The 55,609-nt window shown below is 73.6% G+C and carries 58 protein-coding genes, 2 tRNA genes and 1 pseudogene (2 of these 61 running past the window's edge); 23 read left to right on the forward strand and 38 right to left on the reverse strand.

What is annotated here, in order from left to right:
• Window positions 1–930, forward strand: partial view of a glycoside hydrolase family 13 protein gene (locus tag CO540_RS15770; RefSeq protein ID WP_099162640.1) — the 3' portion only. The gene continues 705 nt to the left of window position 1, outside the view; 930 of the gene's 1,635 nt are visible here — the last part of the coding sequence; its start codon lies beyond the left edge, outside the window; the stop codon is at window positions 928–930.
• A gap of 149 nt (window positions 931–1,079) precedes the next feature.
• Here CO540_RS15770 and CO540_RS15775 read toward each other — a convergent pair whose 3' ends face one another.
• From CO540_RS15775 to CO540_RS15800, 6 genes are all read right to left on the reverse strand, one after another.
• The gene (locus CO540_RS15775) at window positions 1,080–1,523 is read right to left on the reverse strand and encodes a hypothetical protein (protein WP_099162641.1); all 444 of its coding nucleotides are present in this window, start codon (window positions 1,521–1,523) and stop codon (window positions 1,080–1,082) included.
• A 73-nt stretch (window positions 1,524–1,596) separates the two neighbouring features.
• Window positions 1,597–1,971, reverse strand: coding sequence for a GntR family transcriptional regulator (locus CO540_RS15780; RefSeq protein ID WP_099162642.1), 375 nt, complete (start codon window positions 1,969–1,971; stop codon window positions 1,597–1,599).
• A complete protein-coding gene (locus tag CO540_RS15785; RefSeq protein WP_099162643.1) occupies window positions 1,968–2,909 on the reverse strand; it encodes a YhjD/YihY/BrkB family envelope integrity protein in 942 nt (313 codons plus the stop codon). The genes CO540_RS15780 and CO540_RS15785 overlap by 4 nt, the downstream gene beginning before the upstream one ends.
• A 56-nt stretch (window positions 2,910–2,965) precedes the next feature.
• Window positions 2,966–3,529 (reverse strand): 2'-5' RNA ligase family protein, encoded by a 564-nt coding sequence (locus tag CO540_RS15790; protein WP_172968033.1) that lies wholly within the window; start codon window positions 3,527–3,529, stop codon window positions 2,966–2,968.
• A 43-nt stretch (window positions 3,530–3,572) separates the two neighbouring features.
• Window positions 3,573–4,598, reverse strand: a complete 1,026-nt coding sequence (gene trpS, locus CO540_RS15795; protein WP_099162645.1) for a tryptophan--tRNA ligase — start codon at window positions 4,596–4,598, stop codon at window positions 3,573–3,575.
• Window positions 4,599–4,631: 33 nt separating this feature from the next.
• A complete protein-coding gene (locus tag CO540_RS15800) occupies window positions 4,632–5,648 on the reverse strand; it encodes a hemolysin family protein (RefSeq protein WP_091582469.1) in 1,017 nt (338 codons plus the stop codon).
• 177 nt (window positions 5,649–5,825) lie between these two features.
• On the opposite strand from CO540_RS15800, the gene galE reads away from it, so the two are divergent.
• Together galE and galK are read left to right on the forward strand one after the other, a co-directional pair.
• Window positions 5,826–6,809 (forward strand): UDP-glucose 4-epimerase GalE, encoded by a 984-nt coding sequence (gene galE / locus CO540_RS15805; protein WP_091582472.1) that lies wholly within the window; start codon window positions 5,826–5,828, stop codon window positions 6,807–6,809.
• 11 nt (window positions 6,810–6,820) lie between these two features.
• Window positions 6,821–7,990, forward strand: coding sequence for a galactokinase (galK, locus tag CO540_RS15810; RefSeq protein WP_099162646.1), 1,170 nt, complete (start codon window positions 6,821–6,823; stop codon window positions 7,988–7,990).
• A gap of 87 nt (window positions 7,991–8,077) precedes the next feature.
• Here the strand turns inward: galK and cysN are convergent, their stop codons facing one another.
• The 9 genes and pseudogenes from cysN to CO540_RS15855 form a co-directional block, all read right to left on the reverse strand.
• Complete coding sequence (gene cysN / locus CO540_RS15815; protein WP_091582478.1) at window positions 8,078–9,382, reverse strand: sulfate adenylyltransferase subunit CysN; 1,305 nt, start codon at window positions 9,380–9,382, stop codon at window positions 8,078–8,080.
• Entirely contained in the window at window positions 9,382–10,293 is a 912-nt protein-coding gene (gene cysD / locus CO540_RS15820) for a sulfate adenylyltransferase subunit CysD (RefSeq protein ID WP_091582481.1), read from the reverse strand. Before cysD ends, cysN begins: the two co-directional genes overlap by 1 nt.
• A gap of 80 nt (window positions 10,294–10,373) precedes the next feature.
• Window positions 10,374–11,207 carry an inositol monophosphatase family protein gene (locus CO540_RS15825; protein WP_091582485.1) on the reverse strand — a complete coding sequence of 278 codons (834 nt, stop codon included), beginning with the start codon at window positions 11,205–11,207 and terminating at the stop codon, window positions 10,374–10,376.
• Between the two features lie 75 nt (window positions 11,208–11,282).
• Window positions 11,283–11,873 (reverse strand): aminoacyl-tRNA hydrolase, encoded by a 591-nt coding sequence (gene pth / locus CO540_RS15830; protein WP_099162647.1) that lies wholly within the window; start codon window positions 11,871–11,873, stop codon window positions 11,283–11,285.
• A gap of 97 nt (window positions 11,874–11,970) precedes the next feature.
• On the reverse strand, window positions 11,971–12,663 hold the full coding sequence (locus CO540_RS15835; RefSeq protein ID WP_099162648.1) for a 50S ribosomal protein L25/general stress protein Ctc: 693 nt from the start codon (window positions 12,661–12,663) through the stop codon (window positions 11,971–11,973).
• Window positions 12,664–12,946: 283 nt separating this feature from the next.
• Window positions 12,947–13,927 carry a ribose-phosphate diphosphokinase gene (locus CO540_RS15840; RefSeq protein WP_091582494.1) on the reverse strand — a complete coding sequence of 327 codons (981 nt, stop codon included), beginning with the start codon at window positions 13,925–13,927 and terminating at the stop codon, window positions 12,947–12,949.
• A gap of 55 nt (window positions 13,928–13,982) precedes the next feature.
• Window positions 13,983–15,545, reverse strand: a pseudogene (gene glmU / locus CO540_RS15845) (bifunctional UDP-N-acetylglucosamine diphosphorylase/glucosamine-1-phosphate N-acetyltransferase GlmU); the annotation flags it as partial.
• 33 nt (window positions 15,546–15,578) lie between these two features.
• Window positions 15,579–15,649: transfer RNA gene (locus tag CO540_RS15850), tRNA-Gln, on the reverse strand.
• A 47-nt stretch (window positions 15,650–15,696) separates the two neighbouring features.
• On the reverse strand, window positions 15,697–16,431 hold the full coding sequence (locus CO540_RS15855; protein ID WP_157779132.1) for a resolvase: 735 nt from the start codon (window positions 16,429–16,431) through the stop codon (window positions 15,697–15,699).
• Between the two features lie 77 nt (window positions 16,432–16,508).
• Here CO540_RS15855 and CO540_RS15860 point away from each other — a divergent pair, with 77 nt between their 5' ends.
• Window positions 16,509–17,174 (forward strand): TetR/AcrR family transcriptional regulator, encoded by a 666-nt coding sequence (locus CO540_RS15860; protein ID WP_091582500.1) that lies wholly within the window; start codon window positions 16,509–16,511, stop codon window positions 17,172–17,174.
• On the opposite strand, the gene CO540_RS15865 is transcribed toward CO540_RS15860, so the two are convergent.
• From CO540_RS15865 to CO540_RS15890, 6 genes are all read right to left on the reverse strand, one after another.
• Window positions 17,171–17,641 (reverse strand): DUF4383 domain-containing protein, encoded by a 471-nt coding sequence (locus CO540_RS15865; protein ID WP_099162651.1) that lies wholly within the window; start codon window positions 17,639–17,641, stop codon window positions 17,171–17,173. The genes CO540_RS15860 and CO540_RS15865 overlap by 4 nt on opposite strands.
• Window positions 17,642–17,756: 115 nt before the next feature.
• Complete coding sequence (locus CO540_RS15870) at window positions 17,757–18,212, reverse strand: DUF4383 domain-containing protein (protein ID WP_099162652.1); 456 nt, start codon at window positions 18,210–18,212, stop codon at window positions 17,757–17,759.
• A gap of 87 nt (window positions 18,213–18,299) precedes the next feature.
• Entirely contained in the window at window positions 18,300–20,099 is a 1,800-nt protein-coding gene (locus CO540_RS15875) for an ABC-F family ATP-binding cassette domain-containing protein (protein ID WP_099162653.1), read from the reverse strand.
• 64 nt (window positions 20,100–20,163) lie between these two features.
• On the reverse strand, window positions 20,164–21,117 hold the full coding sequence (locus CO540_RS15880) for a 4-(cytidine 5'-diphospho)-2-C-methyl-D-erythritol kinase (RefSeq protein WP_099162654.1): 954 nt from the start codon (window positions 21,115–21,117) through the stop codon (window positions 20,164–20,166).
• 84 nt (window positions 21,118–21,201) lie between these two features.
• Entirely contained in the window at window positions 21,202–22,071 is an 870-nt protein-coding gene (gene rsmA, locus CO540_RS15885) for a 16S rRNA (adenine(1518)-N(6)/adenine(1519)-N(6))-dimethyltransferase RsmA (protein ID WP_099162655.1), read from the reverse strand.
• Between the two features lie 81 nt (window positions 22,072–22,152).
• A complete protein-coding gene (locus CO540_RS15890) occupies window positions 22,153–23,055 on the reverse strand; it encodes a TatD family hydrolase (protein WP_099164781.1) in 903 nt (300 codons plus the stop codon).
• 81 nt (window positions 23,056–23,136) lie between these two features.
• On the opposite strand from CO540_RS15890, the gene CO540_RS15895 reads away from it, so the two are divergent.
• Complete coding sequence (locus CO540_RS15895) at window positions 23,137–24,381, forward strand: hypothetical protein (protein ID WP_099162656.1); 1,245 nt, start codon at window positions 23,137–23,139, stop codon at window positions 24,379–24,381.
• Between the two features lie 60 nt (window positions 24,382–24,441).
• The gene (locus tag CO540_RS15900) at window positions 24,442–25,293 is read left to right on the forward strand and encodes an alpha/beta fold hydrolase (protein ID WP_099162657.1); all 852 of its coding nucleotides are present in this window, start codon (window positions 24,442–24,444) and stop codon (window positions 25,291–25,293) included.
• 57 nt (window positions 25,294–25,350) lie between these two features.
• Here the strand turns inward: CO540_RS15900 and metG are convergent, their stop codons facing one another.
• Window positions 25,351–27,153 carry a methionine--tRNA ligase gene (gene metG, locus CO540_RS15905; RefSeq protein WP_099162658.1) on the reverse strand — a complete coding sequence of 601 codons (1,803 nt, stop codon included), beginning with the start codon at window positions 27,151–27,153 and terminating at the stop codon, window positions 25,351–25,353.
• A gap of 127 nt (window positions 27,154–27,280) precedes the next feature.
• On the opposite strand from metG, the gene CO540_RS15910 reads away from it, so the two are divergent.
• A complete protein-coding gene (locus CO540_RS15910; RefSeq protein ID WP_253865963.1) occupies window positions 27,281–28,117 on the forward strand; it encodes a hypothetical protein in 837 nt (278 codons plus the stop codon).
• A gap of 13 nt (window positions 28,118–28,130) precedes the next feature.
• On the opposite strand, the gene rsmI is transcribed toward CO540_RS15910, so the two are convergent.
• The gene (gene rsmI / locus CO540_RS15915) at window positions 28,131–28,970 is read right to left on the reverse strand and encodes a 16S rRNA (cytidine(1402)-2'-O)-methyltransferase (protein ID WP_369700188.1); all 840 of its coding nucleotides are present in this window, start codon (window positions 28,968–28,970) and stop codon (window positions 28,131–28,133) included.
• Window positions 28,971–29,062: 92 nt separating this feature from the next.
• On the opposite strand from rsmI, the gene CO540_RS15920 reads away from it, so the two are divergent.
• From CO540_RS15920 to CO540_RS15930, 3 genes are all read left to right on the forward strand, one after another.
• On the forward strand, window positions 29,063–30,748 hold the full coding sequence (locus tag CO540_RS15920) for a dolichyl-phosphate-mannose--protein mannosyltransferase (protein ID WP_099162659.1): 1,686 nt from the start codon (window positions 29,063–29,065) through the stop codon (window positions 30,746–30,748).
• Window positions 30,749–31,029: 281 nt separating this feature from the next.
• Complete coding sequence (locus CO540_RS15925) at window positions 31,030–32,319, forward strand: VWA domain-containing protein (RefSeq protein WP_099162660.1); 1,290 nt, start codon at window positions 31,030–31,032, stop codon at window positions 32,317–32,319.
• Between the two features lie 2 nt (window positions 32,320–32,321).
• Entirely contained in the window at window positions 32,322–33,095 is a 774-nt protein-coding gene (locus CO540_RS15930; RefSeq protein WP_099162661.1) for a peptidase, read from the forward strand.
• A 59-nt stretch (window positions 33,096–33,154) separates the two neighbouring features.
• Here the strand turns inward: CO540_RS15930 and CO540_RS15935 are convergent, their stop codons facing one another.
• The gene (locus CO540_RS15935) at window positions 33,155–33,373 is read right to left on the reverse strand and encodes a hypothetical protein (protein WP_342672788.1); all 219 of its coding nucleotides are present in this window, start codon (window positions 33,371–33,373) and stop codon (window positions 33,155–33,157) included.
• A gap of 179 nt (window positions 33,374–33,552) precedes the next feature.
• On the opposite strand from CO540_RS15935, the gene CO540_RS15940 reads away from it, so the two are divergent.
• The 6 genes from CO540_RS15940 to CO540_RS15970 all read left to right on the forward strand — a co-directional run bounded on the left by CO540_RS15940 (window position 33,553) and on the right by CO540_RS15970 (window position 38,916).
• Window positions 33,553–34,209: a 4'-phosphopantetheinyl transferase gene (locus CO540_RS15940; RefSeq protein WP_099162662.1), complete on the forward strand. Its 657-nt coding sequence runs from the start codon at window positions 33,553–33,555 to the stop codon at window positions 34,207–34,209.
• Between the two features lie 75 nt (window positions 34,210–34,284).
• Window positions 34,285–35,379, forward strand: a complete 1,095-nt coding sequence (locus tag CO540_RS15945) for a hypothetical protein (protein ID WP_099162663.1) — start codon at window positions 34,285–34,287, stop codon at window positions 35,377–35,379.
• 128 nt (window positions 35,380–35,507) lie between these two features.
• Window positions 35,508–36,227, forward strand: coding sequence for a hypothetical protein (locus tag CO540_RS15950; RefSeq protein WP_099162664.1), 720 nt, complete (start codon window positions 35,508–35,510; stop codon window positions 36,225–36,227).
• Window positions 36,228–36,367: 140 nt separating this feature from the next.
• Complete coding sequence (locus CO540_RS15955; RefSeq protein WP_099162665.1) at window positions 36,368–36,559, forward strand: general stress protein CsbD; 192 nt, start codon at window positions 36,368–36,370, stop codon at window positions 36,557–36,559.
• A 902-nt stretch (window positions 36,560–37,461) separates the two neighbouring features.
• Window positions 37,462–38,247, forward strand: a complete 786-nt coding sequence (locus tag CO540_RS15960) for a hypothetical protein (protein ID WP_099162666.1) — start codon at window positions 37,462–37,464, stop codon at window positions 38,245–38,247.
• Window positions 38,248–38,451: 204 nt separating this feature from the next.
• Window positions 38,452–38,916, forward strand: coding sequence for a hypothetical protein (locus CO540_RS15970; protein ID WP_099162667.1), 465 nt, complete (start codon window positions 38,452–38,454; stop codon window positions 38,914–38,916).
• A gap of 6 nt (window positions 38,917–38,922) precedes the next feature.
• Here CO540_RS15970 and CO540_RS15975 read toward each other — a convergent pair whose 3' ends face one another.
• The gene (locus CO540_RS15975; protein ID WP_099162668.1) at window positions 38,923–39,792 is read right to left on the reverse strand and encodes an alpha/beta fold hydrolase; all 870 of its coding nucleotides are present in this window, start codon (window positions 39,790–39,792) and stop codon (window positions 38,923–38,925) included.
• Between the two features lie 100 nt (window positions 39,793–39,892).
• Window positions 39,893–42,007: a cellulase family glycosylhydrolase gene (locus tag CO540_RS15980; protein WP_099162669.1), complete on the reverse strand. Its 2,115-nt coding sequence runs from the start codon at window positions 42,005–42,007 to the stop codon at window positions 39,893–39,895.
• 212 nt (window positions 42,008–42,219) lie between these two features.
• Here CO540_RS15980 and CO540_RS15985 point away from each other — a divergent pair, with 212 nt between their 5' ends.
• A complete protein-coding gene (locus CO540_RS15985; protein WP_099162670.1) occupies window positions 42,220–42,609 on the forward strand; it encodes a VOC family protein in 390 nt (129 codons plus the stop codon).
• A 43-nt stretch (window positions 42,610–42,652) separates the two neighbouring features.
• On the opposite strand, the gene CO540_RS15990 is transcribed toward CO540_RS15985, so the two are convergent.
• The 6 genes from CO540_RS15990 to CO540_RS16015 all read right to left on the reverse strand — a co-directional run bounded on the left by CO540_RS15990 (window position 42,653) and on the right by CO540_RS16015 (window position 49,066).
• A tRNA-Ala gene (locus CO540_RS15990) sits at window positions 42,653–42,726 on the reverse strand.
• A 185-nt stretch (window positions 42,727–42,911) separates the two neighbouring features.
• A complete protein-coding gene (locus CO540_RS15995) occupies window positions 42,912–43,694 on the reverse strand; it encodes a hypothetical protein (protein WP_172967857.1) in 783 nt (260 codons plus the stop codon).
• 179 nt (window positions 43,695–43,873) lie between these two features.
• Window positions 43,874–44,515 (reverse strand): GNAT family N-acetyltransferase, encoded by a 642-nt coding sequence (locus CO540_RS16000; protein ID WP_099162672.1) that lies wholly within the window; start codon window positions 44,513–44,515, stop codon window positions 43,874–43,876.
• 52 nt (window positions 44,516–44,567) lie between these two features.
• On the reverse strand, window positions 44,568–45,881 hold the full coding sequence (gene glp / locus CO540_RS16005; RefSeq protein ID WP_091582594.1) for a gephyrin-like molybdotransferase Glp: 1,314 nt from the start codon (window positions 45,879–45,881) through the stop codon (window positions 44,568–44,570).
• Window positions 45,878–46,867, reverse strand: coding sequence for a UTP--glucose-1-phosphate uridylyltransferase (locus CO540_RS16010; protein WP_099162673.1), 990 nt, complete (start codon window positions 46,865–46,867; stop codon window positions 45,878–45,880). The genes glp and CO540_RS16010 overlap by 4 nt, the downstream gene beginning before the upstream one ends.
• A gap of 9 nt (window positions 46,868–46,876) precedes the next feature.
• Window positions 46,877–49,066: a diguanylate cyclase gene (locus CO540_RS16015; RefSeq protein ID WP_172967858.1), complete on the reverse strand. Its 2,190-nt coding sequence runs from the start codon at window positions 49,064–49,066 to the stop codon at window positions 46,877–46,879.
• A gap of 82 nt (window positions 49,067–49,148) precedes the next feature.
• Between CO540_RS16015 and CO540_RS16020 the strand changes: the two genes are divergently transcribed.
• Complete coding sequence (locus tag CO540_RS16020) at window positions 49,149–49,796, forward strand: 5-formyltetrahydrofolate cyclo-ligase (protein ID WP_099162674.1); 648 nt, start codon at window positions 49,149–49,151, stop codon at window positions 49,794–49,796.
• Window positions 49,797–49,830: 34 nt separating this feature from the next.
• On the opposite strand, the gene CO540_RS31330 is transcribed toward CO540_RS16020, so the two are convergent.
• A complete protein-coding gene (locus CO540_RS31330; protein ID WP_342672793.1) occupies window positions 49,831–49,980 on the reverse strand; it encodes a hypothetical protein in 150 nt (49 codons plus the stop codon).
• On the opposite strand from CO540_RS31330, the gene CO540_RS31335 reads away from it, so the two are divergent.
• A complete protein-coding gene (locus CO540_RS31335) occupies window positions 49,910–50,215 on the forward strand; it encodes an FmdB family zinc ribbon protein (protein ID WP_371682302.1) in 306 nt (101 codons plus the stop codon). The two genes, CO540_RS31330 and CO540_RS31335, sit on opposite strands and share 71 nt — an antisense overlap.
• A 181-nt stretch (window positions 50,216–50,396) precedes the next feature.
• Window positions 50,397–50,879, forward strand: a complete 483-nt coding sequence (locus CO540_RS16030; protein ID WP_099162676.1) for a flagellar biosynthesis protein FlgA — start codon at window positions 50,397–50,399, stop codon at window positions 50,877–50,879.
• A 21-nt stretch (window positions 50,880–50,900) separates the two neighbouring features.
• Here CO540_RS16030 and CO540_RS30370 read toward each other — a convergent pair whose 3' ends face one another.
• On the reverse strand, window positions 50,901–51,077 hold the full coding sequence (locus tag CO540_RS30370) for a hypothetical protein (protein WP_172967859.1): 177 nt from the start codon (window positions 51,075–51,077) through the stop codon (window positions 50,901–50,903).
• A gap of 114 nt (window positions 51,078–51,191) precedes the next feature.
• On the opposite strand from CO540_RS30370, the gene CO540_RS30950 reads away from it, so the two are divergent.
• Window positions 51,192–51,785 (forward strand): hypothetical protein, encoded by a 594-nt coding sequence (locus CO540_RS30950; RefSeq protein ID WP_253865967.1) that lies wholly within the window; start codon window positions 51,192–51,194, stop codon window positions 51,783–51,785.
• 6 nt (window positions 51,786–51,791) lie between these two features.
• On the opposite strand, the gene CO540_RS16040 is transcribed toward CO540_RS30950, so the two are convergent.
• The gene (locus CO540_RS16040) at window positions 51,792–52,274 is read right to left on the reverse strand and encodes a DUF2231 domain-containing protein (protein WP_091584230.1); all 483 of its coding nucleotides are present in this window, start codon (window positions 52,272–52,274) and stop codon (window positions 51,792–51,794) included.
• 162 nt (window positions 52,275–52,436) lie between these two features.
• Between CO540_RS16040 and CO540_RS16045 the strand changes: the two genes are divergently transcribed.
• Window positions 52,437–52,865, forward strand: coding sequence for a Fur family transcriptional regulator (locus tag CO540_RS16045; protein WP_091582607.1), 429 nt, complete (start codon window positions 52,437–52,439; stop codon window positions 52,863–52,865).
• A 35-nt stretch (window positions 52,866–52,900) separates the two neighbouring features.
• Window positions 52,901–53,752 carry an oxygenase MpaB family protein gene (locus CO540_RS16050; RefSeq protein WP_099162677.1) on the forward strand — a complete coding sequence of 284 codons (852 nt, stop codon included), beginning with the start codon at window positions 52,901–52,903 and terminating at the stop codon, window positions 53,750–53,752.
• A gap of 6 nt (window positions 53,753–53,758) precedes the next feature.
• On the opposite strand, the gene CO540_RS16055 is transcribed toward CO540_RS16050, so the two are convergent.
• The 3 genes from CO540_RS16055 to CO540_RS16065 form a co-directional block, all read right to left on the reverse strand.
• A complete protein-coding gene (locus tag CO540_RS16055) occupies window positions 53,759–54,604 on the reverse strand; it encodes a PD-(D/E)XK nuclease family protein (protein ID WP_253866744.1) in 846 nt (281 codons plus the stop codon).
• A gap of 132 nt (window positions 54,605–54,736) precedes the next feature.
• On the reverse strand, window positions 54,737–55,351 hold the full coding sequence (locus tag CO540_RS16060) for a MarC family protein (protein ID WP_091582616.1): 615 nt from the start codon (window positions 55,349–55,351) through the stop codon (window positions 54,737–54,739).
• A gap of 31 nt (window positions 55,352–55,382) precedes the next feature.
• Window positions 55,383–55,609, reverse strand: the 3' end of a protein-coding gene (locus tag CO540_RS16065) for a PHP domain-containing protein (protein WP_098743787.1). 640 nt of this gene lie beyond the right edge of the window; 227 of the gene's 867 nt are visible here — the last part of the coding sequence; the start codon falls outside the window, past its right edge — the gene reads right to left on this strand; the stop codon is at window positions 55,383–55,385.

Consider the following 55,609-nt stretch of genomic DNA (forward strand, 5'->3'; position numbering starts at 1 on the left):
CAGCGCCAGTCGGAGCTGCTGGGCAAGGGCCGGCTGCCCTACTTCGACCAGGACGAGGTGCACGACATCTACCGCGCCTGGCGGCCCATCCTGGACAGCTACCCCGGCGGTCGGATGGCGGTCGCCGAGGCCTGGGCCGAGACCCCGCAGCGGCTGGCCCGCTACATCGGCCCGGACGAGCTGCACCAGGCGTTCAGCTTCGACTTCCTCGACGCCACCTGGTCGGCCGACTCGTTCCGCAAGGTGATCGACACCGCGCTCGCCGAGTCGACGATCGTCGGCGCGCCCACCACCTGGGTGCTCTCCAACCACGACCGGCAGCGCCACGTCACCCGCTACGGCGACGGCGAGGTCGGCCTGCGCCGCGCCCGCGCCGCCGCGCTGCTGATGTTCGCGCTGCCCGGCTGCGCCTACGTCTACCAGGGCGAGGAGCTGGGCCTGCCGGAGGTGCTGGACCTCCCCGACGAGCTGCGCCAGGACCCGGCGTTCCGGCGCACCGGGGAGAGCCGCGACGGTTGCCGGGTGCCGATCCCGTGGAGCGGCGAGCTGGCCCCGTACGGCTTCGGGCCGGACGGCAGCGAGCTGAGCTGGCTGCCGGCGCCGGCGACCTGGCGGTCCCTCTCGGTGGCCGCGCAGACCGGCACGCCCTCCTCGACGCTGGAGCTCTACCGGGCCGCGCTGCGGATCCGCGGTGAGCACCCGGCGCTGGCCGGCCTCGGTGGCATCACCTGGCTGGAGACCGAGCCCGGCGTGCTGGCGTTCCGCCGCGCCGCCGGGGACACCGAGCTGACCTGCGTGGTCAACATCAGCGGCGCCGACGTGACGGTGACCGGCTTCGGCCGGCCGCTCGTCGCCAGCGCCGATCTCACCGAGCAGGGCGACGGGCACGTCCTGCCGGTGGACGCAGCTGCGTGGTTCGAACGGCGCTGAGCCGGGTAACCCGCCAACGACCTGGTCGTCCGTTGTGCTCCGCGCCGACGGGCGGCTGGGCTGCCGACCCCTTGTGGTGGGGGGTGAGGTGGTACCGGCCCCTCGGGAGTCCGCTCCCGGGGGCCGGTGTCCATCGGGGACCCGTGTCGTCAGCCGCCCTTGGCGGTGAGCAGCGCGGCGATCCGGGCGAACCCGGCGCGCACCTCGTCGCGGTCCGGCGGGTTCGCCGGCTCCGGCTCCGGGCGGCGCTCGGCGGCCAGTTCCAGCTCCTCGTCGATGACGTCCTCGAAGTCACCGTAGAGATCGGCCTGGTCGGCCTGGGCCGCCTCGTCCGCGGCGGCGATCTGCGCGGCGGCGATCTCGCCCCGGATCTCCTCCGGCGTCAGCGCCGGCAGCAGCGGCTCCACCACCGCCATCAGCTGCTCCTCGGCCACCACGGCCTCGGCCAGGGCGAGCGCGTGCGGCCGCTCGTACGGCCCGCAGACCACCGGCTCCCACTCGTCCTCCGGGCCGAGCGGGGCGAACGTGATGATCCACGGCAGGCCCAGCATCGGGGAGTCGTCCGGCAGGTCCAGTGTCACGAGTGCGCCCACCGGCCCATCATGGTCGTTGCCCGCACGACCGGGGAGCGCAATCCCCGGACTCTCCCCGCTCAGGCGACCGCTCTCAGCCACGCGTACCGGCGTCCAGCGCCGCACGGACCAGGGCGAGCGCCCGCTCCGGCGGGACACCCAGGCGACGCGCCTCGGCGGCGTAGTCCGCGGCGGCACGGTGCAGCCGGTCGGAAGCGTCGTCCCGCCCCGGTGCCACCACGGTGCCGTGCCGGCCCCGGGTCTCGACCAGCCCGGCGGCCTCCAGCTCCCGGTAGGCCCGGGCCACCGTGTTCACCGCCAGCCCCAGGTCCGCGGCGAGCTGCCGGACCGCGGGCAGCCGGGTGCCCACCGCCAGCCGCCCGTCCCCCACCATCGCCGCGAGCTGCGCGCGCACCTGCTCGTACGGAGGGGTGGCCGACCCGGCGTCGATCCGGATCCGGGCGCTCATCCGCCGCCTCCGGGGGTGCCCGGGTCGGTCTCCTCGTCGAGCACGTCGGCCTCCACGTCCACCTCCCGCGCCCCGCCCTCGGCCAGGTCCACCACCCGGCCGTAGCGGCTGGTGGCGGCGAGCGCGGCGCCGAAGAGCACCAGTTGGTTGAGCAGGTAGAGGTAGAGCAGCAGCCCCACGGCGGTGGCCACCACCGTGTACGCCGGGTTCCGCTCGGTGCGGACCACGTAGTAGCGCCCCACGGTGTTGAGCAGCGTGATCCCGACCGCGACGGTCAGCACCGCCGGGCGCAGCCGGCGCCGGCTCATCCGCAGCCGGGGCACGGCGAGCAGCAGCGCGGCGGCGAGCACGGCGTTGACCAGCACGCTCAGCACCGCGCTGACCGTGGTCAGGCCCACCGAGCCGGTGCTGCGCAGCAGGAACCGCAGCAGCGACTCCAGCGCGTCGACCGCGGCGACCGAGACGAAGAGCAGCACGAAGACCGCGACCAGCACGCCCAGGTCGACCAGCCGGCGCACCACCAGGTTGCCGGGCTGCTGGTTGAAGCCGTACATCAGGCGCTGCGAGGAACGGATCGCCTCCACCCAGCCGATGCCGGTGAAGACCAGGATGACCAGGCCGACCACGCCGACGGTGTTGCTGCTCTCGGCGATCTGGGCCGGGTCGAGGAAGGGCAGGTTCTCCCGCAGGAACTCGGCCGCCGCGCGGCTGACCTCCTCGTTGTCCCGCAGCACCGCGCCGAAGATCCAGTACGCGACCAGAGCGAGCGCGAACACGGCGAAGAACCCGTAGTAGGCGATGGCGGCGGCGAGCCGGCCGGCCATCAGGTCGGCGTAGAGCGTCCCGGCCAGCCAGAGGTGGTCGAAGACCGACGATCGACCACGAGCCGCGTCGACACGGCGCCCGAGGGCCGTCTCGATCCGGCCGAAGACGTTCACCCCGTCATCCTCGCCGATCCCCGCTCCCGGCGGAGGCGGCCCGGCCGGCCGAGTGCTCAGCGCGGGCCGCCCAGCCGGAAGTCGCGGCGGGGCTGCCACCGGGTCGCCCCGCTGTGCGAGAAGAGCGTGAACGCGTCCACCTCGAACAGCGCGGAGAAGTCGGCCAGGTCCTCGTACGCCTTGTCCAGCACCTCGGGCGGCACGTCCTGGGCCACCGTCACGTGCGGGTGGTAGGGAAAGCGCGCTTCCCGGCGCAGCTCGGGGGCGGAGTTGATGGCGGCGGCGAGCAGCTCGCACTCGCTGATCCCGGCGGCCACCGCCACGAACACCACCTGGGTGACCGGGCGGAACGTGCCGGTGCCGCGCAGGTGCAGGGTGAACGGCAGGTGCGTGGCCGCCACCCGGGCCAGGTGCTCCTCGACGGCCGGCAGCGCGCGTACCGGGATCTCGGTGGGGCCGAGAAGGGTGACGTGCGCGGGGACCGCCTGCGGGTCGCCGGCGGAGATCCGGCGGCGGGTGAGCTGCCCGCCCCACGGTTCGGGGACGTCGACCGCGATCCCGATCTGGATCGTGTCGCCGCCGTCCGGCGCCGCGTCACCGCCCGGCACGTTGCGCGCCATCCCTCCGGCCACCGACTGCGTCACTCCCGCCCCGCCCGGGCCGCTACTCGAACCGCACCGGCGGGAAGAAGCCGACCCGCTCGTACGCGGTGCGCAGCGTCTCGGCCGCGACCGCCCGGGCCTTCTCCGCGCCCCGGGCGAGCAGCTTGTCGAGCTGGGCCGGGTCGTCCAGGTAGTCGTTGGTGCGCGCCTGGATCGGCGTGACGAACTCCCGCACCACCTCGGCGAGGTCCTTCTTCAGGTCGCCGTAGCCCTTGCCGTCGTACGCGGCGACCAGGTCGTCGATGCCGCGGCCGGAGAGCGCGGAGTAGATGGTGAGCAGGTTGGAGATGCCCGGCTTGCCCTCGGCGTCGAAGACGATCTCGCGGCCGGTGTCGGTGACCGCCGAGCGGATCTTCTTGGCCGAGCGGGCCGGGTCCTCCAGCAGATCGATGATCCCGGCCGGCGAGGAGGACGACTTCGACATCTTGGCCGTCGGGTCCTGCAGGTCGGTGATCTTCGCGGTGTCCTTCACGATGTGCGGGGCGGGCATCGTGAAGGTCGGCCCGAACAGCGAGTTGAACCGCTGGGCCAGGTCGCGGGAGAGCTCCAGGTGCTGCCGCTGGTCCTCGCCGACCGGGACCGCGTTCGCCTGGTAGAGCAGGATGTCGGCGGCCTGCAGGATCGGGTAGGTGAACAGGCCGACGCTGGCCCGCTCGCTGCCCTGCTTCTGCGACTTGTCCTTGAACTGGGTCATCCGGCCGGCCTCGCCGAAGCCGGTGATGCAGCCGAGCACCCAGGCCAGCTGCGGGTGCTCGGGCACCTGCGACTGGACGAACAGGGTGCTGCGGTCCGGGTCGATGCCCAGCGCGAAGAGCTGCGCGGCGGCCACCCGGCTGCGCTGCTTGAGCACCTTCGGTTCGTGCCCGGCGGTGATCGCGTGCAGGTCCACCACGCAGTAGAACGCGTCGTGGCTCTCCTGCAGGGCCACCCAGTGCCGCAGCGCGCCCAGGTAGTTGCCGAGGTGGAACGAGTCGGCGGTCGGCTGGATGCCGGAGAAGACGCGCGGCCGGGCGGGTACGTCGGACATGGCGGCAATTCTGTCAGCAAGCCCCGGCGTCCGTCATGACGGGCCGGCGGGTCGGGCGGGTACGGCCGGCGGCGGGCCGCTGACCTCGCGCCGGGGCTCGGGCAGCCGCGCCGCGGAGACCACCAGGCGGGACACCCGTCGGCCGTCGAGCGCCAGCACCCGCAGCAGCCAGCCCTCCGGATCGGCCGGTCCCGATCCGTCGACCGGGTCGACGGCCACCGGCACCTCGTCGCCGGCCACCGGCAGCCGGCCCAGCGCGGCCATCACGTAGCCGCCGACCGTCTCGTACGGGCCGGCGGGCAGCGGCACCCCGGTGCGCTCGGCGAAGTCGGTCAGGTTGAGCCGACCGTCGACCACGGCGGGCAGGCCGGCGGGCTCGGCGTCGGGCGGCCCGTGGCCCTCGTCGTGGATCTCCCCGACCAGTTCCTCGACCAGGTCCTCGCAGGTCACGATGCCGGCGGTGCCGCCGTACTCGTCGACCACCACGGCCAGGTGGTGGCCCTCGCGGCGCATCTCGGTCAGCGCCGCGAGCACCCGTTTGCTGTCGGGCAGCCGCTTGACCTCACGGGTCAGCTCGCCGACGGTGACCCGGGCGTCCGGGCCCGGGCGCAGCAGCACGTCGCGCAGGTGCACCAGGCCGACCACGTCGTCGTGGGTGCCGTCGACCACGGGGTAGCGGGTGTGCGGGTCGTCGCGGACCAGCCGCTGCGCCGCGGCCACGGGCAGGCCGGCGGCGAGGAAGACCACCTCGGTGCGGGGCACCATCACCTCGCGGACCAGCCGCGCGCCGGCCACCAGCACCTCGTCGATGATCCGCCGCTCGTCCGGGTCGAGCAGCGTGTTCGCCGCGACCAGGTCGCGCAGCTCGGCCTCGCTGATCCGCTCGCGGCCGGCGGTGGGGCTCGCCCCGAGCAGGTCGGTGACCAGGCGGGTGGCGCCGTCGGCGGCGCGGACCACGAGGCGGGCCACGGTCCGGGCGAGCGGGCCGGGTTCGCGCCGGGGCCGCCCCGGCGGTCGCCGCCGAGGCCCGGGACCACCTGCCTCCCGCATGACAAGGATGGTAGACAGCGGACGCCGTCCACCCGCCCGGATGTTCGGATCTGTTCAATCCTGATGGATTGTGATGGAATGGAGGGAGGCTCACTCGACAGCGGTGGCACAGCCGTCGGCCGTAGGGTGATCACGGACGGCCGACGCGGAACGCGGCCAGGCAGAGGAGGACCTCACGTGAAACTGCTCGTCACCGGCGGCGCCGGCTACATCGGCAGCGTGGTGACCCGGATGCTGCTCGACCACGGCCACCAGGTGACCGTGCTGGACGACCTGCGCACCGGCCACCGCGAGGCGCTCGCCCCCGAGGCGACGCACGTCGAGCTGTCGGTGCACGAGGCCGCCCGGGTGCTCACCCCCGACGCCGGGTTCGACGGCGTGCTGCACTTCGCCGCGCTGATCGCCGCCGGCGAGTCGATGATCAAGCCGGAGCTCTACTGGCACACCAACACCGTCGGCTCACTCGCCCTGATCGACGCGGTCCGCGCCGCCCGGGTGCCCCGGATGGTGTTCTCCTCCACCGCCGCCGTCTACGGCAACCCCACCGAGCTGCCCATCCCCGAGACCGCCGTCAAGGCCCCCACCAACACCTACGGCGCGACGAAACTGGCCGTCGACATGGCGCTGACCTCCGAGGCGGTCGCGCACGACCTGGGCGCCGTCTCGCTGCGCTACTTCAACGTCGCCGGGGCCTACCTGCACGACGGGCTCGCCATCGGCGAACGGCACGAACCGGAGACCCACCTCATCCCGATCGCCCTCGACGTGGCCGCCGGCCGCCGGGAGAAGCTCCAACTCTTCGGCGACGACTACCCGACCGTCGACGGCACCTGCGTGCGCGACTACATCCACGTCGAGGACCTGGCCCGCGCCCACCTGCTCGCCCTCGACGCGGCCACCCCGGGCCGGCACCGGATCTACAACCTGGGCAACGGCAACGGCTTCACCAACCGCCAGGTCGTCGACGTGGTCCGCGAGGTCACCGGCCACCCGGTGCCGGTCGAGGTGGCGCCGCGCCGCGAGGGCGACCCCGCCGAGCTGGTCGCGTCGTCCGCCCTGGCCCGCGACGAACTCGGGTGGACGCCGGCGAAGCCGACGCTGCACGACATGGTCGGCGACGCCTGGGCGTTCTACCGCGAGCACGTCGGTCGGCCCGCGTGAGCCCCGCGAGCGTGGGTGACGGTCGCCGCGGCGACGTCACCGACCGCGCCACCGCCGGCTTCCGGCAGCGGTACGGCGCCGAGCCGGCGGGCCGCTGGGCGGCTCCCGGGCGGGTCAACCTGATCGGCGAGCACACCGACTACAACGACGGCTTCGTGCTGCCCTTCGCGCTGCCGCTGCGTACCGTGGTCGCCGCGGCGCCCGGCCCGGACGGGCGCTGGACGGTCTGGTCGGAGCTGGACGACGAGCCGGTGGAGTTCGGGGCCGAGGAGGCCGACGACCCCGGCCGGGTCGACGGCTGGGCCGCCTACGTGGCCGGGGTGGTGTGGGCGCTGCGCGCCGCCGGCCTCGACGTCCCCGGCGCGCGCCTCGCCATCGCCTCCGACGTCCCGGTCGGCTCCGGGCTCTCCTCGTCGGCCGCGATCGAGTCGGCCGTGCTGGCCGCCCTGGTCGACCTCGGCGCGCTGGACCTGCCCACCGAGCGCTGGCCCCGGCTCGCCCAGCGGGCCGAGAACGACTACGTCGGCGCGCCCACCGGGATCATGGACCAGTCCGCGGTGATCCGGGGCCTCCAGGGGCACGCGCTCTTCCTCGACTGCCGCACCGAGGAGGTCGAGCAGATCCCGTTCGACCCGGCCGCGGCCGGGCTGGCCGTGCTGGTCGTGGACAGCCGCGCCCCACACCGGCACGCCGACGGCGAGTACGCCGCCCGGCGCAAGAGCTGCGAGCGGGCCGCCGCGACGCTCGGCGTGGCCGCCCTGCGCGACGTACCCACCGCCGACCTCGACACGGCGCTGGCCCGCCTCGACGACGACGAGACCCGCCGCCGGGTCCGGCACGTGGTCACCGAGGACCAGCGGGTGCTCGACACGGTCGCGTTGCTGCGCGCCGGCCGGGTCCGCGAGATCGGCCCGCTGCTGACCGCGTCGCACGCCTCGATGCGCGACGACTTCGAGATCACCGTGCCGGAGGTCGACACCGCGGTCGAGGCGGCGCTCGCCGCCGGCGCCCACGGCGCGCGGATGACCGGCGGCGGGTTCGGCGGCTGCGTGCTCGCCCTGGTCGACGCGGACGCCGCCGACACGGTGGCCGACGCGGTGGCCGCCGCGTACGCCGAGCGCGGCTTCGCCGCCCCCGGCACGCTCACCGTCCAGCCCGCCGGCGGCGTGACCCGCTTGTAAGGAAGGGCCCCCTATTAACGCCTGCGGTAGAGGAAGGGCCCCTTGTTAACACTCACTGTTAACAAGGGGCCCTTCCTTACGCCAGGGTCAGCCGGCTTCGACGATCATGCCCGCGCCGACCGTCCGGTTGGTGGCCTCGTCGATGATGACGAACCCGCCGGTGGTGCGGTTGCGCCGGTACTCGTCGGCGAGCAGCGGGACGGTGGTGCGCAGCCGCACCCGGCCGATCTCGTTGAGCTTCAGCTCACCGGCCGACTCGTCCCGGTGCAGCGAGTTGACGTCCAACCGGTAGTGCAGCTCCCGCACGATCGTCCGCGCCGTCCGGGTGGTGTGCTTGATCGCGTACCTGCCGCCGACCTGCAACGGCCGGCTCTCGTCCATCCAGCAGACCATCGCCTCGATGTCCTGCGCGACCATCGGCGCGTTGTTCGGCCGGCAGATCATGTCACCGCGGGAGATGTCGATCTCGTCAGTCAGCCGAACCGTCACCGACATCGGCGGGAACGCCTCGTCCACCGGCCCGTCGGCGGTCTCCACCGCGGCGATGCGGCTGGTGAAGCCCGACGGCAGCACCATCACCTCGTCGCCCGGCTTGAGCACGCCCGAGGCCACCTGGCCGGCGTAGCCCCGGTAGTCGGTGACGGTGGTGGACTGCGGCCGGATCACGTACTGCACCGGGAACCGCACGTCGACCAGGTTGCGGTCGGAGGCGATGTGCACCCGCTCCAGGTGGTGCAGCAGCGACGGACCCTCGTACCACTGCATGTTCTCGGAGCGGGAGACGATGTTGTCGCCGCGCAGCGCGGAGATCGGCACCACGGTCAGGTCCGGCACGTCGAGCTTCGCGGCGAACGCGGTGAACTCGTCGGCGATCCGCTCGAAGACCTCCTGCGACCAGTCGACCAGGTCCATCTTGTTAACGCACAGGACCAGGTGCGGCACCCGCAGCAGCGAACAGAGGAAGGCGTGCCGGCGGGACTGCTCCACCAGGCCCTTGCGCGCGTCCACCAGGATCAGCGCCAGGTCGGCGGTGGAGGCGCCGGTGACCATGTTCCGGGTGTACTGGATGTGCCCGGGGGTGTCGGCGATGATGAACTTCCGCCGCGGGGTGGCGAAGTAGCGGTACGCCACGTCGATGGTGATGCCCTGCTCCCGCTCGGCGCGCAGGCCGTCGGTGAGCAGCGCCAGGTTGGTGTATTCGTCGCCCCGCGCGGCGCTGACCGCCTCGACCGCGGCGAGCTGGTCGCTGAAGAGCGACTTGGTGTCGTACAGCAGCCGGCCGATCAGGGTCGACTTGCCGTCGTCGACGCTGCCGGCGGTGGCGAACCGCAGCAGGTCCATCGGCCGGGCCGACGCGTCGGCCTCGGCCGGCGCCACAGTCTCGACGCTCATCAGAAGTAGCCCTCTCGCTTGCGGTCCTCCATGGCGGCCTCGCTGACCCGGTCGTCGCCGCGGGTCGCGCCGCGCTCGGTGATCCGGGTGGCGGCCACCTCCTCGATCACCTTCTCCACCGTGTCGGCGTCCGAGCGGACCGCCGCGGTGCAGGAGGCGTCGCCCACGGTCCGGTACCGCACCTGGGCCTTGAACGGCTGCTCACCGGCGCGGGCCCGGAAGAACTCGTTGACCGCGTAGAACATGCCGTCACGCTCGATCACCTCGCGCTCGTGCGCGTAGTAGATCGACGGCAGCGGGATCCGCTCCCGCGCGATGTAGTGCCAGACGTCCAGCTCGGTCCAGTTGGACAGCGGGAACACCCGGATCGACTCGCCGGGGTGGTGCCGGCCGTTGTAGAGCGACCACAGCTCCGGGCGCTGGTTCTTCGGGTCCCACTGGCCGAACTCGTCGCGGAAGCTGAACACCCGCTCCTTGGCCCGGGCCTTCTCCTCGTCCCGCCGGGCGCCGCCGAAGAGCGCGTCGAACCGGTGCTTCTCCACCGCGTCGAGCAGCACCGGGGTCTGGATGCGGTTGCGCATGCCGTCGGCCGACTCGCGGACCATGCCCTTGTTCAGGGCCTCCGGCACGCTGGCCACGATGAGCTGCAGGCCCAGCTCGGCCACCCGCTGGTCGCGGTAGTCGAGTACCTCGGGGAAGTTGTGCCCGGTGTCCACGTGCATCACCGGGAACGGGATGTTGGCCGGGGCGAACGCCTTCTGGGCCAACCGGAGCATCACGATCGAGTCCTTGCCGCCGGAGAAGAGCAGCACCGGCCGCTCCATCTCGGCGACGACCTCGCGCATCACGAAGATGCTCTCCGCCTCGAGCGCGTCGAGGTGCGACACCTGGTACGCGGCGGGGGACGTCATGACACGAACTCGATTCGCTCGGATCCGCACATCGGGATTCCAGACCTTTCCGGTCGGAGTCGTGAAGAAGATTGCTCAGGTTACCCGGAATGCCGCTGCAGCGCTGCAAGCAACCGACCCGCGAGATCCTTGCGGCAGACCAGCAGATCGGGTAGGCGAGGGTCGGCCCCGTTGTATTCCAGCGCAGAACCGTCGATCCGGGAAGCATGCAATCCGGTGGCCGTCGCCACAGCGACCGGAGCGGCCGAGTCCCACTCGTACTGACCGCCCGCGTGGATGTACGCGTCGACCTCACCGGTCACCACGGCGGCGATCTTCGCGCCCGCCGAGCCCATCGGGACCAGATGAGCGCCGACGTCCTCTGCCAGATCGGTCAGGAAAACCGGCGGACGGCTACGACTGGCCGCCAACCGGATGGTCCGCGCGCCGGCCGCCGTGGCCGCCTCCAACCGCATCGGCGGGTACGCCGGCGGGTAGTCCGTGCCCAGCACCCGGTGCTGCGCCGGCAGCCCCACCGCGCCCGCCACCAGACCGTGCGGCGAGGGCGCGTGCCGCGACCAGAGCGCCACGTGCACCGCCCAGTCCGCGCGCCCGTCCTCGGCGTACTCCCGGGTGCCGTCCAGCGGGTCGACGATCCACACCCGGTCCGCGGTCAGCCGGGGCATCGCCTCGTCGCTCACCTCGGCGGTCCAGGCCAGCCGCGACCCCTCGTCCTCCTCCGACAGCACCGCGTCCGCCGGGCGCCACCGCGCCAGCTCGGTGCGGATCAGGTCGTGCGAGATCTTGTCCCCGGCGGACCGCAACGCCCCGGCGTCGGCGAAGCCCATCTCCGCGCGCAGGGCCATCAGCGCCTGCCCGGCCCGCGACGCGAGCCAGCGGGCGAACGCGCCGTCGATCATCGGAGGACTGCCCATGGTGTCTTCGCTCCCGTCGCTGCCTTCGCTCCCGTCGCAAAGGCGCAGACTACCGGCCGGCGAGCGACCTGCCGGTCAACCCCCGTGGTACAGGTTCTGCGTCGGCTCCACACCCCTGGTGACCACCGACTCCACCACGTCCGCCGCGCGGTCCACCAGGAACTCCAGTTCCTTGCGCTCCGCGGCGGAGAAGTCCGACAGCACGTAGTCCGCCGGATCCTGCCGGCCGGGCGGCCGACCGATCCCGAACCGCACCCGGACGTAGTCCTTCGTGCCGAGCGACTTCGACATCGACCGCAGCCCGTTGTGGCCGCCCTCGCCGCCGCCGCACTTGACCCGCACCTGCCCGTACGGGATGTCCAGCTCGTCGTGCACGGCGATCACCCGGGCCGGCGGGATCTTGTGGAACTGGGCCAGCCCGGCCACCGGGCCGCCGGAGAGGTTCATGTAGGTCGACGGCTTCAGCAGCACCAGCTTCGGGCCGCCGAACCCCAGCCGCCCCTCGGCCGCCTCCGCCACCGCCCGCTTGTGCCGGCCGAACTTCGCGCCCACCCGGGCGGCCAGCAGGTCGGCCACCATGAAGCCGACGTTGTGCCGGTTGGCCGCGTACTCCCGGCCCGGGTTGCCCAGGCCGACCACCAGCCACGGCCCCGCCTCGTCCGTCACGCCACGTCCCTTCCGCTCTTTCCCACGACCCGCCTGGCGATACGCCGACAGGCGCCCCCGGGAACCGGGGACGCCTGTCGCACAGCCTGCGGGCCGATCAGGCCTCGGTCTTCGGCTCCTCGGCAGCCGGCTCGCCCTCGGCCGGGGTGCCCTCTTCGCCCTCGGCGGTCTCCTCGCCGACCTCGGCCTCGGCCTCCTCCTCGGCGACCTCGACCTCGGGGAGGGTGGCCTCGAGCTGCTCGGCGGTCGGGGCGGCGGTCACCGAGGCGACAGCGGTCTCCTCGTCGATGGCCAGCTCCACGCCCGAGGGCAGCTCGACGTCGGCGGCGGTGATCGTGGTGCCCGGCTCGGCGCCCTCGATCGACGCCTCCAGGTGGTCCGGCACCTTGGTGGCGTCGGCGGTCACCGACAGGGTGTCGTGGTCGTGCACGATCAGGGTGTCCTTCGCGGCCTCACCGGTCAGCTGGACCGGGACCTCGACGGTGACCTTCTCGCCACGCCGGACCAGCAGCAGGTCCACGTGCTCGAAGGTGTCCTTGATCGGGTCACGCTGGATCGCCTTCGGCAGCGCCAGCACCTGGGTGCCGTCGCTCACCTCGATCGCGAAGAGCTGGTTCGCGCCGCCCTTGCGGATCGCGGCGGCGAAGTCACGCGCCGGCAACGCGATGTGCTTGGGCTTCTCGCCGTGGCCGTACAGCACGGCGGGCACCTTGCCGGCCCGGCGGGTACGACGGGCACCACCCTTGCCGAACTCGGTACGGGGCTCGGCGCTGATCTTTACCTCGGACACGGGGAAACTCCTGATGCTTCGCTGCGGCGGCTTGTCGTCTGGCGGTGCTGGGCGAGGGGCTCGCTGGGGCTCAAGGTCATGAACGACCGCCCGGAGCACCGCGTCGATGACGGCGCCTCCGTGCGGTGCTTGTCAGCAGCCCGCCGGGCACCCTCGCCGTGGCAACCGCACCAGTCTACCCGAGCGGATTCCGGGCTTTCCGGCAGTCCCCCATATCACCGCGCCGGCCGGCTCGCAGGGCAACGGCCCGGCCGCCGGACCACGCCGGCGACCGGGCCCACCATCAGCTCAGGCCACCGAACAGGGTGGTCACCGAGCCGTCGTCGAAGACCTCCCGGATCGCCCGCGCCAGCAGCGGGGCGATCGACAGCACGGTCAGCTTGTCCAGCTGCTTCTCCGGCGGCAGCGGCAGCGTGTTCGTCACCACGACCTCGCTGATCGGGCTGTTCTTCAACCGCTCGGTCGCCGGGTCGGACAGCAGCGCGTGGGTCGAGGCCACCACGATCTCCGCCGCCCCCGACTCCTTGAGGATGTCGGCCGCCTTGGTGATCGTGCCACCGGTGTCGATCATGTCGTCGACGATCAGGCAGACCCGGCCCTCGACCTCACCGACCACGCGGTTCGCCACCACCTGGTTCGGCTTCATCGGGTCCCGCGTCTTGTGGATGAACGCCAGCGGGCAACCGCCCAACCGGTCCGTCCAGCGCTCGGCCACCCGCACCCGGCCCGAGTCCGGCGCCACCACCGTCATCGGGCGGCCGGCGTACTTGTGCTCCACGTACTCGGCCAGCACGTCCATCGCGAACAGGTGGTCCACCGGGCCGTCGAAGAAACCCTGGATCTGCGCGGTGTGCAGGTCCACCGTCAGGATCCGGTTCGCGCCCGCGGTCTTCAGCAGGTCGGCCACCAGCCGCGCCGAGATCGGCTCCCGGCCGCGGTGCTTCTTGTCCTGCCGCGAGTAGGGGTAGAACGGCAGCACCACGGTGATCCGCTTGGCCGAACCACGCTTCAGCGCGTCGACCATGATCAGGGTCTCCATGACCCAGGTGTTCACGCCGTGCGTCACGGACTGCACCACGAAGGCGTCCGAACCACGGACCGAGTCCTTGAACCGTACGAAGATCTCACCGTTGGCGAATTCGTACGCGTCGGCCGGCGTCGGCGCGACGCCGAGCACCTCACCGATCTCCTTGGCCAGCTCCGGAAAACCCCGTCCGGAAAAGAGCATCAGGCTCTTGCGGTTCTCGGCGACGATGCTGCCCATGGGCCCGTCTGCTCCCGTATGTCGGTGGTACCCGGCGGCGGTGGGCCGGGGACTGTTCGGTTGCAGTATCCCCCGGGTTCACCGGTCCACCCACGGCCCGGCGGTCCCCGTGGAGTCAGTCACCTTCGCTTGCGGCCACACCCGGCTCCGACGCACCCTCGCGGGCCCGCTGCGCCGCCTCCGCGGCGGCCGTGCCGGACCGCTTGCGCACCACCCAGCCCTCCACGTTGCGCTGCTGACCGCGCGCCACCGCCATCGCGCCCGGCGGCACGTCCGCGATGATCACCGAACCGGCCGCGGTGTACGCGCCGTCGCCCACCCGCACCGGCGCCACGAACATGTTGTCCGCCCCGGTACGCGCGTGACTGCCGATGGTGGTGTGGTGCTTGCGCACACCGTCGTAGTTGACGAAGACCGTCGCCGCGCCGATGTTGCTGTGCTCGCCGATCGTCGCGTCCCCCACGTACGACAGGTGCGGCACCTTCGAGCCCTCACCGATCGACGCCTTCTTGGTCTCCACGAACGTGCCGACCTTCGCCTTGCGGGCCAGCCGCGACTCCGGCCGCAGGTACGCGTACGGCCCGACGCTGGCCTGCGGGCCCACCTCGGCGCCCACCGCGTGGCTGCGCACCACGCTGGCCTCCTCGCCCACCACGGTGTCGACGAGCGTGGTGTCCGGCCCGACCAGCGCGCCCGCGCCCACCACGGTGGTGCCCTGGAGCTGGGTGTTCTGGTCGATCACCGCGTCCTTCTCCACGGTCACGGTCACGTCGATCCAGGTGGTGTGCGGGTCGAGGATGCTCACGCCGGTGCGCATCCAGCCCTCGTTGACCCGGTCGCGCAGCAGCCGGCGCAGCCCGGCCAGCTCCACCCGGTCGTTGCAACCGAGCGTCTCCACGTGGTCGGCGGCGCAGTGCACCGCCACCGGCTCGCCGGCGTCCCGCAGCAGGGCGAAGACGTCGGTCAGGTATTCCTCGCCCTGGTCGTTGTCGGTGGACAGCTTGCCCAACGCCTCCCGCAGCCGGGCCACGTCGAACGCGTAGATGCCCGCGTTGATCTCGCGCAGCGCGCGCTGCTGCGGCGTGGCGTCCCGCTCCTCGACGATCTGCTCCAGCTGGCCCTGCGTGTCCCGCACGATCCGGCCCAGCCCGGTCGGGTCCGGCACCTCGGCGGCCAGCACGGTCGCCGCCGCGCCCGCGCCCTCGTGCGCCTCGACCAGGGCCTCGACGGTCGCCGGCCGCAGCAGCGGCACGTCGCCGTTGATCACCACGACCGTGCCGGTCGCGTCCGGCACCGCGTCCAGCGCGATCCGGACCGCGTGCCCGGTGCCGAGCTGCCGCTCCTGGAGCACCGGGGTGGCCTCCGGCGCGACCTCGGTCAGGTGTTTCCGTACCTGGTCGGCGCCGTGGCCGACCACGACCACCGTGCGGTCGGCGCCCAGTGGCCCGGCCGCGGCGAGGACGTGACCGAGCAGGGTACGGCCGAGCAGTGGGTGCAGCACCTTGGGCAGGGACGACTTCATCCGCTTGCCCTCACCGGCGGCGAGCACGACAACGGTGCGGAGGTGGGGCTGGGACACGACGTGCTCCCGTCGGGACGGCGACAGTCTCGCGGTCATGCTAACCACGCGACGGAGGGCGAACAGCAGAAGCTCCCGGGAGAGGATTCGAACCCCTATAATCAGGACCAAAACCTGACGTCCTGCCATTAGACGACCCGGGACGGTCGAAATCAGGCAAATAGGAACCTGCCCGATGGCTGCCTACACCTTACCGGTCACCGGGTGGATCTTCATGGCTCATTCCCTTCATGATCCCCTCGATCCGCCAGTAGAGCCGGCTGGCTCCTACGACGTGGACCACCAGGCAGCCGCGATAGTCGGCCCCGACGTTCTGGCGCCTGGTCAGCGGTCGATGTTTCTTGATCGTGGTCCGCTGGAACCGCTCGGCCGGCACACCGACGCGTGCCGCCCACCACCGGACCGCCGCCGCGTCGTCCGCCGTCTCGTGGATGCTGACCCGGAACCGGCGGTCCTCGGCGGGCACCTCGATGGCATCCAGGAAGCGCAGGAAGAGGCGGACCAGCACCAGATCGCTGTTGACGAACTTGACCTTGAAGTCGCGCGGCCGCCAGGGCTTCGCCTTGCCACCCTCACACCAATAGACGGCCGCCCCGACGAGCATCAGCTCACGCCGCTCCAGCCGCCCGACCCAGTCGGCCGCCGCGGTGACCACCTCGGCCCGGACCGCGTCCCGGGCAGCCCGGTGCGCGCCCCACTGCGCGTCGGAGCGGGCCCGCTGGGCGGCCCCACGCCGCTGCCGCACCAGCTCGGGGTCGAGCGGCAGATGCCGGGTCCAGAGGTAGGCCGTGGACCTGGACACGTGGAGCCGCTCTGCGATCTCCCCGACCGGACAACCGGCACGCCGCAGCACGAGCGCCTGAGCGTAGAGCTCCGGCTTGCGGCCACGGTAGGGGCGCGCCTCGGCGGCGAGCGGATCGGTCATCGGCACAGATTAGAACGCACGTACGACAGCGACCGACCGGTCGGCCCGGGTGAGCAGCGCCTGGCAGGATGGGCCAGGTGACCGATGTTCCCGGTAGCGACCGCTCTCGCCGACGGGCCGTCCCGGCGGCGAAGCCGTCCCGGGTGCGGATGTCCGCGGCGCAGCGGCGCGAGCAGTTGATCTCGATCGCTCGGCAGATCTTCGCCGAGCGCGGGTTCGACGCCACCTCGATCGAGGAGGTGGCGGCGCGGGCGAAGGTCTCCAAGCCGGTGGTCTACGAGCACTTCGGCGGCAAGGAGGGGCTCTACGCGGTGGTGGTGGACCGGGAGGTCCGTTCGCTGCTGGACCGGATCACCACGGCGCTGACCGCGGGCCACCCGCGCGAGCTGCTGGAGCAGGCGGCGTTGACGTTGCTCACCTACATCGAGGAGGAGACCAGCGGGTTCCGGGTGCTGGTCCGTGAGTCGCCGCTGATGTCGGCGACGGGCAACTTCAGCAGCGTGATGAACGACGTCGCCCATCAGGTGGAGCACATCCTCGGCGCCGAGTTCTCCAGCCGGGGCTACGAGCCGAAGCTGGCGGAGCTCTACTCCCAGGCGCTGGTGGGCATGGTGGCGTTGACCGGGCGCTGGTGGCTGGAGGTGCGCAAGCCGCGCAAGGAGACGGTGGCCGCGCACCTGGTGAACCTGGCCTGGAACGGCCTGTCGCACCTGGAGTCGAAGCCGGGCCCGATCAGGGGTTAGGGCCTCTCGGCGACCGGGTGGTAGCGGCGGCGGCGTTCCTCCTCCGCGTGCTCGGGCGGGCCGACCTTGTCGTACAGGCCGGTGGCGAGCAGGATCAGCCCGAACAGCAGCGACACGATGACGGTGGACATCGAGAAGTTCAGGAAGTTCGCCGAGGTCTGCAGCACGGACATCATGAGGATGCCGGTGACCAGGAAGACCGCGCCGGCGGTGAGGTTCATGTAGTGCCCGAGGTTGTTCCGGCGGGACGCGCCGACGATCAGGATCGCGCCGAAGATCACCGAGACCAGCGAGAAGGCCAGGTTGGTGCGGAGCCCGAGGGCCCAGTTGCTGTTGCGGGCGAACAGCCCTTCGCCCCAGGTCTGGAAGACGCCGTAGACCCCGAAGACCAGGATGTAGAGACCGATGAGCCCGGACAACAGCCGGTAGAGCGGTCGCGCGGGATGGTTCACCGGGAAGTGCGCCATGCAGCCCTCCAGCCATCTGACTGATTCGGGGCAATTGTCACCCGGGGCGCCGGTTCCCGTACCGGAAAACGCCGAAGGCCCGGCGCGCACGCCGGGCCTTCGGGATGGATCGGGGTCAGAGCACCAGGCGGGCCTTCTGCCAGGCCTCGTGCTCGTCGTCGGTGCCGACCTTGCCGTACATGCCGACCATCAGGAGCACCAGCGCGAGGGTCAGGACCACGACCACCGTCATGATCGAGAAGTTGAGGATGTTGGCGTCGGTCTGGATGAACGCCAGGGCGGCCAGGCCGATGGCCATCAGGGTGTAGGCCAGCCACTGGTTGATCGCCACGTCGAGGTTGCGGCCGATCGCGGTGCCGACCAGGATCACCACGCCGATGAGCACCGACAGCAGCGAGAAGCCCATGTTGGTGCCCTGACCGAGGACCTTGGTGTCGTCCTGGGCGAAGAAGTCGTTGCCGGCGCTGGCGATGATGCCGAGGCCGCCGAAGACGACGAAGTACAGACCAACGAGCCCGCCGATCGCCCGGTAGATCGGCCGCGCGGGGTGGTTGACGGGGGTGTGGGCCATCTCTGCGTCTCCAAAAGACCGTTCGGACGAGGGTTCCGCCGCTGATTGTCGCGTACGCCGGTCAGTGACGCCGCACACCCCCCATGCTCAGCCGGCCGGCAGCTCCTCGGCCAGGGCCAGCCAGGTCTCCTCGGTGCGGTCCCGCTCGGCCCGCACCTCCTTGAGCTGGGCGTCCAGCTCGGCCACCTTCGCGTAGTCGGTGGCGTTGGCGGCGAGCTGCTCGTGCAGGCCCGCCTCCTTCTGCTCCAGCTTGGCGATCTGCCGCTCCAGCCGGGTGAGTTCCTTCTTCGCGACGCGTACCTCGGCGGCGGACATGCCGTCGCGGGCCGGGGCGGCCGTGCCGGGGGTGAGGTCGGCGGGTGCCGGGCCGCCGGCCGCGGCGGCGCGGGCGAGGTACTCGTCGACGCCGCCGGGCAGGTGCACGAGCCGGCCGTCGCCGAACATGCCGTACGCGACGTCGGTGACCCGCTCGATCAGGTAGCGGTCGTGGCTGGCCACCACGATGGTGCCGGGCCAGGAGTCGAGCAGGTCCTCCAGCGCGGCGAGCGTGTCGGTGTCCAGGTCGTTGGTGGGCTCGTCGAGCAGGAGCACGTTGGGTTCGCCGGCGAGCAGCCGCAGCATCTGGAGGCGGCGGCGCTCACCGCCGGACAGGTCGCTCACCGGCGTCCAGAGCCGCCGGTCGTCGAAGCCGAAGATCTCGGCGAGCTGCGACGCGCTGATCTCCCGGTCGCCGAACTGGACCCGGCGGGCCACCTCCTCGACCGCCTCCAGGACGCGCAGGTGGCCGGGAAGCTCGGCGAGCTCCTGAGAGAGGAACGCCGGCCGGACGGTCTGCCCGGCGGCGAACCGGCCGCCGTCGGGACCGGTCACCCCGGCGAGCATCCGCAGCAGAGTGGTCTTGCCGGCGCCGTTGCGCCCGAGGATCGCCACCCGGTCGCCGGGACCGACCTGCCAGGTGGTGTCGTGCAGGATCTCCTTGGGGCCGGCGTGCAGGCGGACGTGCTCCAGGTCGTACACCTGCTTGCCGAGGCGGGCGGTGGCGAGCCGTTGCAGCGACATGGTGTCGCGTGGTTCCGGCACGTCGGCGATGAGCGCGTTGGCGGCGTCGATGCGGAACTTGGGCTTGGAGGTGCGCGCCGGGGCGCCCCGGCGCAGCCAGGCGATCTCCTTGCGGAGCAGGTTCTGCCGGCGGGCCTCGGTGGCCGCGGCGACCCGCTGCCGCTCGACGCGGGCCAGCGTCCACGCGGCGAAGCCGCCCTCGTACGCCCGGACGGTCTGGTCGGCGACCTCCCACGTGGTGGTGCAGACGGCGTCCAGGAACCAGCGGTCGTGGGTGACCACGACGAGCGCGCCCTTGCGGCTGACCAGGTGCCGGGCCAGCCAGTCGACGCCGCCGACGTCGAGGTGGTTGGTGGGCTCGTCGAGGACGAGCAGGTCGGCGTCGCGAACCAGCAGCGCGGCGAGCGCGACCCGGCGGCGCTCGCCGCCGGACATCGGGCCCACCGGCGTGTCGAGGCCGAGGTGGGGCATGCCGAGGCCGTCGAGGATGGCCCGGACGCCGGCGTCGCCGGCCCACTCGTGCTCGGCGCCCATGCTCTCGTCCAGCCAGGCGGTGCCGAGGACGACGTCCCGCACGGTGAGGTCGGGGGCCAGGTCCAGGCGCTGCGGCAGCCAGGCCACGCGCAGGTCCCGGCGGTGGGTGACGCGGCCGTCGTCGGGCTCCTCGGTGCGGGTGAGCAGCCGCAGCAGGGTCGACTTGCCGGCGCCGTTGAGGCCGACGACGCCGACCCGGTCGGCGTCGTCGAGGCCGAGCGAGACGTCGGTGAGCAGCGGCCCGGCGGCGCCGTACCCCTTGGACACCCGGTCCAGGTTGACGATGTTGGCCACAGACCCACCCTTCATGACTCAGGCGCCCCGGGGGCCGGGACGCCTGGGTCAAGGGTACGGGGCGTCAGACGACGCGGGCGCCGGCGACCGGGCCGTGGGCGACCCGTGCCTCCCGGCACACCCCGGCGGCGGTCAGCTCGGCGGCGATCCGTCCGGCGTCGGCGGCGTCGGCGGCGAGGAACACGCAGGTCGGTCCGGAGCCGGAGACGATCCCGGCGAGCGCGCCGGCGGCCTCGCCCGCCTTGAGCGTCTCGGCCAGGGCGGGACGCATGGTCAGCGCGGCGGCCTGCAGGTCGTTGCCGAGCGTGGCGGCCAGCACCCGGGGGTCCCGCTGCCGCAGCGCGCCGAGCAGCGCGTCGGTGCTGCCCAGCGGCTCGCCGGCGGTCCCGGCGTCGCGCAGCCGGTCGAGTTCGCGGTAGGCGGCCGGGGTGGACAGGCCGCCGTCGGCGACGGCCACCACCCAGTGCCAGGAGGTGGGGCGGGCCAGCACCGGGCTGACCGCCTCGCCCCGGCCGGTGCCCAGCGCGGTGCCGCCGTGGATCAGGAACGGCACGTCGGAGCCGAGGTCGGCGGCGATGCCGGCCAGTTCGTCGCGGGACAGGCCGGTGCCCCAGAGCGCGTCGCAGGCGACCAGCGCGGCGGCCGCGTCGGCGCTGCCGCCGGCCAGCCCGCCGGCGAGCGGGATCTGCTTGCGCAGGTGCAGCCGGGCGTGCGGGGCGACACCGGCGTAGCCGGCGAGGGCGTGCGCGGCCCGCATCACCAGGTTCGAGTCGTCCAGGGCCAGTTCGCCGGCGCCCTCGCCCTCCATGGTCAGGGTGAGCGTGTCGCCGCGGCGGGCGGTCAGCTCGTCGTAGATGGAGATCGCGTGGTAGACGGTGTTCAGCTCGTGGTAGCCGTCGCGGCGCAGCGGTCCCACCCCGAGATGCAGGTTGACCTTGGCGGGCACCCGCACCTTGACCGGACCGCTGGCCCCGCGCCGCTGCCCGTCCTCGTCCTCCGGTCGCCAGGCCTCGGTCACCGGGTGAGCTCCCGTGGGCGCAGGCGGATGTCGAACGGCTTCTGCACGGTCAGCTCCTCGGCGGGGTCGGGCAACGGCGCCAGCCTACTGGGCGCCGGCGGAGGCGTCCGGGGCCGACGCGGCGATGGCGGCGAACTGCTCGACGGTGAGTGACTCGCCGCGTGCGCCCGGGTCGACACCGGCCGCGGTGAGCGCCGCGGCGGCCCGGTCCGCGCCGCCGGCCCAACCGGCCAGGGCGGCCCGCAACGTCTTGCGCCGCTGGGCGAACGCGGCGTCGACCACCGCGAAGACGGCCTGCCGGGGTACGTCCGGGCGGGGCGGCTCGCGTCGGGTGAACGCGACCAGGCCGGAGTCGACGTTGGGCACCGGCCAGAACACGTTCGGCGGGACCTTGCCGGCGGAGCGGGAGCGGGCGTACCAGGCGAGCTTGACCGAGGGAATGCCGTAGACCTTGGAGCCGGGGCCGGCGACGAGCCGGTCGGCGACCTCCTTCTGCACCATGACCAGGCCGTGGCGCAGCGTGGGCAGCTCGGCGAGGAGGTGCAGCACCACCGGGACGGCCACGTTGTAGGGCAGGTTCGCCACCAGCGCGGTGGGCGCCGGGTCGGCCAGGTCGGCGGCGGTGACCCGCAGCGCGTCGGCGGGGTGCACGGTGAGCCGGGCGGCGTCCGGGCCGGCGAACCGGGCGGCGGTCTCCGGCAGCGCGGCGGCGAGCGTCGGGTCGAGTTCCACGGCGTGCACGTGCGCGGCCACCGGCAGCAGGGCCAGGGTGAGCGAGCCGAGCCCGGGGCCGACCTCCAGCGCCACGTCGTCCGGGGTCAGACCGGCGGCGGTGACGATCCGGCGGACGGTGTTGGGGTCGTGCACGAAGTTCTGGCCGAGCTTCTTGGTCGGCGTGACGCCGAGCCGCGCGGCGAGTTCCCGGATCTCCGCCGGGCCGAGGAGTCCGGTCACGCCCCGTAGCGTAAGCGCCTGGGCGTTGCCGTTAGGAAGGGCCCCTTCTTATCGCCTGGCGTTAAGAAGGGCCCCCTCCTTTCACCAAGGGCCGAAGGCGCGGTCACCGTTGGTGGAGATGGCCGCGCACAGGGTGTCCAGGTCGGCGCCGGTGGTCTCGGCGAGGAACCGGACGGTCAGCGGGATCAGGTACGACGCGTTCGGCCGTCCCCGGTGCGGCATCGGGGTGAGGTAGGGGGCGTCGGTCTCCACCAGCATCTGCTGCGGCGGGGTGACGGCGGCGGCCTCCCGCAGCGCGGCGGCGCTGCCGAACGTGACGGTGCCGGCGAAGCTGAGCAGGAAGCCGCGGCGGACGCACTCGCGGGCGAAGTCGGCGTCGCCGGAGAAGCAGTGCATGACGACGGTGTCCGGCGCGCCCTCGTCGTCGACGATGCGCAGCACGTCGGCGTGGGCGTCGCGGTCGTGGATGACCAGCGCCTTGCCGTGCCGCTTGGCGATGGCGATGTGCGCGCGGAAGCTGTCCTCCTGCGCGGCCCGCCCCGCGTCGCCGGTGCGGAAGAAGTCCATGCCGGTCTCGCCGACGCCCCGGACCCGGTCCCGGCCGGCCAGCGCCTCGATCTCGCGCAGCGCCTCGTCGAGGTCGGCCAGGCGGGGCGCCTCGTTGGGGTGCAGCGCCACGGTGGCCAGCACCGGGGCGTACCGGTCGGCGACGTCGGCGCCCCACCGGGACGATTCGACGTCCACGCCGACCTGGACGAGCCGGTCGACCCCGACCTGGGCGGCGACGGCGATCGCGGCGGCGACCGGGTCGTCGCCGGTGGTGGTGCCGCCGGGCGTCCCGTACTCGCCGACGGTGATGTCGAGGTGGGTGTGGCTGTCCAGCACGGGCCGGGGCAGCGGCTCGGGGGCGGGCGGGAACTCGCCGGCGCGGCGGGCGGCGCGCTGCTTGCGGGTCTCGGTCTGCTCGGTCATCGCGGCCAGCATCACACACCCGCCGGGGCCGACGTTCCCGGACCGCCACCGGCTGTTCACACGGTCAACATCTGGCCGGCTTAGCGTCCCGGGGTGACCGTCACCGACCAGACCGGCGGGGCCGCCTCCGAGCGGACCGGGTTGCGCGTGACGTACGACGGTCGCGTGCACCCGGCCGAGGAGATCGCCCGGGGCGCCGCGTACGAGTTGTTCAGCGCCGACGAGGCCCCCGGCTTCGAGTGGTGCCCCCGGCCCGGGCTGGCCTACCCGTGGCGCAGGTTCGTGCACGCGACCGAGGTGGGCGCGGTGCACGGGGCGGCCGAACCGAGCGAGGACGCGGACCCGCCGCTGCTGATGCCGCTGCACCGGGACCGGGGTTGGGCGTACGTGCACCAGCTCAGCCAGCAGCCGGGGGCGGCCGGCGACCCGACGCTGGCGGCGGTGCGGGCGTCGGCGGTGATCCGGCCGGGCACCCGGATGGTGAAGGTGCTGTCCGCGCGGCAGCTCGCCGGTTACGTGCGGGGTTGGCTGCCGCACGGTTTCTGCTACCGGGAGCACGACGTGGCGCACCTGCGGACGCCGGCGGGGATGGCGGTGCTGCGCGGCGACCCGGAGGGCGGCGACGTGGCGTACGCGTTGCGCTGGCGGGCCGCCGACCCGGCCGACTACGACGTCCCGGTCGGCGCGGCCCACCGGGGGTTGACCGCGCTGCCGCCGCGGGACCGGCTCGGGCCGCCGGTGCTGGGCACCGGATTCGTGCCGAGCAACGCCCAGCTCGTGCCGGAGTTCGTCACCCGGGACTTCGCCGACCTGCCGATGCCGGCGAACGCCACGCTGCTGGCCTATCCGGCCGAGGGGGTGGAGGTCGTGCTCTACACCTACCAGGCGGAGCAGCGCGGCTGGTTGCGTCTGGCCGGCCCGCAGTGGCGGCACCTGCTGGCGGCGGTGCCCGGTCTCTCCGCCGACCAGGAGTACGTGCCGACCGGTGACGCGCCGCGCTCCACCCAGCTCGTCGGCGTGTACGGCGGAACGGAGTACGAGGCGGTGGCCGACCAGCCGGGCGGGTTCCGGGTGCTGGCGATGACCCGGGCGGCCCGCTATCCGGTGGAGGCGGCGGCGCGGCGGCTGCGGATGGCCTCCTGGCGTGGGGTGCCCTGCCTCGTGCTGCGGGAGGAGGCGGGGTGGTCGCGGTTGCGGCTGTCCCGTCCGGATCCGGACGCGGTGGCCGCGACCGGGGCGCAGTGTCACGAACGGGGTGTCTACGAGGTGTGGGCGCCGGGCGCGGAGCTGACCGACGACCGGGTGGTGGATCTGCCGTATCCGCAGCGGGGCGCATAGACGGCGGCTGGTCGGGAAGGCGTGGGCGTCCGAGGCCCCACGCAGGAGGATGTTTCCGACATGCCTTTCGTCACCGTCGGTACGGAGAATTCCGCACCCATCGACCTGTACTACGAGGATCACGGCTCCGGTCAGCCGATCGTGCTGATCCACGGGTTCCCGTTCAACGGGGCGACCTGGGAGAAGATGAGCGGTCCGCTGCTCGCCGCCGGATACCGGGTGATCACCTACGACCGGCGCGGGTTCGGCAGTTCCGCCCAGCCGGCGTCCGGCTACGACTACGACACGTTCGCCGCCGACCTCGACGTGCTGATGACCGAGTTGGACCTGCGCAACGCGATCCTGATCGGGCACTCGATGGGCACCGGTGAGGTCACCCGCTACCTGGGCGCGTACGGGTCGGACCGGGTGGAGCGAGCGGTCATGATGGCCCCGTTGGCGCCGTACCTGCTGAAGGCGCCCGACGACCCGGAGGGCGTCGACAAGAGCCTCTTCGAGGGGTTCCAGAAGGCGATCATCCAGGACCGGTTCGCCTACCTGGCCCAGTTCTGCGACGCGTTCTTCAACGCGAGCGAGAACCGGGGCAAGCTGGTCAGCGACGAGGCCTACCACGCGCACTGGCAGATCGGCGCGCAGGCGTCGGCCAAGGGCACCCACGACTCGGTGGACGCCTGGCAGACCGACTTCCGCGGTGACCTGCCGAACATCGACGTGCCGGTGCTGATCATCCAGGGTGACAAGGACAACGTGCTGCCGTACCCGGTGACGGGTCAGCGGCTGGTGAACATGCTGTCCGACGCCAAGTTGGTCACGCTCAAGGGCGCGCCGCACGGCACGCCGTGGACGCATCCCACGGAGGTCAACAAGGCCATCATGGAGTTCATCGGCAAGCCGAGCATGGCGACCGCCTGACCGGGCGGACGACCGCGGCCCCGGGGATCCCCCGGGGCCGCGGTCCCGCGTGCGTGGTCAGCCGGCGAGGCGGGCCAGTTCCTCGTCCACGACGGACGGGTCGAGCTTGCGGAACACCGGCTTCGGCGCCGCGAGCGGCCGGCCCACCTCCAGGGGTACGGACTCCCAGCGCGCCCCGACCGTGTAGTCGCCGGTCAGCACCGGGTACGCCGGCCCGCCGTCGAGGTCGTCGACTTCCTCGATGACCGGCATCGGCGCGTGCGTGCCGGTGCCGCCGAGCAGCTCGTGGATCTTCTGGGCGGAGTGCGGCAGGAACGGGGTGAGCAGCGTGTTGGCGTCGCTGACCACCTGGAGCGCGACGTGCAGGATGGTGCCCATCCGGGGCTTGTCGTCGTCGCCCTTGAGCTTCCACGGCGCCTGCTCGGACAGGTACTTGTTGGCTTCCGCGACGACCTTCATGGCCTCGCCGATGGCCTGCTTCTGCCGGTGCCGGGCGATCAGGTCGCCGACCACGCCGAAGCCGGCCTTCGCGGTGTCCAGCAGCGCCCGGTCGGCGTCGGTGAGCCCGGCCGGGTCGACCGGCGGGACAGCGCCGAAGTTCTTCGCCGCCATCGACACGGACCGGTTGACCAGGTTGCCCCAGCCGGCGACCAGCTCGTCGTTGTTGCGGCGGAGGAACTCGGCCCAGGTGAAGTCGGTGTCGTTGCTCTCCGGGCCGGCCACCGCGATGAAGTAGCGCAGCGCGTCGGCGTCGTAGCGCTCCAGGAAGTCCCGGACGTAGATGACCACCTTGCGGGAGGAGGAGAACTTCCGCCCCTCCATGGTCAGGTATTCGCTGGAGACGACCTCGGTGGGCAGGTTGAGCCGGCCCAGGTCGCCGGGCTCGCCGTCGCGGGAACCCTCGCCGGAGTAGCCGCCGAGCAGGGCCGGCCAGATCACCGAGTGGAAGACGATGTTGTCCTTGCCCATGAAGTAGTAGGAGCGGGCGTCCTTCCCCTCGCCGTCGGTCGACCACCACCTGCGCCACGCCTCCGGGTCGCCGGAGCGGCGGGCCCACTCGATGGAGGCGGACAGGTAGCCGATGACCGCGTCGAACCAGACGTAGATCCGCTTGTCGGACCGGTCCTGCCAGCCGTCGAGCGGGATCGGCACGCCCCACTCCAGGTCGCGGGTGATGGCCCGGGGCTGGAGGTCGTCGAGCAGGTTGCGGGAGAAGCGCAGCACGTTGGGCCGCCAGCCGTCCCGGCTGTCGAGCCACTGCCGCAGCGCGTCGGCCAGGGCGGGGAGGTCGAGGAAGAAGTGCTCGGTCTCCACGAACTCCGGCGTCTCGCCGTTGATCTTGGACTTGGGGTCGATCAGGTCGATCGGGTCGAGCTGGTTGCCGCAGTTGTCGCACTGGTCACCGCGCGCGCTGTCGTAGCCGCAGATCGGGCAGGTGCCCTCGATGTAGCGGTCGGGCAGGGTGCGGCCGGTGGACGGGGAGATCGCCCCGGTGGTGACCTTCGGGACGATGTAGCCGTTGCGGTAGAGCCCGGTGAACAGCTCCTGCACCACCGCGTAGTGGTTGCGGGTGGTGGTCCGGGTGAACAGGTCGTAGGACAGGCCCAGCGCCCGCAGGTCCTCGGCGATCACCCGGTTGTAGCGGTCCGCCAGCTCGCGCGGCGTGACGCCCTCGGCGTCGGCCTGCACCTGGATCGGGGTGCCGTGCTCGTCGGTGCCCGAGACCATGAGCACGTCGTGGCCGGCCATCCGCATGTACCGGGCGAAGACGTCGGAGGGAACGCCGAATCCGGATACGTGGCCGATGTGGCGCGGGCCGTTGGCGTAGGGCCAGGCGACCGCGGCGAGAACGTGACTCATGAGCGTCAAGCCTAGTGAGTGCTCCGGGGCACCCGCGAACCAATAGGCCGGCCGTTCCCGCCGTACGCCCGATTTGTCGCCGACACGCGGCCTGAGCTGCCCGGCGAGCTCGGTGCGGCGGTGTGAAATGAACGTCGTGACCAGTAGACCAGCGGCACCGGAGCCGTCGGCGGCCGCCGCGCGGGCCGCGCGGCCGGCGACCGGCGCGCCGGTCGCCCCGCAGCCCCGGCTCGACCCGACGGATCCGCCGGTCGAGGTGGAGCCGACCACCGGGGCGCCGGTGGACGCCGTGCCCCGCCGGGTGCCGGTGCGGCAGCCCCGGTGGCAACGCCGGGGCGCGCCGGCGGGCGACGACACCGCCGTCTGGGCGCCGATCGAGAAGGTGCACTGGGACGGCACGCCCCTGCGCGACGAACCGCGTCGCCGGACCGGTCGCCCCCGCGCCCGCCGGGAGCCGGTCCGCCCGGCCCACCCGCCGGATCCGCCCGCCGGCCTGGCGGCGCTGCTGACGCTGAGCCTGCTCGCCGCGTTCTTCGCCTGGGTGAGCGCCGGGCCGTTCTGGCTGGCGGTGGGGCACTCCACCGGCGGCACGGTAATGATCACCGAGTGTGTCGGGGGTGGGCTCACCCAGCGCTGCCGGGGAATCTTCCTGGCCGACGGCGACCGGTTCCAGGCCCACGGCGTGCGGGTCAGCGGCGTGCCGGCCGGTCGCACCGCCACCGGCAGCACGCTGCCCGCCCGGATGACCGGGCCGCAGGGCTCCACCGCCTACGCGGACACCGGGCCCGGCCGGCACCTGCGGTGGCTGCTCGGGCTGGCCCTGGTGGCGGGCTGCGCCGCCGCGATCCCCCGGTGGACCGGCGCCACCCGGCTCGCGGACGAGCGGCAGCGGCGCTGGGCGGTGGGGCTGGCGCTGGCCGGCCCGCTGCTGATCACCGTCGGCTTCCTCGCCGCCGCCTGGTGAGGCGGGCCGCCGATCAGCGGTGCACGATCTCGTAGACCTCGCGGCGACGCAGCCCGTACGTGGTCGCGACCTCGGTGATCGCGTCCCGCCGGGACGTCCCGGCCGCCTCGCGCTCGTCGACCGCGGCGCGCAGCGTCTCGTCGTCCGGCCGGGCCGCCGGCTGCGGTGACGCGCCGGCCACCACCAACGTGATCTCGCCACGCACGTCGCCCGCGGCGGCCCACTCGGCCAGCTCGCCGAGCGGCCGGCGGACCACCTCCTCGTAGGTCTTGGTCAGCTCCCGGCAGAGCGCGGCGGGCCGGTCCGGGCCGAACGCCTCGGCCAGGTCGGCCAGCGCCCCGGTGATCCGGTGCGGCGCCTCGAAGAGCACCAGCGTGCGCTCCTCGGCGGCGAGCGCGCGCAGCCGGGACCGTCGGGCGCCGGGGGTGCGGGGCAGGAAACCCTCGAAGCAGAACCGGTCGCAGGGCAGCCCGGACAGCGCCAGCGCGGTGGTGACCGCGCTCGGCCCGGGGGCCGCGGTCACCGGGACACCGGCGTCCAGCGCGGCGCGGACCAGCCGGTAGCCGGGGTCGGAGACGCTCGGCATGCCGCCGTCGGTGACCAGGGCGATCGTGTAGCCGGCGGTCAGCACGTCGACCAGTTCGGGGGTACGCCGCTCCTCGTTGCCCTCGAAGTAGGAGACGATCCGGCCGGGCACCGTGACGTCCAGGTCGCGGGCCAGCCGGGTGAGCCGCCGGGTGTCCTCGGCGGCGACCACGTCGGCGGTGGCGAGCGCCTCGCGGAACCGGGCGGACGCGTCGGCCGGGTTGCCCAGTGGCGCACCGAGCAGCACCAGTCGCCCGACCTCGGACATTTCACCCACGGCGTGCGCTCCCTCATCGACGGTCGTACCAATTTCGGAGACGACGTACGCCACCGGGCACCCTCGCAGCCTACGATCGCCGGGTGACGAGTGCGTCGACAGCACAGAGCGCGAACGCCGAGCTTTCTCCCGACGACCGGGCCACCGGCTCCCCGGGCGACACCGGCGGGGGTGGGATCCCGGCCGCCGTCCGCCGCCGGCTCGCCACCGTCGACGACCGCATCGGTCGGGGGCAGGCCTGGCTGGCCACCGCGGTGGTGGTGGCGATCGCCGCGATCCTGCGCTTCGTCGGGCTCAGTCACCCGCCGGGCAAGATCTTCGACGAGACCTACTACGCCAAGGACGCGTACGGGCTCATCGACCGCGGGGTCGAGTGGAACTACAAGGACAACGGCCCGTCGTACGTGGTCCACCCGCCACTGGGCAAGTGGCTGATCGGGCTCGGCGAGTGGGCCTTCGGCTACCAGGACGCGGAGACCAACATCTCCGTGCCGGGACACCTCGTGACGACCGCCCCGGAGTTCGGCTGGCGCTTCGGCGCGGCGCTGGCCGGCACGGTGTCGGTGCTGCTGCTGGTACGCATCGGTCGGCGGATGTTCCGGTCCACGGTGCTCGGCTGCGCGGCCGGCCTGCTGCTCGCGCTGGACGGCTTCCACCTGGTGCTGTCCCGCTCGGCCATCCTCGACATCTTCCTGCTGCTGTTCGTGCTGGCCGCGTTCGGCGCGCTGGTGCTCGACCGGGACGCCCGACGGCGGCGGTGGGCGCGGGCGCTGGAGGCGGGTCTCGACCCGACGCTGCGGGGGCGGGCCGGGCGGCCGGCGTCGGGCTGGCGGGACTGGCCGTGGTGGCGGTTCGCGGCCGGGGTGCTGCTCGGCTGCGCCTGCGCGGTGAAGTGGAGCGGGCTCTACTTCGTGCCGGCGATCGCGTTGCTGGTGCTGCTCTGGGAGGTCGGGGTCCGCCGGTCGGCCGGGGTCCGTCACCCGTGGCGGGACGCGGTCCTCGACGAGCTGCCCTGGCTGCTGGTGGCCGGCGTGCTGATGGTGGCCACCTACGTGGCGACCTGGTCGGGGTGGCTGCTCAGCGACGACGGCTACTACCGCCTGGCCGCCCGCTACCCGAACACCCCCGGGCTGAGCGACACCCCGGTCATCGGTCCCCTGATCAATTTGTGGGAATACCACAAGGCCGCGTACGGCTTCCACACCCAGCTCGACGACCCGCACAAGTACCAGTCCTGGCCGTGGCAGTGGCTGCTGCTCGGCCGGCCGGTGGCGTTCTACTGGTCCGGCGACGGCAACTGCGGCGCGTCGAGCTGCGCCTCCGAGGTGCTGCTGCTGGGCACCCCGCTGCTCTGGTGGTCGTTCCTGCCGGCGCTGGCCGCGACCGTCTGGCTGGGTCTGGCCCGGCGCGACTGGCGGGCCGGGGCCATCCTGCTCAGCGTGGCCGCCGGCCTGCTGCCCTGGTTCTGGTTCGCGCTGGACGGGCGGACGATGTTCTCGTTCTACGCCGCGCCGGCGGTGCCGTTCCTGGTGCTCGCGGTGGTCTACGTGCTCGGCGCGATCGCGACCCCCGCGCCGGTCTCCGCAACGGCGCCGCCACCGAGCGCCGAGCAGGTCGGCGACCGACGGCTGGTGGGCGGGATCATCGCGGGCGCCTACGTGCTGCTGGTGGCGCTCTGCTTCGGTTACTTCTATCCGGTGTTCGTCGGGCGGCTGCTGCCCTATGCCGACTGGTCCGCCCGGATGTGGCTGGACGGTCGCTGGATCTGACCCCGGCCGAACGGGGGGCACGAAAAAGCGCGCCCCGATCGCCTGCCACGGGGGAAGCGGGCGATTGGGGCGCGCAAGACAGAGCTTAACCACACTCCGGCAGCGGCACAACGGGTGCGGGTCGGTCAGATTTCCGACCAATGCGCCACCCCCCGAAAGGTTTACATCGGGCAGCTAACGGTGGGTCATCTTCCGGAAGCTCAGCGGGGCCGACGAAGGGGCGCCCGGGGAGGGGCCGACCCGGATGATCTTCCTAAGTGGATCTCACTACACTTCGCCCGGTGATCAACAAGAGACGATCGACGGCCGTCCTCATCGGACTGCTGGCGGCGACCGCGATGATCGGTCCGAGCCCCGCCGGGGCCGACGACGAGACCACCGAACCCGCCGCCGAGCCGCCCAAGGTCGAGCTGGTCCTCGACGTCAGCGGCTCGATGCGGGCCCGCGACATCGACGGGCGCAGCCGGATCTCCGTCGCCCAGCAGGCGTTCAACGAGGTGGTCGACGGCCTGCCCGACGAGACACAGCTCGGCATCCGGGTGCTCGGCGCGACCTACCGGGGCAAGGACAAGAAACAGGGCTGCCTGGACACGCAGCAGATCGTGCCGGTCGGCCCGGTGGACCGCGCGGCGGCCAAGGCCGCGGTCGCCGGGCTGCGACCGACCGGCTTCACCCCGGTCGGTCTCGCGCTGCGCTCCGCCGCGCAGGACCTGGGCACCGGCAGCACCGCCCGGCGGATCGTGCTGATCACCGACGGCGAGGACACCTGTGCGCCGCCCGACCCGTGCGAGGTCGCCCGCGAGCTGGCCGCCCAGGGCACCCGGCTCGTCGTCGACACGCTGGGCCTGGCCCCGGACGAGAAGGTACGCCGGCAGCTGCTCTGCATCGCCGGCGCGACCGGCGGCACGTACACGGCGGCGCAGAGCGCCGACGAGCTGACCGGCCGGATCAAGCAACTGGTCGACCGGGCCCGGGACACGTACACGGCCACCCCGGCCGTGGTCGGCGGCGCGGCGGCCTGCGACGGCGCGCCGCTGCTCGCACCCGGCGTCTACAGCGACCGGGAGAAGTTCTCCGAGCACCGCTGGTACCGCGTGCCGGTGCGCCCCGGGCAGGAGCTGCGCGCCTCGGTCAGCGTCGCGCTGGACCGCCCGGTCAACCCGGACTACGGCGTGCTGCTGCGGGCCACCGCGCCGGACGGGCGGGAGCTGGTCCGCGGCGTCGACGCCGGCAGCGGGCGCACCGACGTGGTCTCGGCCGGCCTGCGCTGGTCGGCCGCCGAGGAGGAGGACGCGGCGAGCCCGGAGCCGACCCCCGACGGGACGCAGGCCGCGCGGACCGTCTGCCTGGTGGTCAGCAACTCGTTCGCGGCCCGGGCCGGCACCCGGGCCGAACCGGGGATGCCGGTCGAGCTGACCGTGGACGTGGTCGCCGCCTCCCCCGCCCCGGACGGGCCGGACCTCGGCCGAGGCTGGGTCCTGCTGCTCCTGCTCACCGTGGCCGGCCTGGTCACCGGGCTGCTCGCCGGCCTGCTCACCCGCTGGTGGGTGGCCACGTGGAGGGAGAACTGAGGATGCGTACCCCGATTCGCCTCGCGGCGGCGACGGCCGCCGCGGGCCTGGCCCTCACCCCGGCCGCGGCCCTCGCCGCCCCCAGCCCGTCGCCGGGCGCGACCACCGTGACCAAGGCCGGCACCTCGTTCCTCACCGCCACCACCGTCACGGCCGGCCAGCCGGTACGGGTGGGCGCCTCCACCGGCGACCACCTGTACTGGTCGTTCCGCGCCGACGCCGGCCAGGTCCACGAGGTCGGCGTCACAGTCACCTTCCCCAAGCGACGCAGCGGCGCGTCCACCTGGACGGTCGACGTCTTCGACGGACTGCGCCGCCGGCAGGCCTGCACCGCCGGCGCGCAGACCCCCACCGCGGACACGGCGGCGACCAGCGTGACGCTCGGCTGCACGCTGCGGCGGGTGCGGCCGTGGGCCGAGCCGTGGTCGGGCGACCCCCTGCCCGGCACCTACTACGTCCGGCTCTCCGTCACCGACCTGCCCGAGCCGGACCTCGGTCTGCCGATCGAGGTGGACATGCTGGTCGGCGCCGCCGACTCCGGCGGCGCCTCCGGCGACGACGGTGAGCTGGCCGCGCCCCTGGTGCCGAACACGCGGGCCGGGACGCTGCTGACCGCCGAGCCGACGCCCGAGCCGGTGGCCGAGGAGGAGACCGACCTGACCGGCTGGCTCCCCGAGGCCGGCTCGCGCTGGGTCTGGACCGGCGTGGGCGGTGTGCTCGCCGCCGTGGCCGGCGTGGCCGGTTTCGCCCTCACCCGCCGGCCCCGCCGCCCCTAGAACCGCGACCGGTGGCCGTCGTGCACCCGACGCGGCGGCCACCGGGAGCGCCGGGCTGCTTAGAACGTCCGCGGGCCGCGGGGCACCCATCCGATGAACCGGTCCTGGAGCGCGGTGACCGGCGCGGCGCGCAGGTCGTGCGTGGCGGCGGCGAGACACGAGCCGAGGTAGACGCTCAACGACGCCCGGTCGACCTCGTACTCGTGCAGCAGATGGTGGCGTTTCGTGGCGCACGGCCAGTCGTCGCCGCACGAGCCGCAGGTCCAGTCGGGGGTCACGGGGACATGTTCGCCGGCCCGTGGTTCCGACGCCTCCGCACCGGGCGTCATCGGCGACTCCTTCCAGTTCGTACCAGTGGTGTGTGGACGCTGCCTCCCCCGCGACGTTGGTTCAGCGCCGCAGCACGCTCCCGCGTTACGGTACGTTCACCGAGTGTCCCCGTCACCCACCGACGCTCGTGCGTGACCTGCTGCCGTCCACCGTCGCCGTGGCGGTGGCCGGCCCGGCCGACTGGTCCGGCGAGCTGCTGCCGGCCGAGCTGGCCGGGCTGGGCGACCGCGCGGTGCCCAGCCGCCGGCGTGACTTCACCGCCGGCCGGATGTGCGCCCGCCGGGCGCTCGCCGCGCTCGGGCTGCCGCCCACGCCGGTGCCCGCCGGCCCCGACCGCGCCCCGGTCTGGCCGACCGGTGTGGTGGGCGCGATCACCCACACCGAGGGCTACTGCGCCGCCGCCGTCGCCCGCGCCGCCGACCTGCGCGCGGTCGGCATCGACGCCGAGCGCCACCGGGCGCTCTCCCCCGGCGTACGGCGGAAGGTGTGCCGCCCCGACGAGGAGGCGGAGCTGGCCCGCCTGCCCGCCGGACTGCCCTGGCCGACGGTGGTGTTCAGCGCCAAGGAGACCGTCTACAAGATCTGGCACCCGGTCGTCGGCACCTGGCTGGGCTTCCCCGACGCGCGGGTCACGCTCGACCTCGACGCGGGGACGTTCCGGGCGGAGATCGCGCCGGCCCGGCTCGCCGCCGCCCCGGTGGCCGATCCGCCGACCTCGATGACCGGTCGGTTCGCCGTCGACGACGATCTGGTCCGCACCGCCGCCGTTCTGTCACGTCGGTGAGGGCCTGACGGTCTGGTTGCCGCCGGCTTGTACCGTCGTTCCGACTGAAAATCCCGAAGGTGCCCAAGGAGTACGGTGAGCCACCCTCAGCCTCCGTCCGGGTCGCAGGACCCGAACCAGCAGCCGCCGGAACCGCCCACACAGGCGTTTCCCACCGCGCCGATGCCGCCGGTGTCGGGCAGCCCGTACGCGCCGCCGCCCGCCCCGGGCACGCCGCCGACCTCGGGCGCGCCGTACGCTCCGCAGCCGCCGACCTCCGGCGCGCCGTACCCGCCGCCGCCCGCGCCGACCGAGGCGTACCCGTCGTACCAGCCGCCGGCCGCGCCCACCGAGGCGTACCCGTCGTACCAGCCGCCCGCGCCGACGGAGGCGTACCCGCCCGCGCCGCCGGCCTCGGGCGCGCCGTATCCGCCGCCGGGTGGCGCGTACCCGCCGCCGGGTGGCTACCCGCCGCCCGGTGGGCAGCCGCCCTACCCGCCGCCGCCCGGGCAGTACCCGGCGTCCGGGCCGTACCCGCCCCCGCCGGGGCAGCCGTTCGGGCCGCCGGCCAAGAAGTCCAGCAAGAACGTCTGGATCACGGTCGGCATCGTGGCGGCGGTCATGCTGCTGCTCTGCTGCGGCGGTGGCATCTTCGCGATCTACAGTGGCGCGAAGAAGACCAAGGAAGCGATCGACACGCTGCCCACCCCGGGCGTCACCTACAGCAACCCGATCGGTGACACCCCGACCGGCGACACCTCCAGCACGCCGCAGCCGGGCACGACCGACGACAAGACCTTCAACATGCCCGCCGGCGACAAGCTGATCGTCAACGACGACGAGGGCACCGTCGAGATCACCGTCGGCAACTTCCGAACCAAGAGCGCCGCGTGCCGGGAGTTCATGCCGGGCCCGAAGAACGGCACCTTCCTGATCGCCGACGTGACCGCCGAGGTCACCAAGGGCACCGGGTCGATCAACCCGTTCTTCTTCACCTGGAAGGCGGCGGACGGCACCGAGGAGAACGGCATCGGTGGCGCCTTCTCCGGCTGCGGCAAGCTGATGACCTCGGGCAACAACCTGCCCACCGGCTCCAAGCGCAGCGGCCAGCTGATCTTCGACGTGAAGGACCAGAACGGCGTCGTCGAGTACGAGCACCACCTGCGTACCGCCGGGTCCTGGAAGCCCTGACCCCGCGTGACCCCGCACGGGGGCCGGTCCCGCCCGGGGCCGGCCCCCGTGTCCGTTCGGGCGGTCCCGCCGGGCCGTCCGGACATTTCCATGTGCATGTGCCCACCGCCGGTTGCCACGCTCGGCGCATGGCTCACGAGACCACGATCCCGCTGCTGCCGTGTCGTTCCCTGGACGACGTGGCGCCCTTCTACCAGGCCCTCGGCTTCCAGGTCACGCACCGGCAGGCGCGGCCGAACCCCTACCTGGCCCTGCGCCGGGACGACCTGAACCTGCACTTCTTCGGCATGCCCGAGTTCGACCCGGCCACCTCGTACGGCAGTTGTCTGGTCGTGGTGGACGACCTGGTCGCCATCCACCGCGCCTTCGCCGCGGGCCTGCGCGCCGCCTACGGGAAGGTGCTCGTCTCCGGCGTGCCCCGGATGACCCGGCCCCGACCCCGGGCCAACCAGGACGGGCACTCCGGGTTCAGCATCGTCGACCCCGGCGGCAACTGGATCCGGTTCGTGGGCCGCGCCACCGCGCCCGACACCGACGACGACCGGGGCGGGTTGGCCCGCGCGCTGCGCAACGCCGTGGTGCAGGCCGACTCGCGCGGCCGACCGGATCAGGCGGTCCGGATCCTCGACGGCGCGCTGGCCCGACCGGACGCCGCCGACGACCCGGCCACGCACGTCGAGGCGCTGGTCTACCGCGCCGAGCTGGCCCTGGTGCTCGACCGGCCGGAGGACGCGCGGGAGTGGCTGCGCCGGGCCGGGGCGGTGCCGCTGGACGAGGAACTGCGCGACCGGCTGGCCGACACGCTGCGGCACGCCGCCGACCTGACCGCCGCGCTGCCGCCCGGGTAGCGCGGCACCCCCTCCGCCCTTCGGGTCCACTGGCGGGCGGTTGGGTGCGTGGTCCCGGGTTTGCCGTCGGGGTCAGCGGGGACGCGTGCGGGACAGGACAGGCGGCGACGGTGGCCGCGCGACGATCCGGGGAGGCGGCGATGAGCGTCGAGCGTGCGAAGGACGACCTGGAGGACCTGGCCGGCCCGGCGCGGGCACAGCTGGGCAACCTGAACCGGGACGAACGCGCCGAGGCCGACCGCGTGCGGGAGCTGGACGAGATCCGGGGCGGCCACCCCGGCGAACACGTCCAGGAGGACGCCCGCGACGCCCGGGACGACTTCTCCAGCTGACCGACCCTCGGCCCGCTTGAGATCTTGGTACGAAAAGGCCCCTATGAGGGCCATTTCGTACCAAGATCTACGGTGGTCGTCGCGAAAGCGGATCGGCCGGGCCGATCGGTGGGCCGCCCGCGGCACAGGCGGGCGGCGTGCGTGCTGCCGGCCGGGGTCGCTTGTCGGCTGGGGGTGTGCCGGGTCCCGCCGGTTGGTCCGGATCCCGCGACTCATCGTTCCGACCTGCTGCCGGAGCGTCGCCCGGGAGCGCTCCGATTGACCGCTGGCAATCGTTGCGCGCGCCAGCAGACTGTGGTGCGTGACGAACCCATCACCGCACCACCCCGGGCCCGTTCCGTTCGGCCCGACGTATTCGGCGGCACCTAGGCAGTCGTGGTGGCGCCGACTCTCCGGCGGTGCCAAGGTCGCGGTGGTCTCCGCGGGCGTGGTCGTGCTGTGCTGCTGCGGCGGAGGGATCGCCGCCGTCAGCGGCGCGACGGACGAGAAGCCGGCCTCGTTCGCCGTCGCGGTGTCCGCGACCCCCCGCGCCAACACGTCGACACCCGTCGCTCCTCCCTCCGACTCGCCCTCGGCCGTCACCCCGGTCGAGTCCCCGTCGGCGCTTCCGACGACCCGGTCCCCCGACCCGGCGCCACGGACCACCACCGCGAAGCCGAGCCCTCGCCCGAAGCCGACCCGGGCCAGCCCGAAGCCGACCCCCAAGCGGACCACCAGCGCGCCCCGGACCACCAAGCCGGCCGGCGGGACGGTCCAGGGCTCCGTCCATCCGGGTGCCTTCTGCAAGCCCGAGGGCGCGTACGGCCGCACTGCCAAAGGAACGCTGATGCGCTGCACGCGCAAGGCTGGCGAGGATCAACCGAGGTGGCGTGCCGCCTAGGCGAGGTAGGACCATCGGCGCCATGAACGGAACCGACGGCTGGCGGTGGTGGACCAGCGCGGGCGGCGCGGCTCTGCTCGCGCTCCCGCTCGCGCAGGACGCGCCCCCGGCCGCCGTCGTGGCGGCGCTCGCGGGACCCGTCGTGGTCTGCGCCTGGGCCTGGGGCACCCGCCGTGGTCGTACCGCCGGAGTGTCGGGTGGAGCGGTCCTGATCGCGGCACTGGTCGCGACATTCGCCGTCTCGCAGTGGCCGCGCGGTGCGGTGATCCCACCGTGGGTCGACTGGTTCGTCGGGTGGCTGCTGATCGGCGCGCTCGGTTTGGCCGCCCTGATCGGCGACCGGCTCCTGTCGACGATCGGTGGAGATCCGCCGGCCTCACGGCGGTGGACCACCTCGGTGACGGTGCTCGCCACCCTGCTCCTGCTCAGCGGCTGCGGGCTCGGCCTCCTCGCGACCGACGGGGACGGATCGTTGCGCTTCACGGCCCGGGCGGACGAGGTCCTTCCCCTGCCGACGTCGCTACGTCTGGTCTCGGCGGACACCTGCACCGACGGCGGCAGCAGCGGCAACTGCACCGCCGAGTTCGTGGTGACCGCGACCGACGGAGCCGACCGGGCGACCACGACGGCCCGGCTCGTCTCGCACCTCCGCGGTCGTGGGTGGCCGCTCCAACCCGACGGCCACGGCTACCGCGGCGCCCGGGAGACCGGCGGCATCCTCGCCTGGACGCCGCACCGGATGTGGCTGTCGACCGACACCGACGGCGCCGTGGACACGACGGTCACAGTCCACATCGGCAACCTCTGATCGGCCGCGGTCCGGCCGCCCGGCCGCCGCGCCGCCTTCATCGCCAACCCCGACCTGGTCAAGCGACTACGCCCGGGATTGCCCGTCGCGCCGCACAACCAGAACACCTGGTACGCCGGTGGCGACGCCGGATACCTCATACCCGGCGCGCCAGCACGTCGCGTGAGGACGGTCGGGCGGCTTCCTCGCCCCTATGCTGGCCCGATGGTTCTCGCTGACGCCACCGGCTCCTGGATCGGCACCAACGGCTTCCGGCTGATGCCCGCCGACCCGCTCGCCGAGTCGCCCGCGACGCTGACCGTGGCGACGGCTGCCGGCGGCCACCTGACCACGGTGTCGTACTCGTGGGCGCACCCGACGGACGGGCCGCAGGACGGGCTGCTCGTGATCGCCGCCGGGGACGAGCCGGGTTCGCTGGCCGCCTGGTGGGGCGACTCGTGGCACCAGCAGCCCACCGCGATGACGCTCGCCGGCACGACGGGCGGGGTGCCGGAGGTCGAGCTGTCCGCCGAGTACGGCGGCGGCTGGGGGTGGCGGATCACCCTCGACGCCGCCGACCCGACGACGGTGCGGTTGCGGATGGAGAACGTGGTGCCCGCCGACCAGGCGGACCCGGACACGCCTGCCGGCCCTTACCCGGTCATGGTCGCCGACCTGCGCCGTGCCTGAGCCCGGTCAGGCCGAGGCGTCGAGAATCTCCCGGAGCCGGGCGGCGAACTCGTCCGGCTTGCCGGCGTAGCCGCCCTGGTCGCCGAGGAAGCCGCCGTGGTGGCTGGGGAAGACCGCCGGCCGCCCGCCGAGCAGCTCGGCCGCCGCCGCCGTCGTGCGCGCGGTGAGGGTCTCCGCGGACTCCTCGCCGACCGCGAGGACGACCCGGGTACGCGTCACGCGTAGCGCGTCGACGTCCGGCCGGTAGCCGGTGACCGCCGTGGACCGGTCGGAGAGCAGCGGGTCGTCCCGGGTGCCGTCGTCAGCGGTCGGCAGCCCGAACGCGGCCGGGTCCGGCGCGGGCCGGGCGAAGTAGTCGTCGGTGAACTCGCCCCGCCAGGACGTCATGGCCATGAACGCGGCCATGCCGGCGCCCCAGCCGCGCTTGTCGTACGCCTCCTGGCGGGCGGCCGTGGCCCGCGCGGCGGCCTCGGCGTCGGGGAGCAGCGCGACCAGCGGCGGTTCGTGCGCCACCAGCGTGGCCACCGTGCCCGGGTACGCCGCCACCAGGGCGAGCGCGGTCACCGCCCCGCCGCTGCTGGCGAACATGTCGACCGGACCCGCGCCGAGGGCGTCGACGACGGCGCGTACGTCCGCGGCCTGGACCTCGGGCACGGCGTCGGTGCGACCGTCCTTGCGCACGCTGCGGCCGAGCCCGCGCGGGTCGTACGTGACGACGGTGCGGTCCGGGAAGTGCGAGGCCAGCACGGTGAAGCCGTCGGCGCACATCGGCTGGCCGATCATGAACAGGGGCCGGTGCGCGCCGGCGGCCGCGCGGGGTTCGTGCACGTCGTAGACGAGGTCGACCTCGGGTGTCTGGAGCGTCTGTGTGGTCATGCCCTGTCGACCGGCGTCGGGCCGGAAAGTCATCGGCCGGCGCGAAAGGCACGGCTCACGGCGGTGTCGACGCCCACCGCCGCGAGCCGCGCCGTCGCGGTCAGCTCACCGTGCCGGTGACGGTGCCCCCGGACTCGGTGACGTGGTAGGTCAGCGTGGTGCCGCTCCAGAAGTGGAACGTCAGGGTGACCCGCTGGCCGTCGTTGACCTCGGCGAAGAACTCGGGCTTCAGCGTGATCGTGTTGCTGCTGTAGTTCGGCGCGAAGGTCACGTCGAACTCCTTGAACGATGTCCAGTTCTGCGGGCCGGCGTTGCTGCCGTCGGCGTACCTGGCCTCCATGGTGGCCAGCTGGTCGCCCCGGAACTGCGCCGGCAGGGTGAACCCGCTGGCCGGGCCGGTGGCGTTGCCGAGCACCGGCGGGTCGTACGTGATGATGCTGATCCGCCACGGCACGCCGGCGGAGAAGCGGGCCTGGAGGTTGGCGTTCACCCCGTACGCCCGGGAGCCGACCAGCCGGGTCAGCGCGGACGCGGTGAGCGTGAGGGTGCTGCCGGAGATCGTGTAGTCGGTGCCGTTGACCAGGTCGGTGGTGCCCTGGCGCAGCCCCTGGAACGTGGTGCCGTTCAGGTTGAGCGTCAGGCTCTTGGCGGTGATCGAGCCGGTGCGCGGCACGTACACCTGGTCGCTGGACGCGGTGCCGGAGCGGGTGGTCCAGCTCGACCTGATCTGCGCGAACAGCTCGGGGTCCTTCCAGACGAAGGACGTCCGGTCGAAGTGCTGGCCGTTGTCCCAGAGCTGGGTGGTCAGCTTGCGGCTGCGCGCGTAGTGGCCGAGGAACTCGAAGAACTTCAGCTTCTCGCCCTGTTCGATGGTGCCGGTGTGGCGGTCGAAGCCGAGCAGGCCGTACTCGCCGATGATGACCGGGATGTTGCGGGCGACGAAGGCGTTGTGGACCCGGTCGAACTGGTCGGTCAGGTCCTGCTGCACGGTCGCGTCGAACCGGGTGCCGCCGGCGATGTTCACGCTGAACGGCCAGTAGCCGTAGAAGTGCACGGTGGCGATCAGGTTCGGGTCGTTCAGGGAGTTGAACGTGCTGGTCAGCTCGTCGACCCGGGCCTGCTCGGCGGAGGTGTGCAGGGTCGGCAGCACGAGCAGCCGGGTGGCGTTGCCACCGCCGGACTGGCGGACGATGCGGTGGAACGAGGTGTTCAGCTCGTTGAGCAGGCTGGCGTTCTGCGCGTCGCCGGAGCTGCCGGTGAACTGCGGCTCGTTGACACTCTCGAAGACGAGCTTCGACGAGCTGTCCCGGAACGCGGCGGCGATCTGGGTCCAGAGCGCGTTGTAGCGGTTCAGCACGGTGGTGCGGTCGGTGGGCATCGTGTTGATCCACTGCCACGAGTCGTGGTGGATGTTGATCACCACGTAGAAGCCGTCCGCGAGGGCCCAGCCGACCACCTCGCGTACCCGGCTGAGCCAGGCCGCGTCGATGGTGTAGTTCGGCGCACCGCCGTGGTGGTTGCTCCAGGTCACCGGGATCCGGATGCTGTTGAAGCCCTGTGCCCGCACGTTGTCCAGCAGCGCCTGGGTCACCCGCGGGTTGCCCCACGCCGTCTCGTCCGCCCCGACGGCGTCGAACGAGTTGCCGAGGTTCCAGCCGGGCTGCATGGCGGCCACCGCCGCCATCGCGTTGCCGGCCGGCGGCGGCGTGGTGGGGGGCGGGGTGGTCGGGGGCGGCGTGGTGGGCGGGGGCGTGGTGGTGGGCGGCGGCGTGGTCCCGCCGACGCCGCCGGTGCAGGCCACCCCGTTGAGCGAGAACGAGGTCGGCGCGGTGTTGGCGCCGGACCAGGAGCCGTTGAAGCCGAACGAGACGCTGCCGTTGGTGGGGATCGCGGCGTTGTAGCTGACGTTGGTGGCGGTGACCTGGGCGCCGGAGGAGGTGACCGTGGCGTTCCACGCCTGGGTGACCTGCTGGCCGGACGGGAACGTCCAGCGCAGGTTCCAGCCGTTCACCGGGTCACCGAGGTTGGTCACGGAGACGTTGGCGGTGAAGCCGCCGGCCCACTGGCTGGCGGTCGTGTAGCTCACGCGGCAGCCGGCCGCCGCCTGGGCGTTGGTCGCCAGGAGGGCGGTGCCGGCCACGAGCGTCGCGGCGGTCGCCGCGACCAGGCCGACCCGCAATCGGGCCCGGTTCGCGGTACGGGAAAAGCCGAGCATCGGGATTCCTTCGTGGTGGGGTGTGCGCGTGGACGGGACAGGCGGGGCGCGCACCCGCCCAGCGCGAGAGTAAGTTTGGATTCCAAACATTGTCAATCGGCACCGATAGATGCACGTGGCGTTCGCGAAGCATGCGCGGTCGGCGCGGTACCGACCGGCCGCGCAACGCCCGCCCGTAAGGTGCGAGGACACCGCGATCGAGGGGAGACACAGTGGAACGTGTGACGGGCATCGGCGGGGTCTTCTTCCGCGCCCAGAACCCGGACCGGGTCAACCGCTGGTACGCCACCCACCTCGGGGTCGACCTGGCGCCGGAGTCCTACGAGGTCTCCTCCTGGTGGCAGCAGGCCGGCCCCACCGTCCTGGCGGCCATGCCACCGGACTCCGAGCACTTCGGCGGCGCGGAGCACTCCTGGTCGCTCAACTTCCGGGTCGCCGACCTGGACGCCATGGTCACCCAACTCCGCGGCGCGGGCATCGCCGTCGAGGTCGACCCGGAGGAGTACCCGAACGGCCGGTTCGCCAGCCTGCGCGACCCGGAGGGCAACGTCGTCCAGCTCTGGCAGCCGGACGGAGCCGACAGCCGCGGGCCGCAGAACTGACAGAAGGCCGTCCCCGCCGAGCGGGAACGGCCTTCGAACTGGGTGGAGCTGAGGGGATTTGAACCCCTGACCCCCTCGATGCGAACGAGGTGCGCTACCGGTCTGCGCCACAGCCCCCCCGCTGGCGAACCAGCGTTGATCCCACCCGGCTCGCACCGGGCGGGTCGGCGACAAGGCTAACAGGTCGCACGCCCGCCACGCGAATCACCCCACCGGACCCGGCAGCGCCAGGTTGGGGAAGTGGAGGCATCCGGCGCACTGGGACACCGCCACTTCCCCGAACTGGAGTCGATCAAGAGAGGTCAGGCGCCTCGGCCGGACTGGTAGGGGCGGCCGCGCAGGCCACCCGCCCGTCGGTAGGACACCGAGCCACCGCTCGCGGCCGGGGGCAGGTCCGCCGGGCGGTCCAGGCCCATCGCCGTACGCCGGACCGCCTCGCGCTGGGCGGCCAGCCGGCGCTGCGCCTCCCGCCGGGCCGCCGCGCGGCGGGCCTGCTCACGGCGCACCTCGGCCTGGCGGGCGGCCAGCCAGGCGGCTTCCCGGGCCTCCGCGCGCCGCCGCCGGCGCTCGGCCAGGGCGCGCTGGCGCAGGTGCACGACGTACGCGACGAGCAACGCGCCGGTCACCGAGACGCTGATCCAGAACCCGGGGCCGACCAGCACCACGCCGACCAGCTCGACCAGGTTGAGCAGCAGCAGCGCGGCGAGCACCCGGCGACGCCGGTAGACCGCGGGGGTGTGCCGACGCCGGGGCGGGTGCCGTCGGCGGGACTGCGCCGGGACGGCCGAGACGGGCCGGAGCCGGCCGGAGCGGCGCCGCACGGGCGGCGCGGAGATCGGCCGGGCGAGACTGCCCGTGTCGGAGTCTTCACTGAGGGTGACCACGAGGGCGCGCGGCGGGTGCAGCGGTCGCCGCCCGGGCACGGTCCGGCGTCGACGCTGGCGCTGGAGCACCCGCGCCGTCGACTGCGCCCGCTCCGCCACCAGCCGCTCGGTGGCGTCGTACCGGCGGACCAGCGCCGGAGCGAGGGCGAGCAGACCGGCGGCGGCGAGGACGGCGAGGAGCACCGACGTGGGCACCCTCACCCCTCCCGTCACCAAGTTCGGGGCGAGCGCCACACGGCCGCAACTTCTTCCGTCGACCGTCGTTAACGGCGCACATCGTGCGGGCGGGCAGCGCTTGCCACAGCTTGCAGTTACTTGAGGTTACGGGCCGCCGACCCGGTTCACCGTGCGCCGCGCCGGGCGGTCACGGTCCGAACGCGTCACCGCCGGGTGTCACGTACGCGGTGCCACCGCGCCAGCAGACCGCCCTCGGCGGCCACTTCCTCGCCGGTCATCGCGTATCCGATGTGGTCCCGCCACGCGCCGTCGATGTGCATGTAGCGCACGTGATAGGCCTCCTCCCGGAAGCCCAGCTTCTCCACCACCCGCCGGGAGGGGACGTTCTCCGGCCGGATGTTCACCTCGATCCGGTGCAGGCCGCCCGGGCCGAACGCGTGGTCCACGGCGAGCGCCACGGCGGTCGGGATCACGCCACGACCGGCCACCCGGGAGTCCACCCAGTAGCCCACGTACCCGGAGCAGAACGCCCGCCGCACGATGCTGCCCACGTTGAGGTGCCCGACCAGCCGTTCCCGCCCGTCGGAGCGCAGGCAGACCGCGAACGGCATCCCGTCTCCGGTACGCGCCGACCTGCGCTGGTCGGCGTGGACCAGCCGGAACGCGGCCGGGGAGTTCGTCTCGTCCCAACTGCCCGGCACGTGCGACTCCCACGGGGCCAGCCAACTCCGGTTCGCCCGGCGGATCTCGGACCAGGCGAGGGCGTCGGACCGCCGGTACGGCCGCAGCACCACCGGACCGTCCACCAGCACCGCCGGCCACCCCGGCGCCCGCCGGAACCTCACCGCGTCAGCCGTCCGCTCGCGACTGCGGGGCTCGCAAGCTCACTCCTCGCGCTCACCGGCGTCTGTCCAGCAGTAGAACGTCCACCGTGGACCCCGCCGCGGCGGTCTGGACCCGCTCGCCGAGCACCAGCAGACCGTTCGCCTCGGCCAGGCCGGACAGCGTGAACGGGCCGCCGGCCAGCGGCTGCACGGTGTAGCCGCCGCCCCGTCGCTCGGCCACGTGCGCGGGCCGGAACTCGCGCAGCCCCACCGGCGACGAGACCGTCTCCAGCAGGTGCGCGCGGACGCTGGGCCGGAACACCGGCTCGGCGCCGGCCAACAGTTGGATGGCCGGGCGGGCCAGCACCTCGAAGCCGATCAGCGCCGCGCCGGGCTCACCGGGAAGACACACCACCGGCACCTCCTCGGCGCCGACCGTACCGAACCCGAGGGCGGTTCCGGGATAGAGGGCCACCTCTGTGAAGGTGACCGGCCCGGCCCGGCCGCCGTCGCGGCGGGACAGGATCCGGCGGACCATGTCGCCGGGGCCGGTGCCGGTGCCGCCGGTGGTGATGATCAGGTCGGCGCGCAGCGTCTGATCCTCCAGCAGGCCGCGCAGCGCCTCCGGGTCGTCGTCGCAGATCCCCACCCGGTACGCGAGCGCGCCCGCCTCGGCCGCCGCCGCCGTCAACGCGTGCGAGTTGGTGTCCACCACCTGGCCGGGCTGGCTGCCCCGGCCCACGTCCACCAGCTCGTCGCCGGTGGCCACGATGACCACCCGGGGGCTCGGGCGTACCACCACGTGGCCGATGCCGGTGGCCGCGAACACGGCGACCAGGGCCGGCGAGACGTACGCGCCGGCGCGGGCCAGCAGCGTGCCGGCGACCAGTTCCTCGCCGGCGCGACGCAGGCCGTAGCCCCGCTTGGGCGCGCGGAAGATCTCCACCGCGGCCATGCCCTGGTCGGTCCACTCCACCGGCACCACCACGTCGGCGCCGATCGGCAGCGGCGCGCCGGCCGCGACCGAGAAGCACGAGCCGGGGGTGAGCCGGACCGGTCGCCAGCTCGGCGCGCCCAGGTCGCCGACCACGTTGAGCCGGATGCTGCGCCCGCCGGGCATACCGGAGGGGGCCGGGACATAGCCCGGCCCCCGGCTCCCTCCGGAGATGTCCTCCCAGCGCGCGGCGTACCCGTCCACCGCCGCCTGGTCGAAGGCGGGGTAGGAGTGCGGGGCGACCACGTCCTCGGCGAGCACGTTGCCGTACGCCTGGGTCAGGTCGAGGTCGAGCGGAGGCAGCGCGCGTAACCTGCGCAGCACACTGCCCAGGTAGTCGGCGAGCGGCGTCAACTCGTTCGCGGCCGCCTCGGCGTCGGCCGTCGCGGTCATGTATCGGCACCGCCGGACGTGTCGCGCAGGCCGTTGAGGATGGCGTCGGTGACCGTCTCGTCGCCCTTGTTGACGAACTCGGCCAGCCACTTGCGGAACTCGGCGCCCAGGTCCTCCCGCTCGGCGGCGATCTGCACCACGGTCTGCAGGTAGCCGAGCGGCATGCCGGTGTCGTAGCGGGTGCCCCGGTAGACGATGGCGTGCACCGGCACGCCCTCGGTCCGCAGCAGCTCCATCGCGTCGGTCAGCTGGATCTCGCCGCCGCTGCCCGGCTCGGTGCGCCGGATCGCGTCGAAGATCTTCCCGGGGAGCACGTACCGGCCGAGGACCGCCAGGTTGCTGGGGGCGTCCTCGGGGCTGGGCTTCTCGACCATGCCGGTGACCTTGACGACCTCGGCGATGTCGGCGTATTCCGACTCGGCCGGCTCGACGGAGGCGATCCCGTACCGGCTGGTCTCGGCGGGGTCGACCTCGAAGAACGCGAGCACCACACCGCCGGTGCGGGCCTGCAGCTCCAGCATGGCCGGCAGCAGCGGCTCGGAGGGCTTGACGAACTCGTCGCCGAGCAGCACCGCGAAGGGCGCGTCGCCGACGTGCGACTCGGCGTACCCGACGGCGTGGCCCAGGCCGAGCTGCTCCGGCTGGCGGACCGTGTAGACGGCGGCCAGTTCCTCGGTGCGCTTGACCGCGGCGAGCAGCTCGGGCTTCTTGGCGAGCCGATCCTCCAGGTCCGGCCGCCGGTCGAAGTGGTCCACCATCGAGGTCTTGCCCCGCCCGGTGATCAGCAGCACGTCGCCGATGCCGGCCTGCGTGGCCTCCTCGACGATGTACTGCAGCACCGGCCGGTCGACGACCGGCAGCAGTTCCTTCGGGACCGCCTTGGTGGCCGGCAGGAACCGGGTGGCCAGGCCGGCGGCCGGGATGACGGCCTTGACCGCGCGGGAGCGACCGGGGGTCGCTGAGGGGTTCGCTGAGTGCTCCGACATGCCGCGAGACTATCGGCCACGGCTCTGCCGCGGCGGGTGAGGACCGGAAGACGCGCCGCCCTGTGCGGTGCCCGTCGGGTCCGCCGTGCCGGCCCGGGGCAGTCCGTCCGGCGGGATGACCGTGGCCGCCACCACCGGAATCTCCTGCGTGGGAGCCGGATCCGGGACCGGGGCCAGGCGGTAGCCGTCCCGGCCGGCGGCCTTCGCCGCGTAGAGCGCGTCGTCGGCGGCGTCCAACACCTGCTGGCCGCCGGCGGCGTGGTCCGGGTAGACGGCGATGCCGATGGAGACCGTCACCGGCACCCGGACCGGCTCGTCGCCGTGCCCCTCGACCGGCACCGGCTGGTCCCGCACCACCGCGCCGAGCCGCTCGGCGACGATCGTGGCGCCGCGCGCGTCGGTCTCCGGCAGCAGCACCACGAACTCCTCGCCGCCCTGCCGGAACGCCAGGTCGACCTCGCGGATCACGCCGCGCACCCGGCGGGCGAACTCGACCAGCACCGCGTCCCCGGCGGCGTGCCCCCAGGTGTCGTTGACGTCCTTGAACCGGTCCAGGTCCAGGGCGAGCACGCTGAGCATCCGGCCGAACCGGTTCGCCCGCTCGACCTCCCGCCGGATCGACTCGCGCAGGTAGCGGTAGTTCCACAGCCCGGTCAGCGGGTCGGTCAGGGAGAGCCGCTGCGCCTCCTCGTGCACCCGGACGTTCTCCACCGCCACCGCGGCGTGGCCGGCGAAGGTCCGCAGCGTGACCAGGTCGTCGTCGTCGAACTCGTGGCCGCCGAGCCGGTCGTAGAGGGCCAGCACACCGAGCGCCCCGCCGGGCGGGGCGGGCGGGTCGCCGTCGGCCGGCGGGTGGCCCGGCCGGTCCGGGCCGCGCGACTCGGCGGCGCCCGGGGCGGCGAACGGCACCGCCACGTACGTCTCGCAGGACGGCTCCCCGGCCGGCGCGTCGGGCGGCGCCCACCGGCCGCGCAGCGGCTCCCCGGTCGCCGCGACCGCGCCGACCACCCCGGCGCCCACCGGCACCCGCAGCGTCGCCGGGTCGGCTGGTTCACCCGTCGGCCAGCGTCCGGTCAGCCCTTCGACGCACTGGCCGACCAGCACGCCGTCGCCGTCGAGCAGCAGCACCGCGCCGGCCCGGGCGCCGGTCGCGGCGATCGCGCTGTCCAGGATCACCCGCAGGATGCGTTGCAGGTCGTGCGTGCTGGCGAGGGTGTCGCCGAGCACCGCCAGGTGGTTGCGGAGCTGGTCCCGGCTGCTGGTGAGCGCCGCCACGTAGCTGCCGGTCTCCCGGGTCATCCGGTTGAACGCGTCGGCCAGCCGGCCGATCTCGTCCCGGCTGCGCACCGGCACCCGGGTGGTCAGGTCGCCGTGCGCCACCCGGTCCACCGCGCCGGCCAGCTCGACCAGCGGCCGGGTGGTCACCCGGGCCAGCCGCCAGGCGGCCAGCACGGCCAGCAGGGCGGCCAGCGCGACGGCCGCGAGCAGTCCGCCGTACAGGCCGGGCGGCCGCTCGCCGGGCACGGAGAGCACCAGCGGCAACGGCTGCCCCGGTGACGGCCCCACCCGGCGCACGTAGCGACCGTCGCCGGTCCCGGCCACCCGGTCCCCGTCCGCCCTGCGGGCGGCGGCCAGCACCGCTGCGCGTACCCCCTGGTCCTCGGTCGTGTGGGTGATCCGCCCGGGGTCGTCGAGGAGGGTGACCCCGACGCCGGTCACGGCGGCGAGCCGCGCCACGAAGGCCGGGTCGACGGGCTGCGCGGCGGCGACCGCGCCCAGGTCGGCGCCGGCCGGGTCGCGGAGCCGGACCTCGGCGGCGAGCGCGCCGACCGGCCCGCCGGGCGCACCGGCGCAGTCCTGCCACGGGCGGGTCGGGCCACCGGCGGTGGCGTAGCGGGTGTCCCCCGCGGGGTCGGCGATGCGGACGGCGGCGGCCAGGCCCCGGCCGACCACCTGATCGGCGACGCGCGACCGGCCGAGCGGGTCGGCGGCCAGCGCGACCGCGTCGGCCGCCGCGCGCAGTTGCTGGCAGAGCGCGTCGACCGAGGTCCGCACGCCGGCCGCGGCCAGGCCCAGCCGCTCGGTGGCGCGGCTGCGGTCGACCGCGCTCAGCGTGGCCCCGACGAAGAACGCGCCGAGCAGGACGGGGCCGAGGACCACCACGAGGAACGCCGCCGTCAACCGCCCACGTAGCGTCATCTTCCCCCCGGAAGTTCCGCGCCCCTTGGTGCGATGCTGACACAGAGCGACCGGTAGGCAAGCGTTGCGTCAGGAGTGTTGCATGCCGAAATTTTCGGATGACGTGCACGAGGCGAAGCGGGAGCTGCGCGTCGCGCTGCTCGCCGCGCGTCGGTCGCTGTCCCCGCCACGCCGGGCCGAGGCCGCGGCGTCCGTGCAGGCCGAGCTGGTGGCCCTGGTACGCCGGCTGCGCCCGGCCCGGATGACCGCGTACGTGCCGGTGGCCTCCGAGCCCGGCGGCGACGACCTGCCCGACGTGCTGCGGGCGGCGCTGCCGGCCGACGCCGGGCTGCTCCTACCGGTGCTCCGCGACGACCTGGACCTGGACTGGGCCGCCTACACCGGCCGGGAGTCGCTGCGCGCCGCCGGGCGGGGGCTGCGCGAGCCGACCGGTCCGCCCCTGGGCCGCGCCGCCGTGGCCGGGGCCGACCTGGTGGTGGTGCCGGCGCTGGCGGTGGACCGCCGGGGCGTCCGCCTCGGCCGGGGTGGCGGCTCGTACGACCGGGCGCTGGCCCGGGTGCCGGCCGGCGTGCCGACCGTGGCGCTGCTGCACGACGGCGAGCTGGTGACCTCGGTTCCCGCCGGTCCGCACGACCGCCCGGTGCACTGCGTGATCACCCCGTCCGACGGGCTGGTCGCGGTGCCGGGTGTGGGGCCGGGCGCTTCCGCTGGACGAACCCGGGTGCGATGACGCACCATTGGCACTCGAAGACCACGAGTGCCAGTCAGGCCGTCTGAGATCCGGAGGAGAACGTGCCCACGTACCAGTACGCCTGCACCGCGTGCGGCCACCAGCTCGAGGCGGTGCAGTCCTTCTCGGACGAGCCGCTGACCGAGTGCCCGGCGTGTGAGGGGCGGCTGCGCAAGCTCTTCAACTCCGTCGGCATCGTGTTCAAGGGCTCCGGCTTCTACCGCACGGACTCGCGTTCGTCCGGTTCCGACACCGCCGCCGCCGCGAGCAAGCCGGCGAAGTCCGAGTCGTCCTCGTCGTCCGACTCCTCGTCCTCGTCGTCCGGTTCGTCCTCGTCCGGCTCGTCGTCCTCGGGGTCGTCCGGTTCGACGTCGGGCTCCTCGGCGAGCAAGACGCCGGCGGCGTCCAGCTCCACCTGACCCACGCTCCCCGACCGTGGCCGCTCCCGTACCCGGGGGCGGCCACGTTCGCGTGCCCGCTCGGTCGAGGGCGCGACGGGCGGTTGTCCACAGGGCGCCGGGGTTGTCCACAGGGACGGCGCGTGACGGGTGGGCGCGCCTAGCCTCCTGGGCGACGGTCCGGTCGGCGGGAGGGACGACGGTGGCGGGTGACGAGGGGACGTTGCGTCCGGTTCGCTGGCGTGGTCTGCCCCGGCGCCGAACCCTGCTGCGGGTGACCGCGGTCGCGGTGCTGCTCGGGCTGGCCGCAGCCGTGTTCCAGACCCCGGCCGGCTGCCCGCCCGGTCCGGAGCCGGCCGCCGGCCCCACGGCCGGGGCGGGCACGCCGCCCTCGGGAGCGCCGACACTGCCCGCCGGGGCGGTCGGGGTGCCGGTCCGGCTGGCCGAGCCGGCCGCCCTCGCGGTGCTGCGACCGGGCGCCCGGGTGGATCTGCTCGTCGTGCCGGCCGGTGGGGCGGCCGAGCCGACAGTGGTCGCCCCGCGCGCACTGGTGCTGGACGTGGTGGGCGCGGCCGGGGCGGTCGACGGCACCTCGGCGCTCTATCTGGCGCTCCCGCCGGAGCAGGCGCGTCGCGCCGTCGGCCTGCCCGAGGGCAGCCGCTTCGCCGTGGTGGTACGCGGCTGACGCCGGCCGGGCCCGCCCGGGTCAGCCCCAGTGCGGCGGGCGCTCGGCGAGCAGCCAGTCGTCGTCGCGGCCGGGGCGCTCGCCCCACCCGTGGTCGGTGTCGTCGGTGGTCTGCTCGGGCAGCACCACGAGATCGTCGCTGAGGTCGACCACGCGGTCGTCGTCGCCGCGCGGGACCCGGATGCCGGGGTCGGTCACGAGCGACAACGATACCGCCGCCCGGCCGGACGGGTCCGCCGTGACGCGGGCGGGCGAGCCGACGTCGCCGCGTCGGGCGGCCGAGCGGCCGGGGCGTTGGTAGCGTCGGACGGCGTGACGACGCCGAGCGGTGGCAGCCCCGACGACGAGACCTGGCGACGCCCGGAGCATCCGGCCGACGCCGACGAGACCGCGATGACGGAGCAGCCGGCCGGCACCGACGAGACGGCGGTCCCGACGCAACCGGCCGGCACACCCGAAGCCGGCCCGCCCCGGGAGGGGCAGGGTGCCGCACCGGCCGAGCCGGAGCCGGCCACCGGCACGGCGGGGACCGCCACAGCGGAGGCCGAACCGGCCGGGTCCACCAGCCCGTGGTCCCGCGAGGGCGCGATGGAGAGCCCCTGGGCCCGGCCGGACCCGGCCGCGCCCGGTGGTTGGGCCGCGACGGCCGGCGACCTGCCGGACCCGTCCGGGAACCAGGCGCCGGCCGGGTACGCCGGGCCACCGCCGAGCACCCCTCCGCCGCCCGGTTGGCGGCCGCCGGTGCACGTGCGTACGCCACCGCCACGACGACTCCCACCGCAGGACATGGCCGCCATGGACCAGGCGGAGCAGCGCGCCCAGCGGGTCACCTACGGCGTCGGCGCGGTCGTCGGCGCGGTGCTGGTGCTGCTCACCTGCCTGCTGTGCTCGCGCGTGCTGTTCTGACCGGCGTCAGACGATCCCGTCCCACACCATCTTGGCGCCGCTGTCGCCGGTCAGGTAGACGTACACCAGCGCGAATACCGCGAGCACGGCCGCCACGGCGGTGAGCGCCAGGGGCAGCCAGCGGGGCAGGTTCCGGTCCCGGGTGAAGCGGCTGGTCACCAGCAGCAGCAGGAGCGCCACGACGGCCAGGCCCAGCGTGAACCAGAGCAGCGTCTCCCCGTACTCGGAATGTTCGTGGATCTTCTGGAGCCCCTCGGCGGGGTAGCCCCGCGACTCCAGCGCCTCCTCCAGCTCCTCGCCGGACTCCGTCGCCACCCAGGTGACGATCGGGGTGACCACGGCGAGCGCGCCCACCGCCCAGTCCAGCCGGGGCCGCCAGCGGGGCAGCACCCCGTACGCGACGGTGAGCAGCGCCAGCAGCGGCACGAGCACCACCGCGGCGTGAATGACCAGGACGTGGCCCGGGAGACCGTTGACTTCCCTGAACACCGACACCTCCGGCAAGTGGGTGGAACCGCGCGGTCAGCGTACGACGAAGCGTGGCCTACATCGACACACGCGTGCCGCACCGTTCCGGTTCACGCTGTGGCCCCGACCACCCGCGAAGAACGCTCGCTTGTCGGCCCGCCGACCCCGTGCTGTCATGGATCCATGTCCACGGGTGAGGAGTTGCTCCGGTCGCGGGGCCTGCGGGTCACCCGGCCCCGCCTCGCCGTGCTCGACGTGCTCTCCGGTGGCGGCCACCTGGAGGTCGACGAGATCACCCGGCGGGTCCGCCAGCGACTGGACTCGGTCTCCACCCAGGCGGTCTACGACGTGCTCGGCGCGTTGTCCCGGGCCGGCCTGTCCCGCCGGATCGAGCCGGCCGGCAGCCCGGCCCGCTACGAGGCGCGGGTGGGCGACAACCACCACCACGTGGTGTGCCGCGGGTGCGGCGAGATCGCCGACGTGGACTGCGCGGTCGGCAGCGCGCCCTGCCTGGACCCGAACGTGGCGCACGGCTTCGAACTGGACGAGGCGGAAGTGACCTTCTGGGGGCTCTGCCCGGCCTGCCAGTCCCGCCGTTCCGCCGACGTCTGACGAGGCGCCCGCGCCCGGCGTGGCACTCTTGACCGGTGGACACCGAGGATCTCGGCCTGTTCGGTCCGGGGTCGGTCACGTGGAAGGTGCACGAGGAGCCGATCCTGATCGTCGCCGGCCTGCGCTCGCTCTACCTGCAGGCGTTGCACCCACGCGCGATGGCCGGTGTCGCGCAGAACAGCAACTACCGCTCCGACGCCTGGGGCCGCCTGGTCCGGACGGCGACCTACGTGGCGACGACGATCTACGGCACCACCGCCGAGGCGGAGGCGGCCGGCCGGCGGCTGCGCACGCTGCACGCCCGGATGCGCGCCACCGACCCGTTCACCGGCGAGGAGTTCCGCGTCGACGACCCCGACCTGCTGCGCTGGGTGCACGTCACCGAGGTCGAGTCGTTCGTGAGCACCGCCCGGCGGGCCGGGCTGGCGTTGAGCGACGACGAGGTGGACGGCTACTACACCGAGCAGCGCCGGTCGGCGGCCCTGGTGGGGCTGGACCTGACCGACGTGCCGGGCACCGCCGCCGAGGTCGCGGCCTACTACCGGGACGTCCGTCCGCAATTGCGGATGACCCGGGAGGCGGCCGAGACCGCGCTGTTCCTCACCGCGCCACCGATCCCGTGGAAGCTCAGCCTGCCGATGAGGCTCGGCCTGACGCTCGGTCCGCCGCGCTGGGCGTACCTGGGGGTCGCCGGGACCGCCCTGGGGTTGCTGCCGCCCTGGGCGCTGCGGCTCTACGGCGGACTCGGCCTGCCCACCACCGCGATGTCGGCGGACCTGGGCGTGCGGGCGCTGCGACTCGCGCTGGCGGCGGTGCCCCGGCGCTATCGGGAGGGGCCGTTGCAGCAGGCCGCCAAGGAGCGCGCCGCCCGTCTCGCGGCGGCCTGAGACGCGTCAGTCGGCGTCGCCGACCGGCTCGGCGAGGCGGTCGACGGCGGACCAGGGCTCCTTGCCCGGGGTCTGCGCGCCGGTCGGGCAGGTGCGCCGGTAGTCGCACCAGCCGCACCGGGGTCCCGGCTCGGTGGGGAACGCCGCGTCGGGATCGGCTCCGTCGGCGACCGCCCGTTCGGCGGCCATGATGTCGCGGGCGGTGTCCTCCGCGCGGGTGAGCTGCCGGTGCAGCGACTCGGGCGTGTGCTCGTGCGCGGCGACCGTGCCGGTGGGCAGGTGGTGCAGCTCGACCCGGCGGCACGGCTTGCGGAACACCCGCTCCGCCGCGTACGCGTAGAGCGCGAGCGCCTGCGAGCCGCGCGCGTCGTCGGCGTCCAGCCCGGTGCGGCCGGTCTTGTAGTCGACGATGACCAGCTCGGGCCGGCCGTCCGGGCCGGGGCGGGAGTCGATCCGGTCGGTGCGGCCGTTGAACGCCAGCACCGCGGTCTTCACCGCGACCACCCGCTCGACGCCGACCGGCTCGTCGGCCGGGTCGAGGCCCGCCACGTAGGACTCCAGCCAGGCCAGCGCCCGCCGGAAGGCGTCGCGCTCCTGCTCGTCGTCGCGGTAGCCCTCGCGGACCCAGGTGCCCTTGAGCAGCGTGCCGAGCACCTCGGGGCGCCGGCGGTCGGAGGCCAACGCATACCAGTTCTTGAGCGCGGTGTGCACGCTGGCGCCGAGCGAGTTGTGCGCCCACGGCGGCCCCTTGGGCGGGGCCGGGCGGTCCACGTAGGCGTAGCGGTAGCGACGGGGACAGTCGGCGTAGGCGCCGAGCTTGCTGGGGGTGCAGACGAAGAGCCGCTCCGGCATGCCCTCGAAGCCGAGCTGCTCGGCCTGCTCGGCGCGGGGCCGGGGCGGCCGGCCGCCGGCGGGTCGTCCGGTCGGTGAGGGTCGTCGCACGCCTGAGATCCTGCCATCCGGGTGCGACAGCGGCCGGCCGGCTCAGGCGTTGTTGAGGTATTCGGTCACGAAGGCGGCGATCGCGTCGGCGATGAGCTGCACGGCGATGGCGGCCAGCAGCAGGCCGGCGATCCGGGTCAGCACCTCGATGCCGCCCGGACGGAGCACCTTGACGATCCCGCCGGAGAAGCGCAGCACCACCCAGACGGCCACCATCACCGCCACGATGGCCAGGGCGATCGCGACGTAGTCGGCGACGCCGCCGGCCCGCTGCACGAACAGCATGGTGGCCACGATGGCACCGGGGCCGGCCAGCAGCGGGGTGCCCAGCGGCACCAGCGCGATGTTCGAGGTGACCTGCTGGCTCGGGTCGTCCGCCTTGCCGGTCAGCAGCTCCAGCGCCACCAGCACCAGCAGCAGGCCGCCGGCGGCCTGCAACGCGGGCAGGTCGACGTGCAGGTAGGCCAGGAGGGTCTGCCCCGCCACCGCGAAGATCACGATGACCCCGAGCGCCAGCGCGACGGCCTGCCAGGCGGCCCGGTTCCGGTCGCGGGCGGGCAGCGGCCCGGTGAGCGCGAGGAAGATGGGCATCATTCCGGGCGGGTCGACGATCACCAGCAGGGTCACGAAGACCTCGCCGAAGAGCTTGAGATCCACGCGGACACGGTAGCGGTGCCGTCGGAACGCTTCAGCCTGAAGCGACCGGGGTCACCCCCCGGGCCAGCCCGACGATCCGCTCGTACGCCTCGGGTCCGGTGGTGAACGCGCCGAGCCGCACGGTCTTGTGCGTGCCGTGGAAGTCCGACGAGCCGGTGACCAGCAGTCCCAGCTCGGCGGCGAGCCGCCGGACGTGTTCCCGCTCGGCCGGGCTGTGGTCCTCGTGGTCGGCCTCCAGGCCGGCCAGGCCGGCCGCCG

The sequence above is a fragment of the Micromonospora sp. WMMA2032 genome (genome assembly GCF_002688545.1).
Lineage (GTDB): Bacteria > Actinomycetota > Actinomycetes > Mycobacteriales > Micromonosporaceae > Micromonospora > Micromonospora sediminicola.

Bases quoted from the DNA above. Each gene is read 5' to 3' on its own strand.
- CO540_RS15780 (WP_099162642.1), bottom strand. From the start codon at position 1,971: ATGAGCGCCCGGATCCGGATCGACGCCGGGTCGGCCACCCCTCCGTAC.
- CO540_RS15790 (WP_172968033.1), bottom strand. From the start codon at position 3,529: ATGGCGCGCAACGTGCCGGGCGGTGACGCGGCGCCGGACGGCGGCGAC.
- trpS (WP_099162645.1), bottom strand. From the start codon at position 4,598: ATGTCCGACGTACCCGCCCGGCCGCGCGTCTTCTCCGGCATCCAGCCG.
- CO540_RS15800 (WP_091582469.1), bottom strand. From the start codon at position 5,648: ATGCGGGAGGCAGGTGGTCCCGGGCCTCGGCGGCGACCGCCGGGGCGG.
- cysN (WP_091582478.1), bottom strand. From the start codon at position 9,382: ATGAGCGTCGAGACTGTGGCGCCGGCCGAGGCCGACGCGTCGGCCCGG.
- cysD (WP_091582481.1), bottom strand. From the start codon at position 10,293: ATGACGTCCCCCGCCGCGTACCAGGTGTCGCACCTCGACGCGCTCGAG.
- CO540_RS15825 (WP_091582485.1), bottom strand. From the start codon at position 11,207: ATGGGCAGTCCTCCGATGATCGACGGCGCGTTCGCCCGCTGGCTCGCG.
- CO540_RS15840 (WP_091582494.1), bottom strand. From the start codon at position 13,927: ATGGGCAGCATCGTCGCCGAGAACCGCAAGAGCCTGATGCTCTTTTCC.
- CO540_RS15855 (WP_157779132.1), bottom strand. From the start codon at position 16,431: ATGACCGATCCGCTCGCCGCCGAGGCGCGCCCCTACCGTGGCCGCAAG.
- CO540_RS15865 (WP_099162651.1), bottom strand. From the start codon at position 17,641: ATGGCGCACTTCCCGGTGAACCATCCCGCGCGACCGCTCTACCGGCTG.
- CO540_RS15870 (WP_099162652.1), bottom strand. From the start codon at position 18,212: ATGGCCCACACCCCCGTCAACCACCCCGCGCGGCCGATCTACCGGGCG.
- CO540_RS15890 (WP_099164781.1), bottom strand. From the start codon at position 23,055: ATGCTGGCCGCGATGACCGAGCAGACCGAGACCCGCAAGCAGCGCGCC.
- CO540_RS15900 (WP_099162657.1), top strand. From the start codon at position 24,442: ATGCCTTTCGTCACCGTCGGTACGGAGAATTCCGCACCCATCGACCTG.
- metG (WP_099162658.1), bottom strand. From the start codon at position 27,153: ATGAGTCACGTTCTCGCCGCGGTCGCCTGGCCCTACGCCAACGGCCCG.
- CO540_RS15910 (WP_253865963.1), top strand. From the start codon at position 27,281: ATGAACGTCGTGACCAGTAGACCAGCGGCACCGGAGCCGTCGGCGGCC.
- rsmI (WP_369700188.1), bottom strand. From the start codon at position 28,970: ATGTCCGAGGTCGGGCGACTGGTGCTGCTCGGTGCGCCACTGGGCAAC.
- CO540_RS15930 (WP_099162661.1), top strand. From the start codon at position 32,322: ATGCGTACCCCGATTCGCCTCGCGGCGGCGACGGCCGCCGCGGGCCTG.
- CO540_RS15950 (WP_099162664.1), top strand. From the start codon at position 35,508: ATGGCTCACGAGACCACGATCCCGCTGCTGCCGTGTCGTTCCCTGGAC.
- CO540_RS15955 (WP_099162665.1), top strand. From the start codon at position 36,368: ATGAGCGTCGAGCGTGCGAAGGACGACCTGGAGGACCTGGCCGGCCCG.
- CO540_RS15960 (WP_099162666.1), top strand. From the start codon at position 37,462: ATGAACGGAACCGACGGCTGGCGGTGGTGGACCAGCGCGGGCGGCGCG.
- CO540_RS15970 (WP_099162667.1), top strand. From the start codon at position 38,452: ATGGTTCTCGCTGACGCCACCGGCTCCTGGATCGGCACCAACGGCTTC.
- CO540_RS15975 (WP_099162668.1), bottom strand. From the start codon at position 39,792: ATGACCACACAGACGCTCCAGACACCCGAGGTCGACCTCGTCTACGAC.
- CO540_RS15980 (WP_099162669.1), bottom strand. From the start codon at position 42,007: ATGCTCGGCTTTTCCCGTACCGCGAACCGGGCCCGATTGCGGGTCGGC.
- glp (WP_091582594.1), bottom strand. From the start codon at position 45,881: ATGACCGCGACGGCCGACGCCGAGGCGGCCGCGAACGAGTTGACGCCG.
- CO540_RS16010 (WP_099162673.1), bottom strand. From the start codon at position 46,867: ATGTCGGAGCACTCAGCGAACCCCTCAGCGACCCCCGGTCGCTCCCGC.
- CO540_RS16015 (WP_172967858.1), bottom strand. From the start codon at position 49,066: ATGACGCTACGTGGGCGGTTGACGGCGGCGTTCCTCGTGGTGGTCCTC.
- CO540_RS16020 (WP_099162674.1), top strand. From the start codon at position 49,149: ATGCCGAAATTTTCGGATGACGTGCACGAGGCGAAGCGGGAGCTGCGC.
- CO540_RS16045 (WP_091582607.1), top strand. From the start codon at position 52,437: ATGTCCACGGGTGAGGAGTTGCTCCGGTCGCGGGGCCTGCGGGTCACC.
- CO540_RS16055 (WP_253866744.1), bottom strand. From the start codon at position 54,604: ATGCCGGAGCGGCTCTTCGTCTGCACCCCCAGCAAGCTCGGCGCCTAC.